Here is a 56,815-nt window from a genome sequence, read left to right as displayed (position 1 = left end):
CAGGCACGGGCGATCCTCACCGCGGGGCAGGCCCGCGGACTGGTGCCGCGGGTGCACGCCAACCAGCTCTCGCACGGTCCCGGGGTGCAGCTCGCCGTGGAGCTGGGCGCGGCCTCCGCCGACCACTGCACCCACCTCACCGGCGCCGACGTGGACGCCCTGGCGCAGGGCGGCACCGTCGCGACGCTGCTTCCCGGCTGCGAGTTCTCCACCCGGGCCGTCTACCCGGACGCCCGCCGGCTGCTGGACGCGGGCGCGACCGTCGCCCTGTCCACCGACTGCAACCCCGGCTCCTCCTACACCTCCTCCATGCCGTTCTGCCTCGCGGTGGCCGTACGGGAGATGGGGATGACCCCGGACGAGGCGGTGTGGTCGGCGACGGCGGGCGGGGCCCGGGCGCTGCGCCGGGAGGACGTGGGGCGGCTGGCGCCCGGCGCCCTCGGCGACCTGGTGCTGCTGGACGCCCCCTCGCACGTCCACCTGGCCTACCGGCCGGGCGTGCCGCTGGTCCACGCGGTGTGGCGGCGCGGCGAGCGGGCGGCCTGAGCCACGGCGGAGTCCCGCGGTCCCGGGCGGGCCCCCGGGGGCCCGCCCGGCGACGGCCTGCCCGGCGGTCCCCGCCGTGTTCCCGGAGGCGGCGGCGTATGCCGGAGGGCCCGTCCCCCGGGGAGGGCGGGCCCTTCGGCATACGCGCGCTCCGCGGACCGTGCGGCCCCGCGGGCGGGCGTCACTCCTCGGTCATCAGCCCCTTGCGGAGCCGGCGCAGGGTGCGGGCGAGCAGCCGGGAGACGTGCATCTGGGAGATGCCCAGCTCCTCCCCGATCTCGGACTGCGTCATGTTGGCGACGAACCGGAGGGAGAGGATGCGGCGGTCGCGCGCCGGCAGCTCGGCGATCAGCGGCTTGAGGGACTCGACGTACTCGATGCCCTCCAGGCCGTGGTCCTCGTAGCCGATGCGGTCGGCCAGCGTGCCCTCGGTGTCGTCCTCCTCCGGCTGGGCGTCCAGCGAGCTCGCCGTGTAGGCGTTGCTGGCGGCCATGCCCTCGACCACCTCGTCGGTGGAGAGGCCGAGCCGCTCGGCCAGTTCCTCGACGGTCGGGGCGCGGTCCAGCCGCTGGGCCAGCTCGTCGCCCGCCTTGGCCAGGTCCAGGCGGAGCTCCTGGAGCCTGCGCGGCACGCGCACGGACCAGGAGGTGTCGCGGAAGAAGCGCTTGATCTCGCCGACGATGGTCGGCATCGCGAAGGTGGGGAACTCCACGCCGCGACCGGGTTCGAAGCGGTCGATCGCCTTGATCAGGCCGATGGTGCCGACCTGGACGATGTCCTCCATGGGTTCGCTGCGGGAGCGGAAGCGGGAGGCCGCGAACTTCACCAGGGCGAGGTTGAGCTCGACCAGGGTGTTGCGGACGTAGGAGTACTCGTGGGTGCCCTCCTCGAGGCTCTCCAGCCGCTGGAAGAGGGTCTTGGACAGGGCCCGCGCGTCCACCGGGCCCACGGTGTCGAACGTGGGCAGCTCGGGGAGGTGGAGCTGGTCGAGGATCTCCTCGACGACGGCCTCCGCGGTGGCGTCCATCGCATCCGGGGCCTCGGGGGCCTCCGGGAGCGCGGTCGCCGCGTCCGGGCTCGCGTCCGGGTCCACTGGGCCCGTAACGGCCGGGTCGGTGAGGTCCGATATCCCGTGATCGAGCCGGGGTGACATGGTGTCCTCCATCATTCTCGGCATAAGGCTGCCGGAGCCGTGACGTGCACTACGAGGTGCGGCGCCTCCAAGGCCGACGAGTTGTTGTTACCCCTATAGGCCTACCGGCTCCCATACGTGCATGGCAAGTCCGGTTTGTGTGATCTGCCCAATTGTGCGGGCGCTTCGGCTACCAGAGGGCGCGGTGAAGGCGTAGGGTTCGAGCGAGGCCCTTCGGGGCAGCAGAACACGCTCGCCGTGCCATCAGAAGCGTGCAATCAGAAGGGGTGTGCATGGACCGCGGGATGCCCGGCAGTGCGAGCCGGGGTCGGCTGACGGTCGAGGTGCGGCATCAGGGCGGAAGCGCCGTGGTGACGCCGCAGGGTGAGCTTGACCACCACACTGCCGATCTGCTGAGCGAGCCGCTGGAGCGGAGCGTCGAGGAGGGGTACAGCCGCCTCGTCGTGGACTGCTCGGGTCTGGAGTTCTGCGACTCGACCGGGCTGAACGTCCTCCTCGGCGCCCGGCTCAAGGCGGAGGCCGCGGGCGGCGGCGTGCATCTGGCCGGGATGCTCCCGGTGGTCGCCCGGGTGTTCGAGATCACCGGGGCCGACGCGGTGTTCACCGTGCACGAGGACCTCGACGCAGCGCTCGCTCACGTCGCCGGTGCGTAATCGTGACGTTACCCGCATCACACCGATGCATCCGAATCGGTGGGTGTTCTCATCGCCCGGCAGGGCAGGAGACCTCTGAATCTGTCAGGTAATCGGTGAGGTGAACCACTGATGAGCACCACCCGGCCGCACCCGGCGGGCGACGGCGGCCCGGAGCCGGAGCGCGCCGCGACGACCGCTGCCGTGCCGCTGGCCGGGATCACCGATGAGGGCCCTCGCGCCGCCGGCGAGCCCCGCGGCGGCGAGTCCGGGCAGGTGCGGCCGCTGCGGCAGGTGCGCCGGCTGCGGCTGGTGGGCGCCTCCGGGGCGGTGGCACGCGCCCGCGACTTCACCCGCCGGGCCCTGACCGACTGGGGCTGGCTGCCCCCCGCCACCGCCGACCAGCGGGCCGCCGCCGAGGACGTGCTGCTGGTGGTCTCCGAGCTGGTCACCAACGCCTGCCTGCACGCCAGCGGCCCCGAGGAGCTGCGGGTGGGCAGCGGCCCCAAGCTGCTCCGGCTGGAGGTCGTCGACCTGGGCACCGGCTCGCCGGCGCCCCGCACACCGCACCGCGCCGGGCGGCCGGGCGGTCACGGCATGTTCATCGTGCAGCGGCTCTGCCTGGACTGGGGCGTCGTCCGCAACCCGGAGGGCACCGGCAAGACCGTGTGGGCGGAGCTCGCCGCGCCGCACTGAGACCGGGGCTCCCGGGCCGGCGCGTGGCCCCTTTCCGTCGCCGGGCCGGTCCCGCGTACGCAGCCCCCGTGCCCGTACGGCCTCGTGCCGTACGGGTCCCTGTCGCCCCGTACGCCCTCGCGCCGTACGGGACCCGTTCGCCCCGCACGGGCCCTGAGCGGCCCGTCTGCCGTCCTGCACGACGTGGCCCCCGGCCGGAGTCCCGGCCGGGGGCCACGTCGGTGCGGGGGCCGTGCGTCAGTGCACGTCGCCCATGAGCCGGATGACCCGCTTCCGCATCAGCAGGAAGGCCAGACCCGCCACGGTCGCGAGCGCGCCGATGCTCCCGAAGTAGACCGTGGAGCCGACCGCGTCCTCGCCGAAGACGAGCTGCGAGACCGCGGCCAGGCAGTTGCCCGCGGTGACCGCGAGGAACCACAGGCCCATGACCTGGCTGCCGTACTTCTCCGGGGCCAGCTTGGTGGAGACCGAGAGGCCGACGGGGGAGAGGCAGAGCTCGGCGAGGGTCTGGATCAGGTAGACCGAGGCCAGCCAGAGCGGGGTGACCTTCTCGCCGCCGGAGGCCACCGCCATGGCGACCATCATCAGGCCGAAGGAGAGGCCGATGCCGGTCAGGCCCAGGCCGAACTTGACCGTGGTGCTCGGGTTCCGGCGGCCCAGCTTCACCCAGAGGGCGGCGAGGACCGGGGCGAAGGCCATCACGTAGAGCGGGTTCAGCGACTGGAACCAGCTCTCCGGGAAGTCGAAGCCGAGCAGCGTGGTCGCGGTGTTCTCCTTGGCGAACACCGTCATGGTGGAGCCGGACTGGTCGAAGATCATCCAGAACAGCGCGGCGGCGACGAAGAACCAGATGTACCCGGTCATCTTCTTCCGCTCGTCCGGCGTGACGTCCTTGTCGCGGCGGATGCGGGTGAAGTAGAGGCCGGGCAGCGCGATGCCCGCGATGGACATCGGCCACAGCACCCAGTCGATGCTGAACGCGCCGGCCAGCGCCAGACCGCCGTAGAAGACGGTCGCCACGGCCGCGCCGACCAGGGTCTTGCGGATCGCGACGGCCCGCTCCTCGGCGGACAGCGGCGAGGGCACCAGGTCGCTCTTCGCGCTCAGGTGCCGGGTCCCGAGCAGGAACTGCGCCAGGCCGAGGGCCATGCCGACGCCGGCCATGGCGAAGCCCAGGTGCCAGTTGACCTGCTGGCCCACCGTGCCGATGGTCAGCGGCGCCAGGAAGGCACCGATGTTGATGCCCATGTAGAAGATCGTGAAGCCGCCGTCCCGGCGCGGGTCGTTCGGGCCGTCGTAGAGGTGCCCGACCATCGTGGAGATGTTGGACTTCAGCAGCCCGGAGCCGACGGCGATGAAGACCAGCCCGACGAAGAACGACGCCTCGAAGGGCACGGCCAGCAGGAAGTGGCCGGTCATGATGATGCCGCCGGCGATCGCGACGGTCTTCCGTGGCCCCCAGACCCGGTCGCCGAACCAGCCGCCCGGCAGCGCCAGCAGGTACACGGTGGCGTTGTAGACCGAGTACAGCGCGGTGGCCGTGGCGGCCTTCATCGCCAGGCCGCCGTCGGTCACCTGTGCCGTCAGGTACAGGACCAGCAGGGCCCGCATGCCGTAGAAGCTGAACCGCTCCCACATCTCGGTCATGAACAGGGTGGCCAGCCCGCGCGGGTGGCCGAAGAAGGTCTTGCCGCCGGTGTCCCCGGCAGCGGCCTTCGTGAGGCTGGACGCCATGGTGGTGGCTCCTCGGGGTCGCTCGGGCGCGCCCGGGGGAGAGCGCGACCCTGTGGGGGAAGGTACGGGTGCCGGGGTGCCGGTCCGCACACCAAAGGACCCTTGGCGTGTTGCGCAGCGGCCAAGGGTCCCTGACGTTCACTTGCAGAAGTCGCCGTTCACCTTACGACAGGAACTGTCGGCCAAGGGAAGGGACTGAGAGACAGATCACAGGCGAAAGGGGAAACTTTCCCGCACAATCGAAGGTGACGTGTTCATTTCTACTCACGATCCACTGTGACCCTCCCCGGGCTTCCTCCCCGGGACACCCCCGGGCCGTCCCCCGGGTCTTCACCGGTGCCCCCGGGGACGGGCGCCGCCTTCACCGCGGGACCACCGGCTGTTCCGCGCGGACTACCATCGGGCCATGACCCGAGTACTGCTCGCCGAGGATGACGCGTCGATCTCGGAGCCGCTGGCCCGGGCTCTGCGCCGGGAGGGATACGAGGTCGAGGTCCGGGAGGACGGCCCCGGCGCGCTGGAGGCCGGGCTGCGCGACGGGATCGACCTGGTGGTGCTGGACCTCGGGCTGCCCGGGATGGACGGGCTGGAGGTCTGCCGGAGGCTGCGCACCGAGGGGCACACCTTTCCCGTGCTGGTCCTCACCGCCCGCGCGGACGAGGTGGACACCGTGGTCGGTCTGGACGCCGGCGCTGACGACTACGTGACCAAGCCGTTCCGCCTCGCCGAACTGCTCGCCCGGGTCCGCGCCCTGCTGCGCCGCGGGGTCGCCGCCGAGACCGCCCAGCCGCCCGCCACCCACGGCGTGCGCATCGACGCCGAGTCGCACCGCGCCTGGATGGGGGAGGAGGAGCTGCACCTGACGGCCAAGGAGTTCGACCTGCTCCGGGTGCTGGTCCGGGACGCCGGCCGGGTCGTCACCCGGGACCAGCTCATGCGCGAGGTCTGGGACACCACCTGGTGGTCCTCCACCAAGACCCTCGACATGCACATCTCCTGGCTGCGCAAGAAGCTGGGCGACGACGCCGCCAACCCCCGCTACATCGCGACCGTGCGGGGCGTCGGCTTCCGCTTCGAGAAGAGCTGAGCCACCCCGCACATGCGCCGCCGCCTGATCCAGTCCACGCTCGCCGTGGTGCTCGTCGTGGTCACCGTCTTCGGGGTCTCCCTGGTGATCGTCGAGAGCCGCACCATCGAGGAGGCGGCGCGGGAGTCCGTACGTTCCGAGGCCGCGCGGCTCGTCTCCGTGGTGGAGAGCCGCCTGGTGGCGGACGAACCGGTCACCGCGGCGACCATGCGCACCGCGGTCGAGGGGGACCACCGGGTGCGGATCGAGCTGCCCGGCTCCCGCACCATCGCCTTCGGCGACCAGCCGGACGGGGACGCCATCGAGGCCCGGGCCACCGGCAGCCACGGCGAGACGGTGGTGGTGCGCCAGTCGCGCGGGGACATACGGAGCGAGCTCGGGCGCACCTTCGTGATCATTCTCGCGGTGGCGCTGCTGGCCGTCGTGGCCGCCGCCATCCTGGCCGTACGCCAGGCGCACCGGGTGGCAGCGCCGCTGACCGACCTCGCCGAGACCGCCGAGCGGCTCGGCTCCGGCGACCCGCGGCCCCGGCACCGCCGGTACGGCGTGCCGGAGCTGGACCGGGTGGCGGACGTGCTGGACGCCAGCGCCGAGCGCATCGCGCGGATGCTCACCGCCGAGCGGCGGCTCGCCGCGGACGCCTCCCACCAGCTCCGCACCCCGCTGACGGCGCTCTCCATGCGGCTGGAGGAGATCATCGCCACCGCCGACACCGAGGACCCGTCCGACCGGGAGACGGTCAAGGAGGAAGCGACGATCGCCCTCGCCCAGGTCGAGCGGCTCACCGACGTGGTGCAGCGGCTGCTGACCAACTCCCGCGACCCGCGTTCCGGCTCCGCCGTCGGCTTCGACCTCGACGAGGTCGTGAAGCAGCAGACGGAGGAGTGGAAGCCCGCCTACCGCGGCGAAGGCCGGGCCCTCGTGTGCTCCGGGAAGACCGGGCTGCGGGCCGTCGGCACCCCGGGGGCGGTCGCCCAGGTGCTGGCCACCCTGATCGAGAACGCCCTCATGCACGGCGGCGGCACCGTCGCCCTGCGCACCCGGGTCACCGGGAACCAGGTGGTCGTGGAGGTGACCGACGAGGGGCCCGGCGTGGACCCGGAGCTCGGCTCCCGGGTCTTCGAGCGCACCGTCAGCGGCCGCAACTCCACCGGGCTGGGGCTCGCCGTCGCCCGCGACCTGGCGGAGGCGGACGGCGGGCGGCTGGAGCTACTGCAGCAGTTCCCGCCGGTGTTCGCCCTCTTCCTCAGCCGTGAAGCGGAGGACGCCGGCTGACGGCGCCTGGGCGGGCACCCGGCGCCCCGCCGGCCCGCCGGGCAGCATCCCGCCGGCCGGCTGCGGTTCCGGCGCCGGGGGCTCCGCGGTCCCGGCCGCGGCAGCCGGGGACTCCACCGGGGTTTCCGCCGGGGACTCCACGGCGTACCGGAAGACCCAGCTCCGGTAGGACCAGAACCGGAAGACCGTGGCCACGCCCAGCCCCACCACGTTCTTGGCGAGGTTGTCGGCCAGCGGCGAGGTGAGGTCCAGCCCGTAGTGGGAGAAGGCCAGCACGCCGTTCTCGATCACCAGTCCGATGCCGCTGAAGCAGAGGAAGAGCGACAGCTCCCTCCGCACCCGGCTCTTGTCGGCGCCCCGGTACGTCCAGTAGCGGTTGCCGAGGTAGTTGGTGCAGATCGCCGCCGCCGTGGCGATCACCCCGGAGCGGACCGTCGCCAGCTCCAGGGTGCGGATGCACAGATTGAAGACGGCGACGTTCACCAGGAAGCCGAAGGCGCCGACGGTGCCGAACTTGGCGAGTTCGCGGGCGAGCCGCGCCAGTCGTGCGCGCACGCCGCGCCCTTCACTCGTAGCGATGGCTCAGTCCCCGTCCTGCTCGGCGTCTCGGCTCGCCCCCCGGCCTCCTCATGCTAACCAGCCGTGGTGTCCCGTCGCAGGGCCATCACCGCGGCCACCGCCTCCAGCCAGCGGGCCAGCGTCTCGTCGGCGTCCACGTCCGCCGGGGTGACCACGGCCGCCGCCGCGGTCAGCCACTCGTCCGCCAGTACGGACGGCTCGGCCTCCGGAAGCGGCTCGGGCAGCCCGGCGGCGTGCCGGGTCCCGCCCCGGCGCACCACCTCCCCGAGGTAGGACACCGAGCGGGGGAGCACCCCCAGTGCCTCCGCCTGCAGGGCGGCGGCGACCGCGCCGTCACCGAACAGCGCCGCGCGGTGCGGGCCGCCCAGCGTCAGCCCGTAACGGAGCATCAGCGGTACGTCCAGCGTGCGCAGCTCCTCGTCGGGCGTACGGGCGTCGTCGGGATCGGTCATCGGTCGCCTCGCTCGCGGACGGTGACGTCGAACGTCAGGTCGGTCGCCGGGTGCGACCGGTCGACCTGCTCCTGCGGGGTGCCGCAGCGGTAGCAGTTGCGGAGGGTGATCCGCGTGGTGCCGGGAGCGGCCGCACGGAAGTCGAAGAGCAGCGACCCGAAGGCCCCGACCTGCTCCGGGTCCGCCTGCTCCCGCCGGGTGCCCCGCGCCTCGACCACCTCACCGTCCGGCTCCGGCCCGGCGACGACCCACGTGTAGCCGGCGCTGGACCGGTCGGTGACCCGCAGCGCGAAGGTCTCGCCGGGAGCGGTCTCCACCCGCCGGTCGTCCTTGTCGTAGGTCGCGGTCACGGGCGGCTCCGGAGTGCGGGTGGCGGGCGGCGCGGAGCCGCGGTCACCGCCGGTGCCCTTCCCGTCGTTCCCGGTGCCGGGGGCACCGCAGCCCGCCGCCAGCAGGACGGCGGTCACGGCGGAGGCCAGGGCGGTGGTGGTGCGGGGCGTGGCGGGGCGGGGGAAGCTGGGTGTGGCGGGGCGGGAGAAGGTGGGTGTGGCGGGGCGGGAGAAGCTGGGTGTGGCGGGGCGGGAGAAGCTGGGTGTGGCGGGGCGGGAGAAGGAAGACATGGATCAGTCCGGGATCTGCAGGTAGTAGGGCTCGGGGAGGTCGTCGCTGGAGGCGCCGGAGATGTCCCCGTTCACGAAGTCCTCCTCGCTGACCCAGGTGGTGAAGCCCCAGGGGTTGTAGATCTGGAGCTTGTCGCCCTCCTGCCCGACGACCATCATCTGGTGCGCGCTGTCGTCGCCCTTCACCCCGATGGGCACCGGCTTGCCCTCGTTCACGGACTCCCGGATGTCGTCGAGGGCGTCCGCCCGCTGGGCGTCGCCCTCCAGGTCCACGCGCTCATAGGTGGCGCCGGTGTGCGGGCTGATCTCGCGGTCGGCCGCCTCGCCGCCCTGGTCGATGGACATGCCGGAGTCCGGTTCGGCGCCGCCCTCCGCGTGCATCTCCGCCTGCTCCTCGCGCAGGCGCTCCGCGAAGGCGTCCGGGTTGTCGTACTCCGGGTCGCCCGGATGGCCGCCGGTGGTCAGCTCCAGGGCGTACAGCGGGTCGACCATGGCGCGCGCGGTGATGGTCGAGGAGACCACGCAGGTCGGGTGCGGGCCCTGGGTCCACTCCTGCGGGCCGAAGAGCACCTTCTCGCTCTGGTCGCCGTCCTGCATCGAGTCGTCGGAGGCCGTCACCACCGGCGTCAGATGCTGCTGGAGCCACACCGGGTCGTCGCCGTACGGGTGGATCGCCTCGCTGAAGCCCCGGATCTCCTCCAGGTCGTACCCGGCGGCGAGCGCCTTCATCAGGTAGGCGCGCTCCTGCGGCGACTTGGCGTCGTCCAGGAGCCGGTCGTACGCCTGCCGGTCCGCCGCGCTCATCCGGTCCAGCCGGACGCCGGCGCGCTCCAGGTCGTTCGCGGACAGGATCTCGTTGTCCTCGCGGTCGCCGCCGGCCGCGGCGGCGTCGGCCAGCACGATCCGGTCGGCGTCGGAGAGGTGGTCCGAGTCGAGCCGGCCGGCCCGCGCCTCCGAGGCCAGCTTGTCCAGCTCCCGCTCCGCGCGCTCCCCGGCGTTCTCCGCCTCCTCGACGCCGGTGCGCAGGTCCCGGATGCCGTCGGCGGCGGCCTCCTTCGCCCTGCGCACGTCCTCCTCGGGGGCGAGCAGCGCGCTGTCGCCGAGGTGGTTGCGGGCGGAGTGCAGGGCGTCGAGGCCCAGGCCGTGGGCGCGCTGGGCCCGCGCGATGCCCTCGGAGAGCAGCGACAACTCGCGGGAGGCGGTGCGGAAGCGGTCGGCCATCACCTCCGCGGTGTTCCCCGCGGCCCGGGTGACGTCGCTCGCCCTGGAGCTCGCCTCGCCGATCCACACCTCGGGCAGCCCGGCGTCGGCCACCGAGCTGATGTCCCCGCGCACCTCGGAGACGTACTGCGCGGCCTTGCCGTAGGCCGCGGCCTTGCCCTCGATGTGGTCCGGATCGCCCTCCGGCTCCGGTGTGCCGAGGGCCTCGTCGATGAGGTTGGCCAGCTTCAGGTTGCCGTAGCCGCCTCCGCCCAGGATGCTGTCGCCGCCGTCGCCCGGGGTGACGGACTCGACCTCGGTCAGCATCTCCGAGAGCCGCTTCTTGTCCGCCCGGCTCGACTTCGTCATCTACAGGTCCCCGAGCCGGCTCGGTATCGCCTGGAGCGCGTGCCCGGTGTCCACGTCGGTGGCGGTGGTGGTGACCACGCCGTCCCCGATCTTCTGCCGGATCTCCCGCAGGGCCCCGGCGAGCGTGGCGACCTCGTCGTTCCACACGCGGGCGAAGGGCGGGAAGGCACGCTGGCCGCCGTACTCGCCGAAGGGGTCGGGGGCGAACGGGTTCCAGCTCCCGAAGAACGGCAGGTCCGCGCCCAGGTCCTTGCCCAGCAGTCTGCCGACGGCGTCCAGGTCCTCCGCGGCCGTCTTCAGGCGCTCACCCTGGGTGAGGGCCCCCTCGTCGTCCAGCCCGAGTCCGGGCCGGCCCCCCGGCGCCATAGCGCTGTCCCCCCGCTTCGTGCAACGGTACGTATCGTGGCGATCATCGTAGCGGGTGGACGGCGGGCGTGGCCGGTTCCGGACGTGTGGATAGTCTGGAGAACGTGACGTTCCCGGTTGTCGGCATGGTCGGCGGCGGTCAGCTCGCTCGTATGACGCACGAGGCGGGCATCCCGCTCGGCATCAGGTTCAAGCTTCTCGCTGGTTCTCCCCAGGAGTCCGCGGCGCAGGTGGTCGGTGACGTGGTCCTGGGCGACCACCGCGATCTGGCCACCCTGCGCGACTTCGCGCGCGGCTGCGACGTGGTCACCTTCGACCACGAGCACGTGCCCACCGAGCACCTCCGGGCGCTGGAGGCGGACGGCGTGCCCGTCCGCCCCGGCCCGGACGCGCTCGAGCACGCCCAGGACAAGGGGGTGATGCGGGCCCGGCTGGACGCCCTCGGGGTGCCCTGCCCCCGGCACCGCATCGTGCGCGACGCGGAGGACGTGGCGCGCTTCGCCGCCGAGGGAGACGGCTTCCCCGTGGTGCTCAAGACGGTCCGCGGCGGCTACGACGGGAAGGGCGTCTGGCTGGTGCACGGCACCGAGGACGCCGCCGAACCGTTCCGCGCCGGGGTGCCGGTGCTCGCCGAGGAGAAGGTGGACTTCGTACGCGAGCTGGCCGCCAACGTGGTCCGCTCCCCGCACGGGCAGGCCGTCGCCTACCCGGTGGTGGAGTCCCTCCAGGTGGACGGCGTCTGCGACACGGTGATCGCCCCCGCCCCCGGGCTGCGTGCCGGGCAGGCCGCCGCGGCCCAGGAGCTGGCCCTGAAGATCGCCGCCGAACTGGAGGTCGTCGGGCACCTCGCGGTGGAGCTCTTCGAGACCCGGGACGGCCGGGTGCTCGTCAACGAGCTCGCCATGCGCCCGCACAATTCCGGCCACTGGACCCAGGACGGCGCCGTCACCTCGCAGTTCGCCAACCACGTGCGGGCCGTGCTCGACCTGCCCCTCGGCGACCCGCACCCGCGTGCCCGCTGGACGGTCATGGCCAACGTCCTGGGCGGCGACTACCCGGACATGTACGCCGCCTACCTGCACTGCATGGCCCGCGACCCGCAGCTCAAGATCCACATGTACGGCAAGGACGTGAAGCCGGGCCGCAAGGTCGGGCACGTCACCACCTACGGCGACGACCTGGCCGACGTGCGTGAGCGCGCCGCCCACGCCGCCGGCTATCTGCGAGGGACGATCCAGGAGTGACCGCATCCGCCGCCCCGGGGCCCGGAGCCCCGTCGCCCGCCGTCGGCATCGTCATGGGCTCCGACTCCGACTGGCCCGTGATGGAGGCCGCCGCCAAGGCGCTGGACGAGTTCGAGGTGCCCTACGAGGTGGACGTCGTCTCCGCGCACCGCATGCCGCGTGAGATGGTCGCCTACGGTGAGGACGCCGCCGACCGCGGCCTTCGGGCGCTCATCGCCGGGGCGGGTGGCGCGGCCCATCTGCCGGGCATGCTCGCCTCCGTGACCCCGCTGCCGGTCATCGGCGTCCCGGTGCCCCTGAAGCACCTGGACGGCATGGACTCGCTGCTCTCCATCGTGCAGATGCCCGCGGGCGTCCCGGTCGCCACCGTCTCGGTGGGCGGCGCCCGGAACGCCGGGCTGCTCGCCGTCCGGCTCCTCGCCGCGCACGACCCGGAGCTGCGGGACCGCATGCGCACCTTCCAGCAGGAGCTGAACGAACAGGCCACCGAGAAGGGCCGGCGGCTGCGCAGCAAGCTGGCCGCGGGCGCGGAGGGCTTCGGCTTCGGGGGCGGCCGGTGACCGCCGCACCGGCCGGGGAACGCCTGGAGGAGGCCCGCGCGCTGCTCGCCGAGTACCCGGTGGTGGACGGGCACAACGACCTGCCCTGGGCGCTGCGCGAGCAGGTGGCGTACGACCTGGACCGGCGGGACATCGCCGCCGACCAGTCCGCCCGGCTGCACACCGACCTGCCGCGGCTGCGGGCCGGCGGCGTGGGCGCGCAGTTCTGGTCGGTCTACGTGCGCACGGACCTGACCGGCGACAGCGCGGTGAGCGCCACCCTGGAACAGATCGACGTGGTCCGGCAGCTCGTCGACCGCTACCCGCGTGACCTGCGGCCCGCCGTCACCGCCGACGACATGGAGGCCGCCCGGTCCGAGGGGCGCATCGCCTCGCTGCTGGGCGCCGAGGGCGGGCACTCCATCGCCAACTCCCTCGCCACGCTGCGCGCCTTCCGGGAGCTCGGCGTGCGCTACCTGACGCTCACCCACAACGACACCCTCGACTGGGCGGACTCGGCGACCGACGCACCCCGGCACGGCGGCCTCACCCGCTTCGGCGAGGAGGTGGTGCGGGAGATGAACCGGTGCGGCATGCTCGTCGACCTCTCCCACGTCGCCGCCTCGACCATGCGGGACGCGCTGCGGGTCACCGAGGCGCCGGTGCTCTTCTCGCACTCCTCGGCCCGCGCCGTCTGCGACCACCCGCGGAACATCCCGGACGACGTGCTGGAGCTGCTGCCGGGCAACGGCGGCGTGGCCATGGTCACCTTCGTGCCCAAGTTCGTGCTGCCGGAGGCCGTCGCCTGGACGGCGGCCGCCGACGAGAACATGCGCGCCCACGGGCTGCACCCGCTGGACGGCACGGCCGAGGGCATGAAGGTCCAGCGCGCGTACGAGGCGGCGAACCCGCGTCCGGTGGCCACCGTCGCCACGGTCGCCGACCACCTGGACCACATGCGGGAGGTCGCCGGCATCGACCACCTCGGCATCGGCGGCGACTTCGACGGGACGGCGTTCACCCCGGCGGGGCTGGAGGACGTGGCCGGCTACCCGAACCTCGTCGCCGAGCTGCGGCACCGCGGCTGGTCCCGCGCCGACCTCGCCAAGCTGACCTGGCAGAACGCCGTGCGGGTGGTGCGCGACGCGGAGGCCGTCTCCGCCGACCTGCGGAGGCGGCGCGGGCCGTCCGTGGCGACGATCGGCGTGCTGGACGGTGAGCAGTCCGGGGACGGCCCGTCCGGCGGCGACGGCACGGCCTGACCGCCACCCGGGCGTCCGGGTTCGCTGCCGGGTGAGCGTGCGCGCGGGTACCTGAAAGCGCCCGCGTGCCGGGCCGTCCGGGCCGGCTGCCGAGGGGGCCCGCGTGCCGGGCCGTCCGAGGGCGAGCGTGTGGCCGGCCCTCCGGGGTCGCTGTCCGGGGTGCGGACGCGGCGGCGGCCGCCGCGCCCGTACGTCAGCCCGACGCCTGGCCGTGCAGCACCAGGGCGTGGGCCAGGGCGCCCAGCGCGGCCGTGCACAGCAGCGTGCGTACGGCGTTCCAGCGGGCCCAGGCCGGCCGGAACGCCTCCCGGGCGGCCTCCGCGGCCTCCGCGGGGTCCCCCGCCTGCGCGGCGTGCCCGGACTCCCCGGTCGCCGGGCGGGCCGCTTCCAGGGCGTCGTTGAGCGGCACGTTCCAGCGGAAGGTGACCACCAGGCTGGCCGCGTAGAGCACGAACCCGGTGAGGGCCCAGGGCACCACCCGCTCCCCGTCGCCGGCCAGGTGCAGCGCGGCGGCCGCCGCGGTCGCCACGGCGGCCCCGGCGAAGGCGAGCGCGAACCAGCCGTTGAGAATGCGCACGTTGATCCCCTGCATCGCGGTGACGAAGGTCCGTGCCCCGCCCTGGTCCAGCCCGGGCAGCACGGCGATGGAGAAGGCGAAGTAGAGCCCGGCCATCAGCCCGGTGAGCAGCACCGCCGCCACCAGTGCCAGCTCCTGAAGCGCCGTCAGCATCCGGGCCACCCCTCCGTCGTTCCGGGGGCCCGGCGGACGCCGCGCCCGCGTGCAGTCAACCGGACACCGGGCCCCGGGCCAAGCGGTCCGGGCGCGTACCACCCGCGGCCCGTCCCGAGGGTCACACGGGTGGCGGTGCCGGGCCCGGGCACCCCACCCGTGTGTCGCCCCGGACCCGGGGCCGGGCGCCGCCGCTCCACCCTGCGGGAGATCGACTTCGGCGTGGTGCGGGACCACGAGCGGTGCCCCCGCCGCGACCGGCGCTGAGCCGGCGGCGCCGCGGAGGCTCCCCGGGAGCGGCCCGGCCCTGCCCGGCATGCGTGAGCTTCTCTGCGCGGGCGCGCGGTTATGCTCACGGTCAGCGTACGTACAGATCCGTACACGCGTGCCCGGAGCGAGCAGGAGCAGCACATGGCCCAGACGGCCCCGCCCAGGATCACCGTGATCGGCACCGGCTACCTCGGCGCCACCCACGCGGCCGCCATGGCCGACCTCGGTTTCGAGGTGCTCGGCCTGGACGTGCTGCCCGAGAAGGTGGAGATGCTCGGCCGGGGCGAGGTCCCGATGTACGAGCCGGGGCTGGAGGAGCTGCTGAGCCGGCATGTCGACGGCCTGCCGGGCGCCTCGGGCCGGCTGCGCTTCACCACCTCCTACGAGGAGGTGGCGGACTTCGGCGACGTGCACTTCGTGTGTGTGAACACGCCGCAGAAGCACGGCGAGTACGCCTGCGACATGAGCTACGTGGACGCCGCCGTGGAGTCGCTGGCGCCGCTGCTGCGCCGGCCCGCCCTGGTGGTCGGCAAGTCCACGGTGCCGGTGGGCAGCGCGGACCGGCTCGCGGACCGGCTGGCCGAGCTGGCGCCCGTGGGGGAGGACGCGGAGCTGGCCTGGAACCCGGAGTTCCTCCGCGAGGGCTTCGCGGTGCAGGACACGCTGCACCCCGACCGCATCGTGGCGGGGGTGCGCAGCGAGGCCGCGGAGACCCGGCTGCGGGAGGTCTACGCCCGGCCGATCGCGGAGGGCTCCCCGTTCGTGGTGACCGACTTCCCCACCGCCGAGCTGGTCAAGGCGTCCGCCAACTCCTTCCTGGCGACCAAGATCTCCTTCATCAACGCCATGGCCGAGGTGTGCGAGGCCGCCGACGGCGACGTGGTGAAGCTGGCCGAGGCGATCGGGTACGACGACCGGATCGGCCGCAAGTTCCTCCGGGCCGGGATCGGCTTCGGCGGCGGCTGCCTGCCCAAGGACCTGCGGGCCTTCATGGCGCGCGCCGGGGAGCTGGGCGCCGACCAGGCGCTGACCTTCCTCCGGGAGATCGACTCGATCAACATGCGCCGCCGGGTGCACATGGTGGAGCTGACCCGGCAGGCGGTCGGCGGCGGCCTGCTGGGCAAGCGGATCGGCGTGCTCGGTGCCAGCTTCAAGCCGGACTCCGACGACGTACGGGACTCGCCGGCGCTGAACGTCGCCGGGCAACTGCACCTCCAGGGGGCGCAGGTCACCGTCTACGACCCGAAGGGGATGGAGAACGCCCGTTCGCTCTTCCCGACCCTGGCGTACGCGCCGAGCGCGGTGGAGGCGGTGCGCGGCGCGGACGTGGTGCTGCACCTGACGGAGTGGCGCGAGTTCAAGGAGCTGGACCCGGCGGTGCTGGGCGAGGCGGTCGCCGTACGCCACCTGCTGGACGGCCGGAACACGCTGGACCCGGCCCTGTGGCGCAAGGCGGGCTGGACCTTCCGCGCCCTGGGCCGCCCGACGGCCTGAAGCTCCCGGCGGTCCGGGGCCGGTGCATCGAGCCTCCCGCCGTCTCCGTGCCCCGGCGGGGCGCGCACCGGCGGCCCGGACCCCGCGCTCGGGTCGCCGGCCCCGGGCGGTGACGGCGCGGCCACCGGTGGCGCAGGCGACCGCCTGCGGTGACCGCCGGCCCGGCCCCGCGCCCGACCCGGCCGGGGCCGGTGCGCCTCCATGGCGGGAGCGCCGGTCCCGCTACGGGCGGCGCTCCGTTTCCGGTGGCCCGCCCGGTCGGCCGCGGCGCCGGTCAGCCGCGGCGCGCCCGGTAGGCGCGCATCTTCGCGCGGCTGCCGCACACCGCCATCGAGCACCAGCGGCCGCGCCCCGCCGGGCTGCGGTCGTAGAAGGCCCACCGGCAGTCCGCCGCCTCGCAGGCCTTCAGCCGCTGCCAGTCGCCCGCGGCGCTCGCCTCGGCGATGCCCGCCGCGATGTGCGCGGTGAGGCCGGCGGCGCCGGTGAGGCCCGCCGTGGGCCGGAGCTGGGCACCGCCCGCCGCGTCCACCTCCAGCACCAGCGGCGCCCCGGCCAGCAGCCCGGCCAGCGCCGTGCGCTCCGCGGGCGGGACCTCGGTGCCCGCGTGTGCCCGGCAGGCCGCGCGCAGCGCCTCGCGGAGGGTGCGGAGGGCGGGCAGGTCCGCCGCTCCGACGCCCAGCTCCGCCAGACCGTTCCGCCGCGCGAAGGCGGCGAGGTCCTCCGCGGTGGAGAGCGCGTCCCGGCCGGTCTCCACGTCCAGCGTGTTCACCAGCTCCTGCACCAGTGCGATCGACTCCGGTGCGGTCCGCTCTCCCATGCTTGCCACGTTACCGGCGCCGGGGCATCATGAGGTAACGCCGTTACCTCATGAGGGGGTATAGCGGTAACCCCGCCCGGAACCAGGAAAGGGAACACCATGGCCATCGCCACCATGGGCGTCACCGTGCTCGACTGCCCCGACCCCAAGTCCCTCGCCGAGTTCTACGCCGCGGTGCTCGACTGGCGGGTCGAGGGCGAGGGGCGCTGGTACGAGGCCGTCGGGCCGCAGGGCCGGCAACTCGCCTTCCAGGAGGCGCCCGGCATGGTGCCGCCGCAGTGGCCGAGCGAGGAGCACTCGCAACAGCTCCACCTGGACCTCGACGTGCCCCGGGACCGGCTCGACGAGGCCGAGCGGGAGGTGCTGCGGCTCGGTGCCCGGCTGCTCCAGGGCGACGACGGCGGCCGGCTCGACTTCCGGGTCTACCTCGACCCGGCCGGCCACCCCTTCTGTCTCTGCGCCTGCTGACCCGTGCGCACCCGGGGCCTCCCGGGCGCGGCGGCGCGGGGGCTCTGCGCCTGCCGCGCCGCCGCGCCGCGGGACCGCTCCCGGCGTGCGCGGCGGGCGGTGTCCCACAGGTCGTACGCGTGCCGGAAGGCGGCGCCGCGGGAGCGGTGCAGCGTGCCCCGCAGGGAGGCACGGCGGCGGGCCGAACGCCCGCCGGCGGCCAGCTCGGCGAAGAGCACGGAGTAGCGCTCGGCGATGCCCGCCGGGTCGAAACGCTCGGCGTGGGCGAGGGCCGCCCGCCCCATGCGCTGCCGGAGCGCGTCGTCGCCGGTCAGCCGCAGCAGCCCGGCCGCCACGGCGTCCGCGTCGTCCACCGGCACCAGCAGCCCGTCCTCGCCGTGCCGGATGATCTCGGCGGGCCCGTGCGGGCAGCGCGTGGCCACCACCGGCAGCCCGCAGCGCATCGCCTCCACGATGGTCATGCCGAACGCCTCCACCCGGGAGGTGCTCACCCCGACGGAGCCCTGCACCCACTCCGGCTCCAGCGGGGTGACCACGCCCTTCAGCTGGGCGCGCCCCCGCAGCCCGAGCTCCTCGACGAGGGCCCGCAGCCGGGCGCGTTCCGGGCCCCGGCCGTAGATCCGCAGCCCCCAGTCCGGGCGCTCCGGGGCCACCCGGGCGAAGGCCCGCAGCAGCAGGTCGTACCGCTTGGCGGGCACCAGCCGCCCGGCGGCGACGATCCAGCGCCCGGTGCCGTCCGCGGGCGGCACCTCCGGCGCGGGAACCGGATTGGGCACCGACTCCACCCGTACGCCGCGCAGCGCCATCCGCCGGCGGAAGTCCCGGGCGTCGGCCTCGGTGACCGTCACGACCGCGTCGAGCTGCGGGCAGACGTCCCGCAGCATCATCCGCGCCCCGCGTGTCTGCGCGGCCAGCGGCGCGTGCTGCTGGCCCACCAGCAGCGGCCCGCGGCCGCCCGCGGCCAGGGCCGTGAGCTGCGCGTTCAGCCCGGGCCGGGTGCCGACCACCACGTCCGCCTCGCTCTCCCGGAGCCAGCCCGCGATCCGCCAGTCGGTCAGCGCGCTGTACGCCGAGCTGCACCCGTCCGCCCGTGGGAAGAGCCGGGAGGGGCAGTAGTGCTCCGGCTCGGCGCCGTCGTACTCCGGGCTCTCCTCGCGCAGGTCCACCAGGTGGTCGAGCCGCACCTTCGGGCCGGGGTCGAAGGCCGGCTCGTCGCGGTGGCGGAAGACCGAGACGATCTCCACGTCGTGGTGTTCGGCCAGGGCGCGCGCCAGGGTGAAGGTGGTGCGGATCGTCCCGCCCACGCCGTAGCCGTAGTGGAGCAGAAAGGAGATGTGCACGCCGGTGCCCCGTCCTCGTGGTTCACGTGCCTCGTGCTGCTGGACCGTCGTGCTCAGCATGCGACAGAACGGGGCACACCGCCCGCCGGGAGCCGCCGGCAGCGGGACCCGCGGGCAGCGGGAGCCGCGGCCGCCCTCCGTCCCGGCCGGGCGGCCGGGTCACTCGGTGACGGTCACCTTCTCGTCCGCCTTGAGCTGGGAGACGAGCTGCTTGACCTTCGCCATGTCCCACTTGAGCGAGCCGCCGGGCGCGCTGCCCGCGATGGGCATGTTCATGGAGGTGCCCTCGCCGCTGGTGATGCCCTTCATCGCCCAGAACATCGAGGCCAGGTCCCACAGGCTCATGTCCTCGTCGACGATGAGCGTGTCCAGACCGGCGCCCATGACGGGGTAGAGCCGGAACGGGTTCAGCACGGTCGCCGGGGTCGCGGTCTGGGAGGCGAGCGCGGACAGGAACTTCTGCTGGTTCTTGGTGCGCTCCAGGTCGCTGCCGGCCTCCTTGCGGTTGCGGACGAAGGCCAGCGCCTCCTCGCCGTTCAGCGTCTGCCGGCCCTTCTCGAAGTCGGCGCCCGAGTCCTTGTCCTTGATGTCCCGCGGGATGTCCATCTCGACGCCGCCGACCGCGTCCACGATGTTCGCGAAGCCGCCGAAGCCGATCTCCGCGTAGTGGTCGATCTTCAGGCCGGTGTTGTACTCCACGGTGCGGACCAGCAGCGTGGGGCCGTCTATCGCGTAGGCGGCGTTCAGCTTCGTCGCACCGCGGGCGGGGAAGTCCTTGCCGCTCTCCGAGCCGGTGAACGAGGGGATCGTCACATAGGAGTCGCGGGGGAGGCTGATCATGGTGTTCCCGTTGTCACCGACGTGCAGGATCATCATGGTGTCGGTGCGCTTGCCCTCGGCGGAGCCGGTGTGCAGCTTCTTCCGCTCCTCGGCGCTCAGGCCCTCCCGGCTGTCCGACCCGACGATGAGGTAGTTGGTGCCCTCGCCGCCCTCCGGGCGGTCCTGCACGATGCTCAGGTCCACCTCACGGCGCAGCTTGGAGTCCGCCCAGAAGTAGGTGCCCACGGACCACACCAGCACCACCACGAGCAGCGTGACGAGCCCCACCTTGGAACGCCGGCGCCAGTCCGGGCGGGCCCGGCCCCCGCCGTAGCCGTCGCCGTGCCCGCCGCCGTACACCCGGCCGTCGCTGTAGCCCGAGTCGTACGGCCCGGCGTCCGGGTGCCCCCCGGCGTAGGCGTCGTCGTACCCGCCTCTGGACTGCGGCGGCACGTCCGGGCGCCGCACCGGGCGCATCACACGGGCGCCCTCCGGCTCCGGCGCGGCGCTGCCGCGTCCGTACCGGTCGCGCGGTTCGTCGGTCCATCCGTCGGGCCACTGGTTCATGTCCGGCAGTGTGCCCGGCGCGGGTACCGCCACCACACCCCGGGGGCCGTATCGGGGCGAGGCTGTAGCAGACCTGTCGCAAAGCGGCCGGTTCGGGGCCCCGGAATGTCCGCGCATAAGGTGGTGGGCATGACCGACCAGGCCCATGCGGCGGAAGCCCCCCTTCCCGGCAAGCCGACCGCTGCCGCACGCACCACGCTCAGCCACATCATGACCGCCAACGACACCAACCTCCTCGGCACCGTGCACGGTGGCGTGATCATGAAGCTGGTCGACGACGCGGCCGGCGCCGTCGCCGGGCGGCACTCCGGTGGCCCGGCCGTCACCGCCTCCATGGACGAGATGGTCTTCCTGGAGCCGGTGCACGTCGGCGACCTGGTGCATGTGAAGGCACAGGTCAACTGGACCGGCCGGTCCTCGATGGAGGTCGGCGTCCGGGTGCTCGCCGAACGCTGGAACGAGGCCACCCCGGCCACCCGGGTCGGCAGCGCCTATCTGGTCTTCGCCGCGGTCGACGAGGAGGGCAGGCCGCGCCAGGTGCCCCCGGTCGTCCCGGAGACCGAGCAGGACAAACGCCGCTACCAGGAGGCCCAGATCCGCCGTACGCACCGGCTGGCCCGGCGCCGCGCCATCAAGGAGCTGCGCGACCGGCGCGCCGCCGAGGGGCGCGTCGAGAGCTGAGCCCCTGCGAGCGGCTCAGGGCTCCCGGCCGAGCAGGGCCACCAGCCGGTCCTGCGGGCTCGCGTCGGCGGGCACCTCGACCGGCGCGGCGAACATCCCGGTGCCCTCCCAGCTCGCCGCCTGCGGGGCGGTGCGGTCGTGCAGCTCACGGGCGAGCGCGTCCGGGATGTGCGGCGTGACGCCGATGCCCCGCGCGAGGTCCCAGCCGTGCACCGCCAGGTCGGTCGTCATCTGCCAGCCGTACTCGGCGGCCGGGATCTGCCCGCCGGTGACGTGCACCCGCTGGTCCAGCGCGCCCGGCCGGTGGAACGCCTCGCGGGACGCGGCGGACGCGCGCTCCCAGGCCGCCACGGGCTCGTCGCCCAGCACGTCGCCGTCGTAGCGGTCGCCGACCTGGGCGAGCGTCTCGCCGCGCAGCAGGTGCGGAGCCCAGAGGTGCTCGTTGGTCAGGTGGCTCACCAGGTCCCGTACGGACCACTCGGTGCAGGGCGTCCCGGCATGCCACTGCTCGGTGCCGACCCGGTGGACCAGACGGTCGAACTCGTCGAAAGCGGTGTCGAAAGCGTCAAGCAGTTCCATACGGCCATGGTGCGCCCCGCGGCCCTCCGGCGCCTCCGCGCATCCGGGGCCCGCGGCCGTTGCGGCGCTTCCGCCGCATCGGGGGCCCGCGACCGTCCCGCGCTTCCGTGCGTCCGGGCCCGGCGGCCGCTGCCCCGGGAGCTCCGCCTCCGGCGGGCCCGGTGCCCGGCTCCGGGGCGCCAGGGCCGGCAGCGCACACCGGCCGCACCGAACACCACCGGCACCACCGGCACCACCGGCACCACCGGCAGACCGAACAGCACCGGGGCGCCGCGCACGGGGACGGCGGCCCCTCCGTGGCCGCGCTCTGGGTACGCCGCTCCCGAGGGTGCGCCTCAGTCGCAGGTCGCGTGGTCGCCGGTGACCACCCGGAACTCCCGGTCCGTCCGCCCGGGGCCGCCCGCCGGGCCCGGGGCCGGGCCGTCCGTCCGTACCGCGTGCACCCGGTCGAAGTCCCGGCCCAGCGTCACCGTCATCGTCGGCCCGCGTCCCGCCTCCGGGCGCAGCTCGGCGTCCGGGAACGCGGCCTGCACCGTGCGTACCGACCGGTCCCAGCCGGGGTCGTAGGTGACGACCGTGTGGCGGTGGTCCTGGCGGGCGGCGTTCCGCGGGATGCCGGTGGTGCGGAACCCGGCCGCGCGCAGCGCCTGGTCCACCCGGTGCCCGAGGCCCGCCCGGTGGGTGCCGTTCTCCACCTGCACCCGGACGTGCTCCGGGGGGACCTCCACACCGCCCGGCTCCGCGCCCCGGCTGCCGCCGGGCCCGTCCGCCGGTCCGGAGTCGTCCGGCCGGGCGTCCCGGTGGGAGTTCCCGGGCGCCAGCGGCCGGTCGTCGCGGAGCGCGCCGAAGAGCCGCCGTGCCTCCCTGCGGTCCCAGCGGACCGTGGAGCCGAGGCCCCGCACCCGGTGGTCCGGGTCCGCGACCGGCACCGAGACGAACTCCGCGGAACCGGGGTCGAAGTCCCGCATCGCCTTCCCGAGCGCCACCATCTCGCTGGTGCCGAAGCCCTCGTCGGCCCGGACCGAGTCGAGCAGGGTGCGGGTCACCTCGTGGAACTTCACCGGGTTCGCCAGCACCTCGCCCTCCGTCGCCTTGTCGAGCACCGCGGCGATGAAGCGCTGCTGACGCCGCATCCGGCCGAAGTCGGAGTCGCCGCCGAGGTGCCGCGCCCGTACGTACGCCAGCGCCTGCGCGCCGTCCAGCGTCGAGGCGCCGGCCGGCAGGTCCAGTCCGGAGTACGGGTCCCGCAGCGGCTTCGTGGTGCACACCGGCACCCCGCCCAGCACGTCCACCGTGCGCAGGAAGCTGCTGAAGTCCACTTCCAGGTAGTGGTCGACGTGCACCCCGGTCAGGTCCTCGACGGTGCGCACGGTCAGGTGCGGGCCGCCGTGCGCGTAGGCGGAGTTGATCTTCGCCGGCACCGCCCTGTGGTGCTTCCCCGTGCCGGGGTCGGTGTGCGGCGGCAGGCGGACGAAGGAGTCCCGCGGGATGCTGACGACGCTGAGCCGCTCCCGGTCCTCCGAGACGTGCACCAGCATCAGCGTGTCGGTGCAGTCGCAGGACTCCCCGCCGAGGCGGTGCCGCTGCCGCTGCTCCTCGCTCAGCTCGTGGCGGTCGTCGACGCCGACCACCAGGAAGTTGAGCCCGTCCGAGGCCGCCGGCCGGCCGGTGAGCCCGGCGAACGGGTCGAGGCGCCGCAACCCGCCTTCCAGGCCCACCACCAGCGCGTGGCCCACCCCGCTGGCGAGCAGTACCAGCGCGGAGGCGCCCGTCACGATCCGCAGCCCCCACCGGGGCCGCCGGCCGCGGGAGGAGGGCCGCCCCGGCGGGGGCCGCCGCCCTGCCGGGCGGGAACGGGCTCGGGACGGTACGCGCACTGCGGGACCTCCACGCACACGGGGCGATGCTGCCCGGCACTGTAGGCACGTACGATCACCGGACCGGCGCCCCACGCCGGGCGGCCGGTGGTGGCACCCGGTCGGCGTGCGGGGGCGTCCCTCGATCGCGGTAACGTGGCGGCTGTGACTGGATCCGTACCCCCCGCCGTCTCCGTGATCATGCCGGTCCTCAACGAGGAGCGGCATCTCCGCAACGCCGTACGGCACATCCTCGACCAGGAGTACGCCGGCGAGCTGGAGGTGGTCATCGCCCTCGGCCCCTCGGAGGACCGCACGGACGAGATCGCCGCCGCGCTGGTGGCCGAGGACCCGCGGGTGCGCACCGTGCCGAACCCCACGGGCCGCACGCCCGCGGGGCTCAACGCGGCGATCCGCGCCTCCCGGCATCCGGTGGTGGTCCGGGTCGACGGGCACGGCATGCTCTCCCCGGACTACATCGCCACCGCGGTGCGACTGCTGGAGGAGACCGGCGCGGCGAACGTCGGCGGCCTCATGCACGCCGAGGGGGAGAACGACTGGGAGCGTGCGGTCGCCGCGGCCATGACCTCCCGGATCGGCGTGGGCAACGCCGCCTTCCACACCGGCGGCGAGGCCGGCCCGGCGGAGACGGTCTACCTGGGCGTGTTCCGGCGCGAGGTGCTGGAGCGCCAGGAGGGCTACAACGAGGAGTTCATCCGGGCGCAGGACTGGGAGCTGAACTTCCGTATCCGCGAGGCGGGCGGGCTGATCTGGTTCTCGCCCGAGCTGCGGGTCTCCTACCGCCCGCGGCCGAGCGTCCGGGCGCTCGCCCTGCAGTACCGCAACTACGGGCGGTGGCGGCACGTCGTGGCCCGCTACCACGCCGGCTCGATCAACCTCCGCTATCTGGCGCCGCCCACCGCGCTGTGCGCGATCGCGGCCGGGGCGGTGCTGGGCGTGGCCGTGACGCCCTGGGCGTTCGCGGTGCCGGCCGCGTATCTGGCCGCCATCACCGCCGGTTCGGTCCCGGCCGGCCGGGGCCTGCCGTTCCGTGCCCGGATACGGGTGCCGGTGGCGCTGGCGACGATGCACATGTCCTGGGGCTGGGGCTTCCTGACCAGCCCGCGGAAGCTGGCCCGCAAGGTGATCGCGAGCCGGCGCACCGGCGTGGCGGCGCCCACCGGCTGACCCCGGGTGCCGGGCCGCCGTGGTGCCGGCCCGGCGCGGGCCGGACCGGCACGGAGCGACTACGGACGTGTCACCACACGTTGTTCGGGTTGACGTGCATGCACTTCTCCTCGTTGCCGCTCAGCGGGTCGGCGCTCTCCGGCGCCTTGTTGTCGGCGGTGTCGCCGTTCCCGCCGTTCCCGCCGGTCTCCTCACCGCCGTCGCCGGAGGCGGGGTAGGCAGAGCCCGAACGCCAGTCCGCGCCCACCACGAGTGCGATGCCGTCGACCGCAGAGGAGTGCCTGACCCGGCTCTCCGGCAGGCCGAGGGACTCGGCCACCGCCAGCGCGTCGCCGTGCTGGTCGGGCGCGGCGTACCGGATGACGGTGTCCACCTGGGACTTGGGTGTCGCGTCGGCGACGGCCTGGGCGAAGCCGTCCTGTTCCAGCACGCCCGCCACCTCGGCCGCGCGGCCGTTCACCGGGGCCTGCGCCGCCGTGCCGGTGCCGTTCAGTACCCGTACCGGGATGTCGGCCTTGGGAGCGGCCGGGTCGCGGGAGGCGTCGGCGCCGTCCTTCTCCGGCTTCCCCTCGTCCCGGCCGTCCAGTGCGATGTCCTGCCGGATCAGGGAGAACACCTGCTCGGCGTCGCCCGGCTTGGGCAGCACGTAGGTGCCGCCCTGCGAGTACTCCCACGGCATGGTGGTCATGGTGATGCGCTTGGTCGGGACCTTCTTGAGCTGGTTGCCGAGGTCGTAGAGCTTCTTGACGCTGCCCAGGCCGTGGTCGACGGTGAGCGCCTCGGTGGCGGCCTCGGCGAGCTGGCGCAGCTTGCCGGGGTCAGAGAGCTTGGTGCCCGCCTTGAGCTGCCGCACCATCGAGGCCATGTACATGTGCTGCGCCTTGGCCCGGCCTATGTCCGAGCCGTCCTCGAAGCCGTGCCGGGTGCGCAGCCACTGCAACGCCTGCTCGCCCTTGACGACGGTGGTGCCCTTCTCCAGGCGCAGCCCGGAGCGCTCGTCGTGGACGTTGGCGTCCACGCAGACCGGGACGCCGCCGACGGCGTCCGCCATGGCCACCACCCCGGCGAAGTCGACCATCATGAAGTGGTCGACGGGGATGCCGGTCAGCGCCTCCCAGGTGGCCACGGTGCAGCCGGGACCGCCGTGCTGCAGGCTGGAGTTGATCTTGGCGGTGGTCTCCGGGTACACCCGACCGTCGTCCGGGTCGGTGCACTTGGGGATGGTGACCCGGGTGTCGCGCGGTACGGAGACCACGGACATGTTGCTGCGGTCCGCCGAGAGGTGCAGCAGCATCTGCACGTCCGCCAGTGGCGGCCGGCCGCGGTCCGCGTGGGAACCGCCCAGTTCCACGTTCCGTTCGGAGTTCCGGGAGTCGGAGCCCAGCAGCAGGATGTTGAGCGGCCGCTGACCGGCGGCGTTGGGCGCGCTCTTGTCGAGCTTGTTGTCGCCGAGGTTGAGGGCGTCCTTGTCCAGGTTGTCGTTGAGGTGGTCCAGGTAGAGGTAGCCTGCGCCGGCCGTGCCGAGGACCAGCAGGGACAGGGCGAGGACCACCCAGCGGAGTATGCGGCGCCGCGGCCGCTTGCGGCGGGTGCGCGCCCCGCCCCGGGCCTTCCGGCCGTCGTCGCCGGTGCGGCGCTGTTCCGCGCCCGCGAGCCGGTCGTGGTCGCCGGAGCGCCGGCCCGGGGGACGCGGTTGCTCGTACAGGCTGTCGTCCCAGCCGCGTTCGCCGGCGGTGGGCGCATCCGGGCGTCCCCCGTCGCTACGGATGCCGTCCCGCTGCCGCACGAGACCTCCCGAGATCGCTGACGTCGAGCCTGCCGGCGGCCGGCGACCGGACCGGCAGGTGCTTGCTGTGTGTCGGCCGGAGGGTCACCCGGCGCAGACGCTCTTGTCGGCCGCGTTCATCTGCGGGACGTCCGGCGCCTTGTCCGGCGCGGCGATGGGCTCCCCGGCCGCGGTGAAGTCCGGGCCCAGGGTGAGCGTCATCGGTTCCTCCGGCCCGGCCTCGCCGGAACTCTTCTTGAGCGCGGAGTCCGGCAGACCCATCATCTCGGCGAGCGTCGCCGCCTGCCCGGCCTGGTTCGGGGCGTAGGAGAGCTGCGTCTTCCCGACCTTCTCCGCGGCGTTGCCCGCGTTGGTGGAGAGCGGCACGCCCTCGGTGTTCTGCAGCCAGGTGACGGTGGACTGGGCCGCCCCGATCGGGCCGCCGCCGTTGAGCACGTCCACCCGCACCTCGGAGGCCGGTGCCTTCTCGACCTGCTTCTTGTCCTTCTTGCCCTTCTTGTTCTTCTTGTTCTTCTCCGTCTCGGTGAGCGACTTGTCCTGCTGGATCATCTTGAAGACCGGCGTCGCCTTGGCCTCGTTGAGTATGACGGTGTTCGAGTTCTCCGGGTTGTCCAGCACCGGCGTGGTGAGGAAGGTGACGTTGTCGGTGTCGACCCGCCGCAGGTCCTTCGCCAGGTCGATCAGCTTCTTGACGGTGCCGATCCCGGTGTCCACGGTCAGCGCCGTGGTGGCGGCCTCGGAGAGGTCCCACAGCTTGCCCGGGTCGGTGAGGGTGTCGCTCGACTTCATCTTGCGGATCATCGAGCCGAGGAACTGCTGCTGGAGCTTGATGCGGTCCAGGTCGCTCTTGAAACCGACGGACTGCCGGGTCCTCACGAACGCCAGGGCCTGCTCGCCCTCGATGGTGTGCCGGCCGGCCGAGAGCTTGAGGTGCGACTTGGGGTCGTCGATGTCCTTGGCCACGCAGACCTCGACTCCGTCGATCGCCGAGGACAGGGTCTTGACGGCGTTGAAGTCCGCCATCATGAAGTGCTGGATCTCGACGCCCGTGAGCTGCTCTACGGTGTGCCAGGTGCAGCCTGGGTCACGGCCCCGCTGACCCAGGCTGGTGTTGAACCGGACGTTCTGCTCGCCCGGGATGATTTTGGAGGAACCGTCCTCCTGTTTGACCTTGCAGTCCGGGATGTCCGTGATGAGGTCCCGGGGAATGGACAGCACGGTGGCGTTGGAGCGGTCCTCGGAGACATGGAAGAGCAGCGTGGTGTCGGCGTGGCCGACGCTACCGGTGTCCCCGTAGCCCTTGTTGCCCTTGCCGGTTCGGCTGTCGGTGCCGATGAGCAGGATGTTCACCGGGCCGTCGGTGACCGCCGGGTTCTCCTCACCGACGTCGACCTTGTCGATGTTGTCGTTGAGCCGGTCCATCCACCAGTACGCGCCGGTACAGCCGGCGATCAGCAGCAGGCCCATGGTGCCGCCGCCCCAGCGCAGCACCCGCTTCTTCGCACTGGGCTTCGGCTTGGGCTTCCGGCGGCTGTGCCCGGCCCCCGTTGCGGAGGCGGCACCGCGCTGTGCCCGGCGGCCGCCTCGTTGCGCGGGCACACTCTGCTCGGTGCTCTCCGGGTGGCGCCGGGAGCTGCGAGGGGAGGTCTCTCTTCTCGGGTGCGGTGCGGTGCGGTGCTCGCTGCTGGGAGTCTGCGGACCCTGCGGGCCCTCCGCAGCAGGGTTCAGGCGCAGCTCGTAGCTGCCGGTGTCCGGGTTGAACACCCACTGATCCGCGGGATCGACGTCGCCCGCGTCCCGCCGGCCTTGCGCGTCCACGATTGCGAAAGTCCTCCATTGTGCGCTGGCGCCCCTCGGGGCGGACCGGATCGCTCACACTAGCCGCCGACTTCGCGGCGCGGCGATGCCGGTGCCACATTCCACTGGCTCAGAAGCGGTCAATTCCTCCCAATCGGCTCGCCCTCCGTGCTGCAGGTGTCCTGCGCGGCAGTCGTGCCACGGTAGGTCGGCTCCGTTACCGGCGTGTGACCGGGGGAGGAGCCGTCCCGCGGGGGTGTGGAGGGGGTGGCGGACTCCGGGGACGTGTCCGCCGCATCGGGAGACGGGCCGGCCGAGGGGCTGGTTCCGGGTGCGTGGCCGGCGGGCTGTGTGGTCCCGCCCACACGGACGGGGAGGTCGGCGCGGAGCTGCTCGAAGAGCCGGCGTGCGGCCGGCTGCACGAGCTCGTCCCGGTTCGGGTCCATCGAGTACGGCCGGCGGGGAACGGTCAGGAAACGCACCCCGCCGTCCGGTATGTCCCGCAGGTCCCGGGTGAGGTCGTAGAGTTCGCGCAGCGAGTCCAGCCCCGGGTCGGCCGTGACCGAGGAGGTGACCGCGTCCAGCACGGGGTACAGCTCGGTGGGGTTCGTCAGCGTCCCCTCGTCCCGCACCTTCCGTACCAGCGACCCCAGGAACTCCTGCTGGCGCTCCATCCGCTGGGTGTCGCTGCCGTCGAAGGCGTGGCGGGAGCGCACATAGCCGAGTGCCTGCTCGCCTGCGAGCACATGCCGCCCGGCGGTGAGGTCGAGTTGCGCGTCCTCGTCGTACACGTCGTGCGGGAGGCACACCTCCACCCCGCCCACGGCGTCCACCAGGTCCGTGAACCCGGTGAAGTCCACCACCAGATGGTGGTCGATCCGGATGCCGGTGAGCCGCTCCACCGTGCGGATCGTGCAGGCCGCGCCGCCGGCCTGGAAGGCCCAGTTGAACTGCGCGAACTGGGCGGTGCTGCGGCCCCCGTCGGGGGTGCGGCAGCTCGGGATGTCCACCATCAGGTCGCGGGGGAGCGAGACCGCGGTCGCCCCGGTCCGGTCCGCGGAGAGGTGCAGCAGGATGGTGGTGTCGGCCCGGGCGCCCTCCGTCCGGCCGTACTTGCCGTTCGCCCCGGCCCGGCTGTCCGAGCCCAGCAGCAGGATGTTCCGTGCCTCGCCCGCCTCGCCGGTGGCCGCGGCGGGCCGTTCCTCCTCGTGCCGGGCCAGCTCCTCGGCGGCCGCGGTGTCCGTACGGATGTTGCCGTCCAGCCGCTGGTAGAGCGTCCAGCCGGTCCCGGCGGCGGCGAGCACGAGCACCGAGGCGCCCAGCCCGGCCCAGCGAAGCCAGCGCCGCCGGCCGCGGGGACGGGGCGGGCCATCGGCGTCCGCGGTGTGCTCGGCGTCGCCGCTGCCGGCGGGTTCCGCGGTGTCGCCGACGTCGCCGCCGTCGGCGGCGGGCGTGCCGGATGCGGTCACGTCTGCGTCCATCCCTCGCGAGGTCCTCGGCCCGGGTGCCCACCCGCCCCTGCCGCGTCGTCGCGGGACCGGGTGGTGCCCGTGCACGGGTGGGACGGGCGTGCGGGTGTCTGTCACTCAGACAGACGTACGGAAGGGGCGGATGGTTGTACGCGGGGCGGCACGTGGGCGCGGGGGTGCCCCGGGGGCGTGCCGGGGCGGGTGCCGCGCGGACGCGTGGCGCGGTCGTCCGGTGGCGTCAGTCCGTCGTGTGGGTGACGCGCTCGCTCTCCCGGCGCCCGGCCAGCGCCGCCGGGTCCAGCCGGTCGGCGTGCCGGCAGAGCACCACCGAGGCGCCCGCGGCGAGCGGCGCGTACAGCCCGGCGGAGAGCCCGGCCCAGCCGTCGAAGGGCAGGGTGGAGAGCAGCCGGGTGCCCGGCCCGAGCCCCCGCTCCCCGGCGTCCGCGCCGGCCCGACGGACCACCTCGGCGCCGGAGAGCTCCGTGCCGTCCGGCAGCACCAGCGCGGGCGCCGCGGGGTCGGCCGGCGCGTACGGGACGAAGCGGTCGCCCTGGCCCGGTACCTCCACCGCGTAGTCGAGGAAGCCCGCGGGCGGCTCCGGGAACCGCACGCCCATCGGGCGCAGGCTCAGCGCCACCCGCTCGCCGCGGCAGGCGCGGCCGGTCTCCAGGGTGCCGGGTCCGGCCACCGCCAGGTCGGCGCCGGCCGGATCCCCGGACACCTCGGCGACCACCCCGGTGGCCGAGCAGGCGAGCAGCCAGACGGCGGTCTGCCAGTGCGCCGGCAGCAGCAGTGCGAGGCGGTCGCCGGGCTCGGCGGACAGCTCGTCCTGGAGCAGGTTGGCCGTCTTCGCCACCCAATTGGCGAGGGTGGCGACGGAGAGTTCGACGCGCTCCCCGGTGGCGTCGTCGTAGAAGGTCACCAGGGGACGCGAGGGGTCCGCGGCGAGTGCGGAATCCAGCAGGTCGGCGGGGGTGCGGTCGGTGGCGTTCACGCGCGCCAGGGTACGCGGCCGCGGCTGCCGACGGCGCGTCAGGCCGGTCCCCCTCCGGCTGCGGTGGGCCGCCCGGGTGCCGGACAGGCCGTCAGTTCCGACTCGACAGACCTGGTGTGCTATGCCGACGATCATAGGTATGCGTGCATTTTCTCCCCTTTCCTCCCTGGTTCTGGTCTCCGCCGCCGCGCTGCTCGCCCCGCTCGGCCCCGCTGTCCCGGCGGCCGCCACCGGGGCGGTGGGTGCCGGCAGTGCGGCGGACCCCCACGCCACGCGCGTGACCCCCGTGGTCCCCACCGGGGAACGCGACGGCGAACCGCGGCTCCCCGGATCGACCCGCTCGGTGCCGCTGGGTGCCCTCGCGGCGCGCGACGGGGCGGCCGGCGGGCCCGGCGCTCCCGGCGAGCACGGCCTGACACCGCGTGCCGTGCCGCCGTTCTCCCTGGTCGGCGTCGTCTGGCCGGACGCCTCCCGGGACCTCGGGGGCACCGTCCGGGTCCGCACGCGGGACGCCCGTTCCGGCCGCTGGTCGCCCTGGCGGGAGCTCACCGCCCAGGCCGACCACGCGCCCGGGCCGTTCCCGGCGGAGGCCGCCGGCGACGCCGCCCACGCGGCGGGGCGCGGCGCCACCGCGCCGCTCTGGGTGGGGCGCTCCGACGGCGTGCAGGTGCGGGTGCGCCCGCATCCCGGCCGGGAGCTGCCGAGCGGGCTGCGGCTGGAGCTGGTGGACCCCGGCGAGGCGCGCGGCACCGCGGGTCGCACCGATGCGGACGACCGGGCGGACGGCAGGGCGACCGACCGGGCGGACGACGGCGCGGGCACGGCACCGGACGCCCCCCGGGGCGCCGCGCCGCAGGACCCGCACGCCACCGCGCCGGACCAGCCGGGAGGCACCCGGCTGTCCGGCCCCCCGGGCTCGTCCGGCGGGCCGTCCCGCACCGGCGCGGACGGCGACCGGCGGCAGGGACCGCCGCTGATGCTGCCGCCGCTGAACCGGGCCGAGACCGAGGCGGACGCACGGGCCGCGGGGATGCCCGGTGTGGTCGGCACGGGGGACACCGACGCCGCCGGGGACGAGACGGCCGCCGACGCGGAAGGCGACGCGGAGGGCGACGCGGCCGCCGACGACGGCGGCTCGCACATCGGGCCGCGTCCCGGCATCGTCATCCGGCGCGGCTGGGGCGCGGACGAGGGGATGCGCAAGGGCGGCTACAAGTACGCCGACACCGTGAAGGCCGCCTTCGTCCACCACACCGCGGGCTCGAACGACTACCGCTGCTCCGAGGCCCGCTCCGTGATCCGCGGCATCTACCGCTACCACGTGCGCAGCCAGGGCTGGCGCGACATCGGCTACAACTTCCTCGTCGACAAGTGCGGCACGATCTACGAGGGCCGGGCCGGCGGCGTCCGCGAACCCGTGCAGGGCGCCCACACGTACGGCTTCAACCAGAACAGCATGGGCGTCGCCGTCCTCGGCTCCTTCGGGAAGACCGACCCGCCCCGGAAGGCGCTGGAGGGTGTCGCCAAGCTGACCGGCTGGAAGCTGGGCCTTTACGGGGTGAACCCGAAGGGCTCCACGCGCATGAAGTCGGGCGGCAAGAGCCACCGGGTGCGTACCATCTCCGGACACCGTGACGCCTTCAGCACCGCGTGCCCGGGAGACCGCCTCTACCGTGAGCTCGGTTTCATCCGCGACCTGGCGGCCCGTCTCCAGGGCCGCTGACCGGCGGCTTCCGGCCGGAGCCCGTCCCCGGGCCCCGCCCGTCTGCATAGACTGGCCGCCGGCCACCCGGCCGAGGCCCCGGCAGGAAGCGAAAGACAAGGTGACCGAAGCGATTCTCCTGGTCGGGGGCAAGGGCACCCGGCTGCGCCCGCTGACCGTGCACACCCCCAAGCCGATGGTTCCCGCGGCGGGCGTGCCCTTCCTCAGCCACCAGCTCGCCCGGGCCCGCGCGGCCGGGGTGGACCACGTGGTGATGGCCACGTCCTACCTGGCCGAGGTCTTCGAGCCGTACTTCGGCGACGGCTCCGCCCTCGGACTCCACCTGGAGTACGTCACCGAGGACGAGCCGCTCGGCACCGGCGGCGCCCTGCGCAACGTCGCCTCCCGGCTGGCCTCCGGCCCGGACGACCCGGTGCTGGTCTTCAACGGGGACATCCTCACCGGCCTCGACATCCGCGCGCTGGTACGGACGCACACCGAGTCCGGCGCCGACGTCTCGCTGCACCTGACCCGGGTGACCGACCCCCGGGCCTTCGGGCTGGTCCCCACGGACGCCACGGGCCGGGTCACCGCCTTCCTGGAGAAGCCGCAGACGCCCGAAGAGATCGTCACCGACCAGATCAACGCGGGTGCCTACGTCTTCCGGCGCTCCGTCCTCGACGCCATCCCGGACGGCCGCCCGGTCTCCGTCGAGCGCGAGACCTTCCCCGGCCTGCTCGACGCCGGGGCGCACCTCCAGGGCATGGTCGACTCCACCTACTGGCTGGATCTCGGCACCCCGCAGGCCTTCGTGCGCGGCTCCGCCGACCTGGTGCTGGGCCGCGCGCCCTCACCCGCCGTGCCGGGACGGCGCGGGGAGTACCTGGTGCTGGACGGCGCCCGGGTCGCCTCCGACGCGAAGCTCACCGGCGGCACCGCCGTCGGCGCCGGGGTGGTGATCGGCACCGGCGCCCGGGTCGACGGCAGCACGCTGCTGGACGGGGCGGTCGTCGAGCCCGGCGCGGAGATACGCGAGTCCCTGGTCGGAGCCCGCGCCCGGATCGGCGCCCGCGCGGTGCTGGACGGCGCGGTGATCGGGGACGGTGCCGACATCGGCCCGGACAACGAACTCCGCGGCGGCATCCGCATCTGGTGCGGCGCCCGCCTCCCGGCCGGCTCCGTCCGCTTCTCCTCGGACCAGTGAGCCCCGGTGAGCCGCCGCGCCGCCGGGCCGCCCCGCCCGCACTCCGCCCTTCCGCCCCGCGCCGCCCGGCCGTCGCCGGGGGCCCGCGCCGTGCCGGATGCCGCTGCCGTGCCGGGTGCCCGCACGGCCCCGGACGCCGCGTCCGGCGGGCGCGGGCTGCGCCGCTCCTGGGACCCCGGCGGCCCGTACGACCTGCACCTCTCGCTGCGGGTGCTGCGCCGCGGCCCGTACGACCCCACCTGCCGGACCGGACCCGACGGCTTCTGGCGGGCGAGCCGCACCCCCGCCGGCCCCGTGACGCTGCACCTGCGGCGGCCCGGCCCCGGGCCGGTGCGGGCAGAGGCCTGGGGGCCGGGCGCGGAGTGGGCGCTGGACCGGCTGCCCGCGCTGCTGGGCGCGGACGACGACCCGGACGCCTTCGTCCCCCACCACGACCTCACCCGGGACGCCCACCGCCGCAACCCCGGGCTGCGGCTGGTGCGGACCGGGCTGGTGATGGAGGCGCTGATCCCCTCCGTCCTGGAGCAGAAGGTCACCACCGAGGAGGCGTTCCGCGCCTGGCGGCGGCTGGTCCGCCGGTACGGGGAGCCGGCCCCGGGGCCGCACCCGGAGCTTTGCGTGATGCCGGAACCGCGCACCTGGTGCCTCATCCCGTCCTGGGAGTGGCACCGGGCCGGGGTCGACGGCAAGCGCTCGGCCACCGTCATCCGCGCCGCCCGCCGCGCACCCCGGATGGAGGAGGCCGCCGGGATGGAACTGGACGCCGCCCTGGCCCGGTTGCAGGCGATCCCCGGGATCGGCCCGTGGACCGCCGCCGAGACGCTCCAGCGCAGCAACGGCGACCCGGACGCCCTCACCGTGGGCGACCTCCACCTGCCGGGCATCGTCGGCTACGCCCTGACCGGGCGCCGCGGCGTGGACGACGCGGGGATGCTGGAACTGCTCGCCCCCTACACGGGCCAGCGCCACCGGGCCGCCCGACTGATCCTCACCACGGGCCGCACCCCGCCCCGACGGGTGCCGCGCATGCCCCGAGGGGACATCGCCCGCCTGTAGGGCCCGCCGGCAGCGCACCGTACGGGCCCGCGACGCCCCGTGGCGTCAGCGCACCGTCACGAAGGCGTCCACCGGGCGGGGTGGCCGTTCCCGGGGTGGCGCCGCCGGGTGGCCGACGGCCACGGCGCCCATCGGGTCCCAGTCGCCGGGCAGTCCGAGCACATCGCGGACGACGTCCCGGCAGAACATCGTCGAGGAGACCCACGCCGATCCCAGCCGCTCCCCGGCCAGCGCCACCAGGAAGTTCTGGATGCCCGCGCCGTTGGCGACGACGAACATCTCGCGCTCGGCGGCCGCCCGGCGCGCGTCCGGGTAGCTGTGCGCCCCCTCCGTCACCAGACACGGCACCACCAGGCAGGGCGCGTTGCGCAGCACGTCGCCGCGGCGCACCCGGCGCGCGATGCTCTCCTCGCTCCTGCCGTCCCCGCGCAGATCGGCGATCCACGCCTCCCGCATCGCGTCCAGCAGCCGGCGCCGGCTCGCGGCGGACTCCAGCAGCACGAACCGCCACGGCGTGGTGTGGTGCGGGGCCGGCGCGGTCAGCGCGGCGGCGACGGCCCGGCGCACCGCGGCGCCGTCCACCGGCTCGTCGGTGAACTCCCGCACCGTGCGCCGCAGGGTCACCGCCTCGCGTACCGCCTCCGACGTGCCCAGCCGGAACATGTCGTTCGCCGCCGGGCGGACCAGGGCGCGAGCGGAGTCGGGGGGCGGAAGGTCCGCCGGGCGGCCGGCGCGACCGTCCACACCCGGCACGCCGCCGCGGGCGTCCGTCGGGGCCGGGGCGGCTGCGGCCTCCTGTGTCTCCGTGGCCTGCGCCGTCTGCGGGGCTTCCGCGGCCTGCGGCCCCTGCGTGGCCTGCGGTTCCTCCGCGGTCCCGTGGGCGTCCGTGGCAGACGTTGCCTCCGGGGCCTCCGGGGCCTCCGCGGTCTCCGGAGGCAGGAGTGCGGTCACATGCCGGGCCAGCCCGCGCACCACCGCGACGGGCATCCCGTCGGCCTTCCCCTTCACCAGTTCCCCGGCCGCGGCGAGTTCGTCCGCCACCGCGGTGACGGTGACACCGAGCGGAGCTCCGTACGCGTCGGCGCCGCCGCGCAGGTCCTCCAGGACCCGCACCCCGCTCGCCCCGACGGCGACGTCGGTCTGCCCCTCGCGCCAGGGCCGCCCGAAGGTGTCCGTGACGACGACGCCGACGTCCACACCGAGCGCGTCCCGCAGCCCGGTCCGGATGTGTGCGGCGGAGGCGTCCGGGTCCTCGGGGAGCAGCAGCACCGTGTCGCCGGTCGTGTTGGAGGCGTCCACCCCGGCCGCGGCCAGCACGAAACCGTGCCGGGTCTCCACGATCCGGGTCGGCCCGCGCCGCGCCACCACCCGTACGGTCTCGGCGTCCACGGCCGCCTCGCGGTCGGCGGCCGGTACCGTGCGCCCTTCCGCCTTGCTGACGATTTTCGAGGTGACCACCAGCACGTCCCCGGGGGCGAGCCCGGGCAGCCCGCGCGCGGTGGCGGCGTCGGCGATCAGCTTGGCCAGATCGTCGCCCTGCCGGACTTCGGGCAGGCCCGGCAGCGCCCACACCTGGTAGGCCGGTGTGCCGGTCATGCAGCCACCTCCGCGGCCAGCGTGAGTGCCTCGGCGGCCATCCGGGCGGTGGCCTCGGTGTCCTTCATCAGCAGCGGCACGGCCCGGCAGCGGATGCCCGCCGCTTCGACCTCCGCGACGGCGGCCTCGTCCACGGTGTCCACCAGCCAGCCGTCCAGCAGCCCCGAGCCGTAGTGCCGGGCGACGGCCGCGGCGGTGGCCTCCACGCCGATGGCGGCCAGCACCTTGTCGGCCATCCCGCGCACCGGTGCGCCTCCGACGAGGGGGGACAGGCCGACGACGGGCACCCCGGCCTCCGCCAGGGCCTCCCGGATTCCGGGCACGGCGAGGATCGTCCCGATGCTCACCACGGGGTTGGAGGGCGGGAAGAGCACCACGTCCGCCTCGGCGATCGCCTCCAGGACGCCGGGCGCCGGTGTGGCCTGGTCCGCGCCGACGGGCACGATGGCGTGCGCGTCCACCGAGGCGCGCAGCCGCACCCAGTACTCCTGGAAGTGCACCGCCCTGCGTTCCCCCTCGGGGGTGTCGACGGCGACGTGGGTCTCCACCCGGTCGTCGGTCATCGGCAGCAGCCGTACGCCCGGCTTCCAGCGGTCGCACAGCGCCTCGGTGACGGCGCTCAGCGGATAGCCCGCACCCAGCATCCGGGTGCGGACGATGTGCGTGGCGAAGTCCCGGTCGCCCAGCCCGAACCACTCCGGGCCGACGCCGTACGCGGCGAGTTCCTCCTTCACCGTGAAGGTCTCCCCGCTGCGGCCCCACCCCTGTCCCTCGTGGATGCCGCCGCCGAGGGTGTACATCACGGTGTCCAGGTCGGGGCAGACCTTCAGTCCGAAGAGATGGATGTCGTCGCCGGTGTTGCCGATGACCGTGACGTCCGCGTCGGGGGCCGCGGACTTGAGTCCGCGGAGGAAACGGGCGCCGCCGATGCCGCCGGCCAGAACCACAATGCGCTGCATGGGAGACAGTCTCGCAGCCGGTCGCCCGGGGGCCGTGCCGGAGGCTGCTCAGCCGGCGGTCGTGGCGCCCTCCGCCGGCAGCGCGGACGGCACGCCGGGCGCCGCGCCCGCCACCCGGGCCGCGCCCGCCGCCGTACGGGAGACCGACGCGGGGGCCGGGCGGTGCGGGGCGTGCATCGGCATCGCCGTGAGGCCGGGGAAGTAGACGTGCAGGCTGACGGCCGGTTCCAGGCCGTCGTTGACCGCCTCGTGCACGGAGCCCGGCGCGAAGACCCGCTGGGCGCCGGGGCGCAGCACCCGGGTGGCGCGCGCGGTGTGCTCGGTGAGCGCGCCCTCCAGGACGGTGAGCACGCCGGAGGACGGGCCGTGGTCGTGCCGTCCGGTGCCCTGGCCGGGGAGCCAGCTCAGCAGCCAGACCTCGTAGCCGGGGCCGGTGCGCAGCCGGTGGTACCAGCGGGTGGTGGGGTCGTACTGCACGAGCGGCGCCCAGGAGGCGCGGTCGGCGGCGATCGTACGGGCCAGCCCGGCGAAGCCGGCGACGGTGCCCGGGTGGTCCGGGGTGGGAGGCAGCAGATGGGGGACGGCGAGCGGGTCGCCGGCGATCTCGAGGTCGCTGTTCACGGGGATGCGGTGCCTTCGCGCTGGAGGTGGGGCGGGGTGGCCGGCGGGCGTACGGGCGCCCGGCCGGGGGCGGGCCGGAGAGGCGGCCCGGAGGGGGAGGAGGCGGAAGGGCCTCGACTCAGCAACAGCGACAGCGACAGGACCCGGTGGACGCAGCGCGAAGGAACCCGGCGGTGCGGGTCTGGCGGAGCGTGCTGGTCACGGGCATGCGGACAAGGAGACCGGATCGCCATGCCCGCTGTCAACCGGATGTCGCGTTTGGGGAATTTGTCTCACCGCATCGGGTGGAGTCACACAGAGAAAGGTTTGTGCTGCCTCGTAGCGGGACACCTGACGGACCGTTCGCATGGCGGGGCGTCGTTGTCTTTCTGTGATCCTACTGTGATCATTCTCGCTTCGATGTGCCCGCCGGGAACGCTCGCGGTGGTCCGCTCGTCCCTCGTGTCGAGACGGTTTTCGGGATCGCGTGCGGTGACGGAACGTGGTCGCGGCCCGGCGTGAGTGTCATAGTTTGTGGAGATTTGAACACTTACCGCGTGAGCTTGGTTCCGCAGAGTGAATAACGGACCCGATAGCAGATCCCGGCTTGACTGGTCCGGAGCGGCGCACTTGTAATTTCAACCGTGTCGTTCAGCCGCGATCGATAACGACAGCATCACGGGGACGCAAAGACGGACGAGGGGCGCGCACATGACCGAGCTGGTGCAGCAACTGCTGGTCGACGAGGCGGACGAGGAGCTCGGCTGGCAGGAACGCGCGTTGTGCGCTCAGACCGATCCCGAATCATTCTTTCCCGAGAAGGGCGGATCCACGCGTGAGGCGAAAAAGGTCTGCCTTGCGTGTGAAGTCCGTTCGGAATGTCTCGAATACGCACTCGCCAACGACGAGCGGTTCGGCATCTGGGGCGGTCTCTCCGAGCGCGAGCGCCGGCGGCTGAAGAAGGCCGCCGTCTGACGCCTGTCCGGGCGCGCCGTGAGGGCCGTCCCCGCGGTCCTCACGGGGCGCCCGTGGCGGGGCAGTTGCACGGACCCGGCGGTGGCCGGGCGGCGAGCCGTTAGTGTGGGGCACCGTCCGAGACGCCGACGCCCCACGGGCGCCCGCGCGTCCACCGCAGTCCACTCACCACGGGGCCCGTACCTCGATGTCCGTGCACAGCCATCCGGCGGCCCACCACGAGGCGGCCACAGCAGTGCCGGCACCCGCCGGCACCCCCGAGCACCCCCGGCATGTCGTCACCGCGGTGCTCGTCGCCCACGACGGCGCGCGCTGGCTGCCCGAGGCGCTGGCGGGGCTGATCGGCCAGCAGCGCCCGGTGCAGAACGTCGTCGCCGCCGACACCGGCAGCGCCGACGACTCCGCCCGGCTGCTCGCCGAGTCCCTCGGCCCGGACCGGGTGCTCCACCTGGCGCGGCGCACCGGCTTCGGTACGGCGGTCGACGAGGCCGCCCGCACCGCCGGCGTGCTCACCCCCGACGACCTGCCCTACCTCAAGCGTCCCAGCGGCTGGGATCCCGTCACCCGCACCTGGCGCGACGAGGCCTACGACATGCCGGAGCTGCCGTACGGCGAACCCGTGCAGTGGCTCTGGCTGCTGCACGACGACTGCGCTCCCGAGCCGGACGCCCTCGCCGAGCTGCTCCGGGTCGCCGACACCGACCCGGCCATCGGCATCGTCGGGCCGAAGCTCCGGAGCTGGTACGACAGCCGGCAACTCCTGGAGGCCGGCGTCACCCTCGCTCACAGCGGCCGCCGCTGGACCGGGCTCGACCGCCGCGAGCAGGATCAGGGCCAGCACGACCAGGTGCGTACCGTGCTGTCCGTCTCCACCGCCGGCATGCTCGTCCGGCGCGACGTCTTCGAACAGCTCGGCGGGTTCGACCGGCGGCTGCCGCTGATGCGCGACGACGTCGACCTCTGCTGGCGTGCGCACGCGGCCGGGCACCGGGTGCTGGTCGCACCCGACGCCGTCCTCCGGCACGCCGAGGCCGCCTCCCGCGAGCGCCGCCCCGTCGACTGCGTGGGCCGCGGCGGCGGCGCCAGCCCGCACCGCGTGGACAAGGCCGGCGCCGTCTACACCCTGCTCGTCAACTCCCGTACGGCCGTGCTGCCCTGGGTGCTGCTCCGGCTCGTCCTCGGCACCCTGCTGCGCACCCTCGCCTACCTCGTCGGCAAGGTACCCGGACAGGCGCTCGACGAGGTCTCCGGACTCTTCGGCGTGCTGCTGCGGCCGCTGCGGGTGCTCGGTGCCCGCCGCCGCCGCGGCAGACCGGTCGTCGACCACCGTGAGCTCCGTCCGCTCTTCCCGCCGCCCGGCGCCACCGTGCGGGCCACCGCCGAGCAGGTCGTCAGCAACTTCGGCGGCCGCTCCGAACCCGAGCTCTCCTCCGGTGGCCGGCACGGCGCCGTCGAGTCCGGCCCGTCCGACGACGACGCCGACTTCCTGGAGGTCGAGCAGTTCGCCCGGCTCAAGCGGCTGGCCCGCAAGCCCGGCCCCGTGCTCTTCCTGGTGCTGCTGGTGGTCTCGCTCATCGCCTGCCGCAACCTGCTCGGCGGCGGTGCGCTCGCCGGCGGCGCCCTGCTCCCCGCCCCGGGCGAGGTCTCCGGCCTCTGGGACCGCTACACCGACGCCTGGCATCCCGTCGGCACCGGCGGCACCCCGACCGCGCCGCCCTATCTGGCGATCCTCGCCGCCCTCGCCACGCTCTTCCTCGGCAGCACCGGCCTGACCCTCTCCGTGCTGCTCGTCTGCTCCGTCCCGCTGGCCGGGCTCGCCGCGTACTTCGCCTCCCGGCCGCTCGTCGGGTCCCGCCTGCTGCGCGCCTGGGGCAGCGTGGCCTACGCCTTCCTCCCCGCCGCCACCGGCGCCCTGGCCGGCGGCCGTCTCGGCACCGCGGTGCTGGCGATCACCCTTCCGCTGCTCGCCCGCACGGCCGTCGCGGCCTCCGGGCTGCGCGGCCGCGCCTCCTGGCGCGCGGCCTGGGCGTACGCGCTGCTGCTGGCCCTCACCACGGCCTTCACTCCCGTCGTCTGGCCGGTCGCGCTGGTGCTGTGGCTCGTGCTGCTGGTGGTCCGGCAGCGGCAGGGGGCCGGACTCGTGGCCGGCGCCGCACGCGCCGCCGTGGTGCTCCTGGTGCCGATGGTGCTGCTGGCCCCGTGGTCCCTGGCACTGCTCGGCAGCCCCTCCCGCTTCCTGCAGGAGGCCGGCCTCCCGTACGGGCACGGCGCGGCCGGCGCGCTGGAGCTGCTCACCCTCAGCCCCGGCGGCCCCGGCGCCACCGGCGGGCTGCTGCTCGCCGGTCTCGTCCTCGCCGCGCTGGCCGCACTGCTGCGCCGGGACCGCCGGACCCCCGTGCTGGCCGCCTGGACCGTCGCCCTCACCGGCCTGCTCTTCGCGGCCGTCAGCAACGCCGGCGGCTGGGCCGGTCCCGCCACCCTGGTCTACGGCCTCGGCCTGCTCGCCGCCGCCGCGGTGGGCGCCGAGGGCGCCCGGGAGCGCGTCGCCGCCCAGAGTTTCGGCTGGCGGCAGCCCGTCGCCGCCCTGGTCGGCATCGCCGCCGCGGCGGCTCCGCTGCTCTCCGCGGCGGGCTGGATGATCGGCGGCGCCGACGGCCCGCTCTCCCGGCGCGACCCGGTGCAGGTCCCCGCCTTCGTCGCGGAGGAGAGCCACACCGAGGACCAGGCCCGCACCCTGGTGCTGTCCGGCGAGGGCGGCACCTCTCCGGACGCTGCCGGCGGGGTCTCCTACACCCTCGTCCGCGGCTCCGGCGCCCGGCTCGGCGACGCGGACCTGGCGGCCGAGGCGGGCGGCGACCCGCGGCTGGACGGCATCGTGGCCCGTCTCGTCGCCGGCTCCGGCGCGGACCAGACCGACCAGCTCGGCGGGTACGCGGTGCGCTACGTCCTGGTCCGCGACGGCGCCCCGCGGCGGATGAGCCGGGTGCTGGACGCCACGCCCGGTCTCACCCGGCTCAGCCAGGAGGACGGCAGCGCGCTCTGGCGGGTGGACACGCTGGTCTCCCGCGTCGCCGTGGTGCCCGGCGACTCCGGCGAGGACCGGGCGGACGCGGGCGGCGACGCGGCACAGCCGGTCGCCGTGCCCGCCGGGCCGGTCGAGGCGCACACCGAACTCCCCTCCGGGCCCGAGGGCCGGGTGCTCCGCATCGCCGACGCCGCGGATCCCGGCTGGCAGGCCACCCTGGACGGGCGCCCGCTGGACCCGGTCACCGTGGACGGCTGGGCCCAGGGCTTCACGCTGCCCTCCGGGGGCGGCCGCCTCGACCTGACCTACGAGACGCCGGTGACCCGCACCGCCTGGCTGTGGACGCAGGGACTGCTCGCCGTGGTCGTGCTCGTCATGGCGCTGCCCGGCCGGCGCCGGGACGTCGACGACGATCTGCCCGACGCGGAGACCGTGCCCGCCCAGCCCGTCGCGGGCGAGGGCCGCCGGGCCCGCCGGCTGCGGGCCGCCGCGGAAGCCGCCGGCACCGCCCCCGTGCAGGGGGCGGGAGTCACCATGCCGGAGCAGGCCACGGAGCCGGAGCCGCCGGCCGCGCAGCCGGACGCCGTGCCCGAACCCGCGGCGGCCGGGACCACCGCGCCGCAGGGCGCGGGGTCCGAGGCCGGGTTCGACGCCTTCGGCCACGGGTTCGACGCCTTCGGGGGCGGGTCCGGGAGCGGCCAGGGCGCCGGATACGCGCCGGGGTACGACCAGGCACCCGGGTACGACCAGGCGCCCGGGTACGGGGAGTACGCCGCCTACGGAGACCCGGCCGGCTACCCGCCGTACCCCGGGGGCGCCCCCGACGGGACCGGGCAGCCGTACGACCCCGCCCAGCCCTCGGCGTATCCACCGGGCCCGCCGCCCGGCCACGATCCGCAGCAGCCCTACGGCGACCCGTACGGCTACGGCCCCGGCGACCCGGCGCAGGGTGACCCCTACGGCTACGCCCCCGGCGGCCCCCCGGGGTACGACCCGGGTGATCCGCAGGGCCCCGGCGCCCCGTACGGCGACAGGAGCGAGCAGCAGTGAACCGCACCACCCTCAGCCTGATCGGCGCCGTCACCGCGCTGGCCGCCGTCACCGGGGTCGCCGCCACGACCGCGCCCGGCGCGGAGAGCACGGCCGCCCGGCCGGCCGCGGAGCGGCTCCCGGTCGAGCGGTCCACCCTGGTCTGTCCGCAGCCCTCCGCCTCCGAGCTGGCGGAGACCCGGTACACGGCCTTCACCCCGGAGGGCGAGGACGCCGCGGACGCGCCCGGCGGGGAGGACGCCGCAGCCCATCTGCTGCCCGCGGAGGAGAAGGAGACCGGTGTCCCGGAGGACGGCTCCGGTGAGAAGTCCGGCGACACGAAGGACGACGAGAAGGGCGACCAGAAGGACGACCAGAAGGACGACGGCAAGGACGGGGACGACGGCGGCACGAAGGACGGCGGTGGGGACGATCAGGCCCCCGATCCGGTCCTGCCGCTGAAGAAGCCCGGTACTCCCGTCACCGCCACCACCGGCGACTCCGGCGCCCCGGCGCTCACCGGCTCCGCCGACGGCCCGTTCGCCCCCGGCTGGACGGTGCAGCAGACCACCACGATCTCCGCCGGCACCGGGCGCGGCCTGCACGGGCTCTCGTGCTCCGCACCCGACACGGACTTCTGGTTCCCCGGCGCCAGCACCGCCGAGGAGCGGCAGGACTACGTCCACCTCACCAACCCGGACCACACCAACGCGGTGGTCGACCTGGAGCTGTACGGCAAGGAGGGCGCCCTCCCGGGCGAGACGGGCGAGGGCATCACCGTGCCGGCCCGCTCCACCGTCCCCGTGCTGCTCTCCACCCTCACCGAGGAGCCGGTCACCAACGTCACCGTGCACGCCGTCGCCCGCAGCGGCCGGGTCGCCGCCCAGGTGCAGGCCGCGGACGAGAAGCTGGGCGGCGACTGGCTGCCCCCGGCGGCGGTGCCCCGCTCCACGGCGGTGCTGCCCGGCATCCCCGCGGACGCCGCCTCCGTACGCCTCGCCGTGCACGCGACCGGCGACCGGGACGCCGATCTCCGGGTGCGGCTGGCCACACCCACCGGGGAGATCACGCCCGCCGGGCAGGAGACGCTGCACGTGAAGGCCGGGATGACCGCCGCGGTCGACCTGAAGGACCTCACCCGGGGGGAGGCCGGCTCGCTGGTCCTCTCCCCGGCGGAGGGCGACTCCGGCGCCCCGGTGGTGGCGGCCGCCCGCGTGACCCGGGGTGCGGACGGCGAGCAGGAGACCGCCTTCATTCCCTCCACGGCACCGGTGGAACGGCGGGCGACCGCCGCCGGCGACGGCTCCGGCGGCGCCACGCTGTCGCTGCTCGCTTCCGGGGAGGCGGCGAAGGTCCGGGTCACCGCCTCGGCGGGCTCCGAAGGCGGCGACCCGGTGAGCAAGACCTACGAGCTGAAGGCCGGCACCACCCGGGCCGTCGAGCCCCCGCAGCCGGAGGGCGGCAAGGGCAGCCATGCGCTGACCGTCGAACGGCTCTCCGGCGGGGAGGTGTACGCGGCGCGGACACTGGAGCAGAAGGAGGACGGCGTGCCGTTCTTCACCGTGCAGACGCTGCCCGACGACCGCGGCACGGTGGAGGTGCCGGATGCGGAGCAGGACCTGTCGGTGCTCTCGGAGTGAGCACCGGGGCCGGGGCCCGGCCGGCGCCTCCCCCGGCGCCCTCCGGGTCAGTCCTGCCCGTAGCGCGGGTCGACCGACTCCGGGGAGAGACCGAGGAGTTCGGCAACCTGCTCCACGACCACCTCGTGCACCAGCAGCGCCCGCTCCTCCCGGGTCTTGGTGCGGATCTCCACCGGGCGGCGGTAGACCACGACGCAGTCCGGCCGGTTGCCGTGGGCGGGCACCACCCGGCCGAGCGGCACCACCTCCGCGCCGTCCAGCTCGCCGCCGTCCCCGCGCGGCACCTCCTGCACCGCGAAGTCCACCCCCGCGAGCTGCGGCCAGTGCCGCTCCAGACGGTGCGCGGAGTCGCGCACCAGGTCGTCGAAGGCGTCGGCCCGGGTCACCGCGAGCGGCACCTGGGGTGGCGCGACCGGCCCGCGCATGCCGCGGCCGTGGCGGTCGCGGCGGAAGGGGCGCGGGTGGGGCGGGCGGGGCGGGACGGGACTGCTCATCACCGCCGAGCCTAGCCTTCCCGGTCCGCCGCCCACCCGAGCCCGCGGCGGGCGGTGGAGCGTGGCGCGGGATGAGCGTTCCGGTCGGTTCCCGGTACGGAACGTGACCGTTCGACGACCGCCCCGGGTCGTTCTCCCGACCGTTCCGGAGACCGGTCCCGACCGCCGCCGCGGGGGGCCGTGCGACGGCCGGTACGTACCCGGAGGTTGGCCGCAGGTCGGCGCGGAGCACCCGGGAAGTGCCGTTCCGTGCGAAGCGGGACGACACGGCAGGGTGACCTCGTGGAGAGTCGTCGCAGCCCGCTCACAAGTGCGGTACCGTCCAACGTCGTGAGTCCTGTACGTCGCTGTTCACGCACCGCGTGCGGCCGTCATGCCGTGGCCACGCTGACGTACGTCTACGCGGACTCGACCGCCGTCCTCGGACCGCTGGCCACGTATGCCGAGCCGCACTGCTACGACCTCTGCGCGGAGCATTCGGAGCGTCTCACCGCCCCTCGCGGCTGGGAGGTCGTCCGGCTCGCCGTGGAGTCCGGGCAGTCCCGCCCCAGCGGCGACGACCTGGAGGCCCTGGCCGACGCCGTACGCGAGGCCGCGCGCACCCGGAGCCGGCCGGAGCGCGGCGACGCCGTGCCGGCCGACCCCACCGGGCCCGGCGGCCGGGACGCCGACCCGATGGAGGTCGCCCGCCGCGGCCACCTGCGGGTGCTGCGCTCGCCCGAGTCCTGAGCCACCGGGAGAGGCCGGGGTGGCCGAAGCCGTGCGCCCGGCCCGGAGCACCGCTCCGCCCGAGACGACCGGCGGGTAGATTGGGGGCCCTGCCGACGACGGACCGGAGGGCTGGGGTGGCCGTGGCTGATCTCTCGCAGATCGTGAAGGCGTACGACGTGCGTGGCGTGGTGCCGGACCAGTGGGACGAGTCGCTCGCCGAGTTGTTCGGCGCCGCGTTCGTCCGGGTCACCGGCGCGGCCGGCATCGTCGTCGGGCACGACATGCGCCCCTCCTCGCCGGGCCTCGCCGCCGCCTTCGCCCGCGGGGCCACCGGCCGGGGCGCCGACGTCACACTCATCGGGCTCTGCTCCACCGACCAGCTCTACTTCGCCAGCGGCAGCCTGGACCTGCCCGGCGCCATGTTCACCGCCTCGCACAACCCGGCGCGGTACAACGGCATCAAGCTGTGCCGGGCCGGCGCGGCGCCGGTCGGCCAGGACACCGGCCTCGCCGACATCCGCGCGCTCGTCGAGGAGTGGGCGGACGGCGGCGGTCGCGGGGGCGTGGGGGAGGCCCGGGGCGCGCGGGGCACCGTCACCGAGCGCGACCTGCTCGCCGACTACGCCGCCCATCTGAAGTCCCTGGTCGACCTGACCGCGATCCGGCCGCTCCGCGTCGTGGTCGACGCGGGCAACGGCATGGGCGGCCACACCGTGCCCTCCGTCTTCGAGGGCCTGCCGCTGCAGCTGGACCCGCTCTACTTCGAGCTGGACGGCACCTTCCCGCACCACGAGGCGAACCCGCTGGACCCGAAGAACATCGTGGACCTCCAGGCGCGCGTCCGGGAGACCGGCGCCGACCTCGGCCTCGCCTTCGACGGCGACGCCGACCGCTGCTTCGTCGTCGACGAGCGGGGCGAGCCGGTCCCGCCCTCCGCCGTCACCGCCCTGGTGGCCTCCCGCGAGCTGGCCAAGGAGCCCGGCTCGACGGTCATCCACAACTGCATCACCTCCTGGTCCGTGCCCGAGGTCGTCCGCGAGTCCGGGGGGACCCCGGTGCGCACCCGCGTCGGCCACTCCTTCATCAAGGCCGAGATGGCCCGTACGGGCGCGATCTTCGGCGGCGAGCACTCCGCGCACTACTACTTCCGGGACTTCTGGAACGCCGACACCGGCATGCTCGCCGCGCTGCACGTGCTGGCGGCCCTCGGCGGCCAGGACAAGCCGCTCTCCGGGCTGGTCGCGGAGTACGACCGCTACGCCGCCTCCGGAGAGATCAACAGCACCGTGGCGGACCAGGCGGCCAGCCTCGCGGCCGTCCGCGAGGCCTACACCGGGCGCGCGGACGCCGAACTCGACGAGCTGGACGGCCTCACGGTCACCACCGCCGACTGGTGGTTCAACCTCCGGGCGTCCAACACCGAGCCCCTGCTGCGGCTCAACGTGGAGGCCCGCGACGACGCCACCGCCGCCCGGGTGCGCGACGAGGTGCTGGCGCTGGTCCGCGCCTGACCCCCCGGGCCCACCCGCCCACGCGGTCCGGCCTGCCGGCGTGCCGTGGCGCGCTGGGGGAGACCTCCGGTACGTCCCGCCGTGCCCGGGACGGGCTGCGCGGCGGGCTGCCTGCGGGTGCCGGCCACGGCCCGCCGGCGGCCCGGCGCGGAGCCCCCGGCCGTGCGCCGGGACCTGCCGGTCGTGCGGGGCCGGGCCCGGTGCCGGCGGTACGCGCGCGGGAACGCCCCAGCCGAGCCGCATCGCGCAGCGGCCTGCGGCGCCCGTGCCGGTGCGGCCGTCGTCACGGCGGTACGCTGGGCCCACAGCCGAGCCCGTGAGAAAGGGAACGCCCATGCCGCTCGAAGCCGGCCTCCTGGAGATCCTCGCCTGCCCGGCGTGCCACGCCCCGCTGCACGAGCGGCAGGACGCCGAGGGTGCCGCGGCCGGGGAGGCGCCGGGCGGCGACCAGGCCGACGTCACGGAACTCGTCTGCACCGGCGAGGGCTGCGGCCTGGCGTACCCCGTCCGGGACGGCATCCCGGTGCTGCTCGTCGACGAGGCCCGCCGCCCCGCCTGACCCGGGCACCCACCGGTCACCCTGACCCCGGGCACCCACCGACCACGTCGTACGACCGGGAGGCTCCCGCACGATGCTCGACGAGTCACTGCTCGACGCACCGGAGGCACTGGCCCGCGCCGATGTGGGCGGCCTGCTGCGGGGGGCCGCCGAGTCCGGCTCCCGCGTCCGTACGGCCGTACGGCTCGCCCGGGAGTCCGGCCTCGCGGAGCTGCGTCCCGACGGGCGGCCGCGGTCGGTGCTGGTCGCGGGGTACGGCCCGGTGGCCGGGTGCGTCGCCGACCTGCTGGGCGCCTTCTGCAACGGCGGCCTTCCGGTCAGCCTGCTCCGGCCCACGGGCGCCCTCGCGGTGCCCGCCGCGCTGCGCTGGGCGCTGCCCGGCTGGGCCGGGCCGCTGGACCTGCTGCTGCTCGTCACCGCCGGCGGGGACGAGCCCGGCCTGACCGCGCTGGTGGAGCAGGCCTACCGCCGCGGCTGCACCGTCGTGGCGGTCGCCCCGGACCGCAGCCCGCTGACCGAGACGGTGGGGGAGACCCACGGGCTCTCGGTGCCGATGGCCCCCGGTCCGTACGCCACCTCGACGGCCGACGACGTGTCCGCACCGCCGGCCCCGGCCGAGGCCGCCCCCGGCGAGGCCGGGGCGGACGCCCGCCAGGACGGCCCGGTGGCCGCGGTCCCGGTCGGCACGGTGCCCCCGGCACCGCCCGAGGGGCCGACGCCCGCCGCCGTTCCCGGCACGCTGTGGGCCCTGCTCGCCCCGCTGCTGGCGCTCACCGACCGCCTCGGCGTGGTGGAGGCCCCGCAGCGCTCCCTGGAGGCGCTCGCGGACCGGCTGGACCGGGTCGCGGAGCGCTGCGGCCCGGCGATCGACACCTACAGCAACCCGGGCAAGAACCTCGCCACCGAGCTCTCGGGCGCGCTGCCCCTGCTGTGGAGCGAGGGCGCGGTCGCGGGCGCCGCCGCCCGCCACTGGGCCACCACGCTCGCGGCGCTGGCCGGGCGTCCCGCGCTCCCGGCCCGGCTCCCCGAGGCCCTGATCGCGCACGGTCCCCTGCTGGCCGACGCGTTCACCGGCGGCGGAGCGGACGACGACTTCTTCCGGGACCGGGTCGAGGAGCCGGAGGCGCTGCACACCCGGGTGGTGCTGCTGCGCGAGGGCCCCCCGGGTGCCGAGTCGGCGGCCGTCGCCGCCCGTGACCTGACGTACGAGCACGACACGCCGCTGAGCGAGCTGGAGCCCGACGAGGGCAGCGGCCCCCTGGAGGCCGCGGCGGAGCTGATCGCCACCGGGGATTTCGCCTCCGTTTACCTCACGCTCGCCCTCACCCGCCCATCCTGAGCCCGATCCGACCGTCCCTCCCGCACAGTCAGGAACAGGCACACCTCATGGACCGCCTCGAGAACTCCGTGCGCCCCTACGCCTGGGGCTCGCCGACCGCGATCCCGGAGCTGCTGGGCGTTCCGCCCACCGGCGAACCGCAGGCCGAGCTCTGGATGGGCGCCCACCCCGGAGCGCCCTCGCGGATCGACCGCGGCACCGGGCCGGTCCCGCTCTCCGAGGTGATCGCCGCCGACCCGGAGGGCGAGCTGGGTGCCGCCGCGGTACGGGCCTTCGGGCCGCGGCTGCCGTTCCTGTTCAAGGTGCTGGCCGCCGCCGCGCCGCTCTCTCTCCAGGTCCACCCCGACCGGGCCCGGGCCGAGCAGGGCTTCGCCGAGGAGGAGGCCCGCGGCGTCCCCGCCGGCGCCCCGCACCGGAACTACAAGGACACCCATCACAAACCCGAACTGCTGGCCGCCCTCACGCCCTTCGAGGGCCTGTGCGGCTTCCGCCGGGCGGAGCAGTCCGCGGCGCTCCTGTCCGAGCTGGACGTGGACACGCTGAAGCCGTACGTGGACATCCTGCACGCCAGCCCGGAGAGCGAGGCGCTGCGCGAGGTGCTCACCGCGGTACTCTCCGCCGACCGCGCGGAGATCGCCGACACCGTGCACCGGGCCGCCGCGGCCGCGGAACGGCTCGCGGCGGCCGGCGGTCCGCACGCCGCCGACCACGCCGCGTACGCCGGCATCGCCCGGCACCACCCCGGCGACCCGGGGGTGCTCGCCGCGATGCTCCTCCACCACGTGCGCCTCCGGCCCGGCGAGGCCCTCTACCTCGGCGCGGGCGTGCCGCACGCCTATCTGGAGGGGCTCGGCGTCGAGTTGATGGCCAACTCCGACAACGTGCTGCGCTGCGGCCTCACCCCCAAGCACGTCGACGTGCCGGAGCTGCTGCGCGTGGTCCGCTTCGAGGCGAGCGAACCGGCCGTTCTCGACCCGGAGGCCGAACCGGACGGCGAGGAGGTCTACGCGACGCCGGTGGACGAGTTCCGGCTCTCCCGCTACGTCCTCGCGCCGGGCGGCGCACCGCACACACTGCGGGCCGGACCGGCCCAGATCCTGCTCTGCACCGCCGGCGGCATCCTGCTCCGGGACGCCGGGGACGGCAGCGAACTCCGCCTGGAACGCGGCCGCTCCGCGTTCGTACCGGCGGGCAGGGAGCTCCGGCTCGCGGGCGAAGGTACGATCTTCCGCGCCACGGTGGCCGCCTGACGAGGCGGCCGGTCCGGCGGCGCCCGGCACCCGGGGAGCCCCCGGGGCCCTGCGCCCTGCCGACCCACGGCCGCTCTGCCCACGGAGAAAGGGACACCCCCGCACATGAGTGCATCAGGCGGAACGAAGGCGATCGTCGCCGCACTGGGCGCGAACCTGTCCATCGCGGCGGCCAAGTTCGTGGCCTTCGCCTTCAGCGGCTCCTCGTCGATGCTCGCCGAGGGCGTCCACTCGGTCGCCGACTCCGGCAACCAGGCGCTGCTGCTGGTCGGCGGCAGGAAGGCGAAGAAGGCCGCCAGCGAGGAACACCCCTTCGGCTACGGGCGGGAACGCTACATCTACAGCTTCCTCGTCTCCGTCGTCCTCTTCGCGGTCGGCGGCGTCTTCGCGCTCTACGAGGGCTACGAGAAGATCAAACACCCGCACGAGATCGAGCACTGGTACTGGCCGGTCGGCGTGCTGGTCTTCGCGATCATCGCCGAGACCTTCTCCTTCCGCACGGCCATCAAGGAGTCCAACGAGGTCCGTGGCTCCCTGTCCTGGACGCAGTTCGTGCGCCGGGCGAAGGCGCCCGAGCTTCCGGTCGTGCTGCTGGAGGACCTGGGCGCCCTGGTCGGCCTGATCCTGGCGCTGGGCGGCGTGCTGACGGCGCTGGCCACCGGCGACGGCGTCTGGGACGGCATCGGCACCGTCTGCATCGGCGTGCTGCTCGTGCTGATCGCCCTGGTGCTGGCCGCGGAGACCAAGTCGCTGCTGCTGGGCGAGGCCGCGGACGCCTCGCAGGTCGCCGCGATCCGGAAGGCGCTGGTGGACGGCGAGACCGTCACCCGCCTCATCCACATGCGGACCCTCCACCTCGGGCCCGAGGAGCTGCTGGTCGCGGCGAAGGTGGCGGTACGGCACGAGGACACGGCGGCACAGGTCGCCGAGGCCATCGACGCGGCGGAGAACCGGGTGCGCGAGGCGGTGCCGATCGCCCGCGTCATCTACCTCGAGCCGGACGTCTACCGGCCCGGTGCGCAGCCGGCGGGCGGCACTCCCGGGGACGGTACGGAGCCTCCCGGGAAGGAGTAGCGGGCGCCGGCGGGGCCCCGGGTCCGTGTGCGGTCCGGGCCCCCGGGGCCCGTGTGCGGTGCCGGGGCCCCGCCCGCCCCGGCGGGCTTGCGTGGGGCCGTACGGTGGAGGGGATGCGAGGGGCACCGACGGTTTTCGGCACACGGGGCCGAAATCCGATCCGGAGTCGCCCTTGCAGACACCGGTCACGATCCGTTCGACTGGATGAGCGGTGTAGATTCGTAGCACACAGACGTCGCTGCTGATGGCGGTCGGCCGGTCCGGTCACGGACCACCGAGGGAGAGAGGGCCTCCGACGGACTGGGCTGCGAGCAGGGGACACGTGTGTCCGCCGCCGGGCGCGCCACGCCCGGAGGGCACACACCCGCCCTTCTGCACCGCAGCACGGAAGCCAGCCCACACCTCGACACCCGAGGAGATGCAGCTCGCATGACGACGACCGCCTCGACCGCCACGACGCAGGACTTCAAGGTCGCCGACCTCTCTCTCGCCGCATACGGCCGCAAGGAGATCGCCCTCGCCGAGCACGAGATGCCCGGCCTCATGGCGATCCGCCAGGAGTACGCCGCGGAGCAGCCGCTCGCCGGCGCCCGCATCACCGGCTCGCTGCACATGACCGTGCAGACCGCCGTGCTCATCGAGACCCTCACCGCCCTCGGCGCCGAGGTCCGCTGGGCCTCCTGCAACATCTTCTCCACCCAGGACCACGCCGCCGCGGCCGTCGCCGTCGGCCCGGACGGCACCCCGGAGAACCCGCAGGGCATCCCGGTCTTCGCCTGGAAGGGCGAGACGCTGGAGGAGTACTGGTGGTGCACCGAGCAGGCGCTCACCTGGCCGAACGCGGCGACCGGCGGCCCCAACATGATCCTGGACGACGGCGGTGACGCCACCCTCCTCGTGCACAAGGGCGTGGAGTACGAGAAGGCCGGCAAGGCCCCGGGCGTGGAGACCGCGGAGAACGACGAGCACCGGGTCGTCCTGCAGCTTCTCAACCGCACCCTCGCGGAGAGCCCGCAGAAGTGGACCCAGCTCGCCTCGGAGATCCGCGGCGTGACCGAGGAGACCACCACCGGCGTGCACCGGCTCTACGAGATGCAGAAGGCCGGCACCCTCCTCTTCCCGGCGATCAACGTCAACGACTCGGTCACCAAGTCCAAGTTCGACAACAAGTACGGCTGCCGGCACTCCCTGGTGGACGGCATCAACCGCGCCACCGACGTGCTCATCGGCGGCAAGACCGCCGTGATCTGCGGCTACGGCGACGTCGGCAAGGGCTCCGCCGAGTCCCTCCGCGCCCAGGGCGCCCGCGTCATCATCACCGAGATCGACCCGATCTGCGCCCTGCAGGCCGCCATGGACGGCTACCAGGTCGCCCGGCTCGAGGACGTCGTCGAGACCGCCGACATCTTCATCACCACGACCGGCAACAAGGACATCATCATGGCCTCCGACATGGCCCGGATGAAGCACCAGGCCATCGTGGGCAACATCGGCCACTTCGACAACGAGATCGACATGGCCGGCCTCGCCGCCATCGACGGCATCGTCAAGGACGAGGTCAAGCCGCAGGTCCACACCTGGACCTTCCCCGAGGGCAAGAAGATCATCGTGCTCTCCGAGGGCCGCCTGCTCAACCTGGGCAACGCCACCGGTCACCCGTCGTTCGTGATGTCCAACTCCTTCGCGAACCAGACCATCGCCCAGATCGAGCTCTTCACCAAGCCGGCGGACTACCCGACCGACGTCTACGTCCTGCCGAAGAAGCTGGACGAGAAGGTCGCCCGCCTCCACCTGGACGCGCTCGGCGCGCGCCTGACCGAGCTGCGCAAGGACCAGGCCGACTACATCGGCGTCCCGGTCGAGGGCCCGTACAAGCCGGACCACTACCGCTACTGAGGCCCCCGCCGGCCCACCCGGTCCGGCAGGCAGCAGTCCCGCAGGCCCCCGCCCCCGGGCGGGGGCCTGCGGCGTGCCCGGCCCCGGAACGTGCCGCGCCACCCGCGCCCCCGCCGTCAGGGGCCGTCGGGGGCCGGCACGGGCCGCCGCGGGAACGACCGGCACCATGGGCACCACCGGCACCCCCACCGGTACCACTGGCCCCCACCGGCACCACAGGACCCGGAGTCACCCCCGATGCCCCGCGGCCGCTACGCGCTCCACGACCCGTACGACCACACTCCGCTCGGCGAGGAACACTTCCAGTGCGCCACCGGACCCACCGGCTGGCGCTACGTCGCACAGCTCACCTCCCCCTCCGGCGAGCACGCCGGCTCCGTCGACCTCACCGTGGACGCCCTCGGCCGGCCTGTACGCCTGGAGCTGCACGCCGGGAGCTGGCGGGTCCGCGGCGCCACCCTCGACGGCGTCACCTGGGTCCGTACCGACCCCTCCGGGGAGCACGCCCAGGAAGGCCAAGCCGCCGCGCACTCCTTCACCGGGGCCTCACCGGCCTTCCTCGTGGCCACCGCCCGGCTGCTGCGCCCCGCCACCGGCGGACCGCCCGTCCGCACCCGCCTCGTCGCCTTCACACCGCCCGTCCTCGCTCCCCGCACGCTCGACCAGTCCTGGGCGCTGGACTCCACCGAAGCACACGCCACCGACAGCGGCCCGCTGACCGTGGAGCACTACCGGGTCGGCGACCTGGAGACCGGGGAGGAACACTCCGTGCACCTCGCCGGGGACGTGGTGCTCGCCGCCCCGGGGATCGAGCTGGAGGACCTCGAGTCGCCGCCCTCGGCCTTCCCGGACTGACCGGCGCCGGGGCCGGCGCCCCCGCATCCGTGAGCGCCGCCCGGTGCGCCACGGGCCCGGCGGTGCGGGCCCGCGGGACGTCGTCCTGCACCCCTGCTCAGGCCGGCGGCACGAACCCCGTACGCGGCCGCTCCGCAGGCTCCTCCCGCGGCGCCTCCTGCGGGGCGGACGCACCGCCCCCGGCGGACTGCCGGCCGGGCGTGCCCGTCCCCGTCGCCCCGGTGCCAGCGGGCGTGTGCCACCCGGGCGCTCCGGCCGGGGCGCCGGTAGCCGGTGCCGGCATGGCGTTCCCGGGGGCCGGCCACCGCGGTGGGCCCGCACTCGCGGTCCCGGTGTCTTCCGGTGTGTGCCACCCGGGCGCTCCGGCCGGGGGCGTCGCGGGGCCAGGCGTGACCGTCCGGCCCGGGGCTCCCGTGGCGCCTCCCGGCCCGTACCACCCCGGCGACCCCGCGCTGCGCGGCCCGGCCCCGGCGGGCGCCTCCGCGCCGGGCATCCCCGGCGGCGCCGGCCGGTCGGCCGGCTGCCCCACCGGTGCTCCCGGCGCCCCCGGTGCCGTACCCGGCGCCGCTCCCGGCGGACCGAACGCCCGCCTCGCCTCGCGCGCCTGCCGCTCGGCCACGACCCCCGCCAGGTAGACACCCGGAGGCATGCCCGGCGGCATCGGCGCTCCGGTGCGCTCGGCCACGTCCGCGGCCAGCCGCTGCGCCATCGAGAGGCTCACCCCCTCGTCCAACTGCCCCGACCGCATGAGGTACTGCCGCACCGCGAGCCAGAGCGGCTCCGGCACCCGCGACAGGTCCAGCTCCGCGAACTGCCCCGCCAGCCAGGGCGGAGGCGACGGCACCCGTGTGCCGCGCTGCGCGGGCACCCGCTCCCGTATCACCAGCGTCCCCGCGAACACGTCGCCGACCCGGCGCCCCCGTGCGGAGACGAGCGACGCGGTGCAGGCTATGACCCCGAACGAGAGCTGGATCTCCACGACGCCTATCGCCTGGCGCACCAGGGCGTGCCGGAAGCGGATCGGCCCGCCGTCCGCCCGCACCACGCGCAGCCCGCTCATCGCCTTGCCGACCGACCGCCCGTTGCTGAGCGTCTCGACCGCGATCGGCACCCCCACGAGCACCAGCAGGAGCAGCGCCACCTGAACGGCGGCCATCGCCGCCGCGTCCAGCGAGGCGGTGGCCGAGACCAGGCCGAGGGAGAGCAGAAGGAAGGCCGACCAGTAGAGGAGGAGGTCGACGAAGACGGCGAGGGCCCGGCTGGGCAGCCGCGCGGGCCGCAGGCCGAGGACCACCGCATCACCGGTCACCAGTTCGCTCACCGTACGGAGTCCCTTCTCGCCGTGCCGTACCCGCTTGCCCTGTTCGAACAGTCTGCCGTCCGTCGCGGCCCGTCTGCCAAGCTCTTCCCATGGACCTCGACGTCTTCGTGGCCGCACACCGCGCGGAATGGGACCGCCTCGACTCGCTGGTGCGCCGCCGGCGGCGCCTGACCGGAGCGGAGGCGGACGAGCTCGTCGCCCTCTACCAGCGCACCGCCACCCATCTCTCGCAGGTCCGCTCCAGCGCCCCGGACCCCGCGCTCACCGGCCGGCTCACCAGCCTGGTGGCGCGGGCGCGGAACGCCGTGACCGGTCCGCGCCGGGCCACCTGGCGGGACGTCGTCCGGTTCTTCGCCGCCGGCTTTCCGGCCGCCCTCTACCGCACCCGCCACTGGTGGGTGCCCACCGCGCTGCTCTCCGTCGTCGTGGCCGCGCTGATCGGCTGGTGGATCGGCACGCACCCCGAGGTGCAGGCGGCCATCGCCGCCCCCGAGCAGCTCCGGGAGATGACGCGCCCCGGAGGCCGGTACGAGACGTACTACTCCAGCCATCCCGCCACCTCCTTCGCCGCCCAGGTGTGGACGAACAACGCCCGCGCCGCGGTCATCTGCCTGGTCTTCGGCGCGCTGCTCGGCATCCCGGTCCTCTGGGTGCTCTTCCAGAACATGCTCAACCTCGGCATCGGCATCGGCCTGATGGGTTCCGCCGGACGCCTGGACACGTTCCTCGGGCTGATCCTCCCGCACGGCCTGCTGGAGCTGACGGCGGTGTTCGTCGCCGCCGGCACCGGGCTGCGCCTGGGCTGGACGGTGATCGACCCGGGGCACCGCAGCCGCCGTACGGCCCTCGCGGAGGAGGGGAGAGCGGCGCTGGGGATGGCACTGGGCCTCGCGGCCGTCCTCTTCGTGTCCGGCGCCATCGAGGGCTTCGTGACGCCCTCCGGCCTGCCGACCTGGGCCCGTATCGCCATCGGTGTCGCCGCCGAGCTGGCGTTCCTGGCCTACGTGTACGGGGTGGGCCGGCGAGCAGCCCGGGCGGGCGAGACCGGCGACGTCGAGGAGGCGGACCGGGAGGCGACTCTGCCCACGGCCGCGTGATGTGCGTTCGGGCGGGGCGACCTGCTAGTGTCCTCAACGCCGCGGGGGAACCTGTTGACACAGGGAGCCCGTGGAGGTAGATTTTAACAGTTGCCCTGGAGGCGTACCTGCCGCGGGAGCAACCGTGAGAATCACATGGGCTTCACTCGAGACGATGTCCCTCTGCGGACGCGTCACGGAGAAGCCACCCGGACTTTCAGATGATTTTCGTCTGATAGAGTCGGAATCACCGAAGGGAAGCGCCCGGAGGAATCCTGTGAGGGGTTCCGATGGCAGCGTCCGTTCCTTGAGAACTCAACAGCGTGCCAAAAGT

At 74.6% G+C, this 56,815-nt stretch carries 49 protein-coding genes (1 of these 49 cut by a window edge); 27 read left to right on the top strand and 22 right to left on the bottom strand.

Annotated features, from left to right (window positions below):
* Positions 1–546, top strand: the 3' portion of a protein-coding gene (gene hutI, locus HOY81_RS13325; RefSeq protein ID WP_237320541.1) for an imidazolonepropionase. 624 nt of this gene lie to the left of the window's left edge; only the last 546 of its 1,170 coding nucleotides appear in the window; its start codon lies beyond the left edge, outside the window; its stop codon occupies positions 544–546.
* Positions 547–727: 181 nt separating this feature from the next.
* On the opposite strand, the gene HOY81_RS13320 is transcribed toward hutI, so the two are convergent.
* Positions 728–1,711, bottom strand: coding sequence for an RNA polymerase sigma factor SigF (locus HOY81_RS13320; RefSeq protein WP_237320540.1), 984 nt, complete (start codon positions 1,709–1,711; stop codon positions 728–730).
* Positions 1,712–1,971: 260 nt separating this feature from the next.
* Between HOY81_RS13320 and HOY81_RS13315 the strand changes: the two genes are divergently transcribed.
* Together HOY81_RS13315 and HOY81_RS13310 are read left to right on the top strand one after the other, a co-directional pair.
* Positions 1,972–2,352: an STAS domain-containing protein gene (locus HOY81_RS13315; protein WP_237320539.1), complete on the top strand. Its 381-nt coding sequence runs from the start codon at positions 1,972–1,974 to the stop codon at positions 2,350–2,352.
* Between the two features lie 111 nt (positions 2,353–2,463).
* Positions 2,464–3,027, top strand: a complete 564-nt coding sequence (locus tag HOY81_RS13310; RefSeq protein ID WP_237320538.1) for an ATP-binding protein — start codon at positions 2,464–2,466, stop codon at positions 3,025–3,027.
* A gap of 237 nt (positions 3,028–3,264) precedes the next feature.
* Here HOY81_RS13310 and HOY81_RS13305 read toward each other — a convergent pair whose 3' ends face one another.
* Positions 3,265–4,761 carry a peptide MFS transporter gene (locus tag HOY81_RS13305; RefSeq protein WP_237320537.1) on the bottom strand — a complete coding sequence of 499 codons (1,497 nt, stop codon included), beginning with the start codon at positions 4,759–4,761 and terminating at the stop codon, positions 3,265–3,267.
* A 406-nt stretch (positions 4,762–5,167) separates the two neighbouring features.
* Between HOY81_RS13305 and HOY81_RS13300 the strand changes: the two genes are divergently transcribed.
* Entirely contained in the window at positions 5,168–5,848 is a 681-nt protein-coding gene (locus HOY81_RS13300; RefSeq protein ID WP_237320536.1) for a response regulator transcription factor, read from the top strand.
* Positions 5,849–5,860: 12 nt separating this feature from the next.
* Positions 5,861–7,123 carry an ATP-binding protein gene (locus HOY81_RS13295; protein WP_237320535.1) on the top strand — a complete coding sequence of 421 codons (1,263 nt, stop codon included), beginning with the start codon at positions 5,861–5,863 and terminating at the stop codon, positions 7,121–7,123.
* Here HOY81_RS13295 and HOY81_RS13290 read toward each other — a convergent pair.
* From HOY81_RS13290 to HOY81_RS13270, 5 genes are all read right to left on the bottom strand, one after another.
* Positions 7,058–7,678, bottom strand: coding sequence for a GtrA family protein (locus HOY81_RS13290; protein ID WP_237320534.1), 621 nt, complete (start codon positions 7,676–7,678; stop codon positions 7,058–7,060). The two genes, HOY81_RS13295 and HOY81_RS13290, sit on opposite strands and share 66 nt — an antisense overlap.
* 77 nt (positions 7,679–7,755) lie before the next feature.
* Positions 7,756–8,154 carry a hypothetical protein gene (locus HOY81_RS13285; protein WP_237320533.1) on the bottom strand — a complete coding sequence of 133 codons (399 nt, stop codon included), beginning with the start codon at positions 8,152–8,154 and terminating at the stop codon, positions 7,756–7,758.
* Positions 8,151–8,774, bottom strand: a complete 624-nt coding sequence (locus tag HOY81_RS27370; protein ID WP_272892740.1) for a protease inhibitor I42 family protein — start codon at positions 8,772–8,774, stop codon at positions 8,151–8,153. Before HOY81_RS27370 ends, HOY81_RS13285 begins: the two co-directional genes overlap by 4 nt.
* A gap of 3 nt (positions 8,775–8,777) precedes the next feature.
* Complete coding sequence (locus tag HOY81_RS13275; RefSeq protein WP_237320532.1) at positions 8,778–10,343, bottom strand: peptidoglycan-binding protein; 1,566 nt, start codon at positions 10,341–10,343, stop codon at positions 8,778–8,780.
* Entirely contained in the window at positions 10,344–10,709 is a 366-nt protein-coding gene (locus tag HOY81_RS13270) for a hypothetical protein (protein WP_237320531.1), read from the bottom strand. It lies immediately after the preceding gene.
* Between the two features lie 104 nt (positions 10,710–10,813).
* Between HOY81_RS13270 and HOY81_RS13265 the strand changes: the two genes are divergently transcribed.
* From HOY81_RS13265 to HOY81_RS13255, 3 genes are read left to right on the top strand one after another with little or no spacing between them, the layout of a single operon-like run.
* Positions 10,814–11,953, top strand: coding sequence for a 5-(carboxyamino)imidazole ribonucleotide synthase (locus HOY81_RS13265; protein WP_237320530.1), 1,140 nt, complete (start codon positions 10,814–10,816; stop codon positions 11,951–11,953).
* Between the two features lie 53 nt (positions 11,954–12,006).
* Positions 12,007–12,513 carry a 5-(carboxyamino)imidazole ribonucleotide mutase gene (gene purE, locus HOY81_RS13260; RefSeq protein ID WP_237320549.1) on the top strand — a complete coding sequence of 169 codons (507 nt, stop codon included), beginning with the start codon at positions 12,007–12,009 and terminating at the stop codon, positions 12,511–12,513.
* A complete protein-coding gene (locus HOY81_RS13255; RefSeq protein WP_237320529.1) occupies positions 12,510–13,754 on the top strand; it encodes a dipeptidase in 1,245 nt (414 codons plus the stop codon). The genes purE and HOY81_RS13255 overlap by 4 nt, the downstream gene beginning before the upstream one ends.
* 193 nt (positions 13,755–13,947) lie before the next feature.
* Here HOY81_RS13255 and HOY81_RS13250 read toward each other — a convergent pair whose 3' ends face one another.
* Positions 13,948–14,484 (bottom strand): DUF1772 domain-containing protein, encoded by a 537-nt coding sequence (locus HOY81_RS13250; protein WP_237320528.1) that lies wholly within the window; start codon positions 14,482–14,484, stop codon positions 13,948–13,950.
* 411 nt (positions 14,485–14,895) lie between these two features.
* Between HOY81_RS13250 and HOY81_RS13245 the strand changes: the two genes are divergently transcribed.
* Entirely contained in the window at positions 14,896–16,248 is a 1,353-nt protein-coding gene (locus HOY81_RS13245; protein ID WP_237320527.1) for a UDP-glucose/GDP-mannose dehydrogenase family protein, read from the top strand.
* 274 nt (positions 16,249–16,522) lie between these two features.
* Here HOY81_RS13245 and HOY81_RS13240 read toward each other — a convergent pair whose 3' ends face one another.
* Positions 16,523–17,065, bottom strand: a complete 543-nt coding sequence (locus tag HOY81_RS13240; protein WP_237320526.1) for a CGNR zinc finger domain-containing protein — start codon at positions 17,063–17,065, stop codon at positions 16,523–16,525.
* 99 nt (positions 17,066–17,164) lie between these two features.
* Between HOY81_RS13240 and HOY81_RS13235 the strand changes: the two genes are divergently transcribed.
* Positions 17,165–17,533: a VOC family protein gene (locus tag HOY81_RS13235; RefSeq protein WP_237320525.1), complete on the top strand. Its 369-nt coding sequence runs from the start codon at positions 17,165–17,167 to the stop codon at positions 17,531–17,533.
* On the opposite strand, the gene HOY81_RS13230 is transcribed toward HOY81_RS13235, so the two are convergent.
* Positions 17,488–18,873, bottom strand: coding sequence for a glycosyltransferase family 4 protein (locus HOY81_RS13230; RefSeq protein ID WP_237320548.1), 1,386 nt, complete (start codon positions 18,871–18,873; stop codon positions 17,488–17,490). The two genes, HOY81_RS13235 and HOY81_RS13230, sit on opposite strands and share 46 nt — an antisense overlap.
* Positions 18,874–19,032: 159 nt before the next feature.
* Positions 19,033–20,259, bottom strand: a complete 1,227-nt coding sequence (locus tag HOY81_RS13225) for an LCP family protein (protein WP_237320524.1) — start codon at positions 20,257–20,259, stop codon at positions 19,033–19,035.
* Positions 20,260–20,364: 105 nt separating this feature from the next.
* On the opposite strand from HOY81_RS13225, the gene HOY81_RS13220 reads away from it, so the two are divergent.
* A complete protein-coding gene (locus HOY81_RS13220; protein WP_237320523.1) occupies positions 20,365–20,940 on the top strand; it encodes an acyl-CoA thioesterase in 576 nt (191 codons plus the stop codon).
* Between the two features lie 15 nt (positions 20,941–20,955).
* Here HOY81_RS13220 and HOY81_RS13215 read toward each other — a convergent pair whose 3' ends face one another.
* Complete coding sequence (locus tag HOY81_RS13215; protein ID WP_237320522.1) at positions 20,956–21,519, bottom strand: TIGR03086 family metal-binding protein; 564 nt, start codon at positions 21,517–21,519, stop codon at positions 20,956–20,958.
* Positions 21,520–21,854: 335 nt separating this feature from the next.
* Positions 21,855–23,294 carry an LCP family protein gene (locus HOY81_RS13210; RefSeq protein ID WP_237320521.1) on the bottom strand — a complete coding sequence of 480 codons (1,440 nt, stop codon included), beginning with the start codon at positions 23,292–23,294 and terminating at the stop codon, positions 21,855–21,857.
* A gap of 246 nt (positions 23,295–23,540) precedes the next feature.
* Here HOY81_RS13210 and HOY81_RS13205 point away from each other — a divergent pair, with 246 nt between their 5' ends.
* On the top strand, positions 23,541–24,563 hold the full coding sequence (locus HOY81_RS13205; protein WP_308341001.1) for a glycosyltransferase family 2 protein: 1,023 nt from the start codon (positions 23,541–23,543) through the stop codon (positions 24,561–24,563).
* A 70-nt stretch (positions 24,564–24,633) separates the two neighbouring features.
* Here the strand turns inward: HOY81_RS13205 and HOY81_RS13200 are convergent, their stop codons facing one another.
* The 4 genes from HOY81_RS13200 to HOY81_RS13185 all read right to left on the bottom strand — a co-directional run bounded on the left by HOY81_RS13200 (position 24,634) and on the right by HOY81_RS13185 (position 30,609).
* A complete protein-coding gene (locus HOY81_RS13200; protein ID WP_237320520.1) occupies positions 24,634–26,349 on the bottom strand; it encodes an LCP family protein in 1,716 nt (571 codons plus the stop codon).
* Between the two features lie 84 nt (positions 26,350–26,433).
* Complete coding sequence (locus tag HOY81_RS13195) at positions 26,434–28,167, bottom strand: LCP family protein (RefSeq protein WP_237320519.1); 1,734 nt, start codon at positions 28,165–28,167, stop codon at positions 26,434–26,436.
* A 119-nt stretch (positions 28,168–28,286) separates the two neighbouring features.
* Positions 28,287–29,627 carry an LCP family protein gene (locus tag HOY81_RS13190; RefSeq protein ID WP_237320518.1) on the bottom strand — a complete coding sequence of 447 codons (1,341 nt, stop codon included), beginning with the start codon at positions 29,625–29,627 and terminating at the stop codon, positions 28,287–28,289.
* A gap of 226 nt (positions 29,628–29,853) precedes the next feature.
* A complete protein-coding gene (locus HOY81_RS13185; RefSeq protein WP_237320517.1) occupies positions 29,854–30,609 on the bottom strand; it encodes a TIGR03089 family protein in 756 nt (251 codons plus the stop codon).
* Positions 30,610–30,748: 139 nt separating this feature from the next.
* Between HOY81_RS13185 and HOY81_RS13180 the strand changes: the two genes are divergently transcribed.
* The 3 genes from HOY81_RS13180 (at position 30,749) to HOY81_RS13170 (ending at position 34,571) form a co-directional block, all read left to right on the top strand.
* Positions 30,749–32,332, top strand: coding sequence for a peptidoglycan recognition protein (locus tag HOY81_RS13180; protein ID WP_237320516.1), 1,584 nt, complete (start codon positions 30,749–30,751; stop codon positions 32,330–32,332).
* Between the two features lie 100 nt (positions 32,333–32,432).
* Positions 32,433–33,515 carry a sugar phosphate nucleotidyltransferase gene (locus HOY81_RS13175; RefSeq protein ID WP_237320515.1) on the top strand — a complete coding sequence of 361 codons (1,083 nt, stop codon included), beginning with the start codon at positions 32,433–32,435 and terminating at the stop codon, positions 33,513–33,515.
* 108 nt (positions 33,516–33,623) lie between these two features.
* Complete coding sequence (locus tag HOY81_RS13170; protein WP_237320514.1) at positions 33,624–34,571, top strand: DNA-3-methyladenine glycosylase; 948 nt, start codon at positions 33,624–33,626, stop codon at positions 34,569–34,571.
* A 45-nt stretch (positions 34,572–34,616) separates the two neighbouring features.
* Here the strand turns inward: HOY81_RS13170 and HOY81_RS13165 are convergent, their stop codons facing one another.
* From HOY81_RS13165 to HOY81_RS13155, 3 genes are read right to left on the bottom strand one after another with little or no spacing between them, the layout of a single operon-like run.
* On the bottom strand, positions 34,617–36,167 hold the full coding sequence (locus HOY81_RS13165) for a coenzyme F420-0:L-glutamate ligase (protein WP_237320513.1): 1,551 nt from the start codon (positions 36,165–36,167) through the stop codon (positions 34,617–34,619).
* The gene (gene cofD, locus HOY81_RS13160; RefSeq protein ID WP_237320512.1) at positions 36,164–37,126 is read right to left on the bottom strand and encodes a 2-phospho-L-lactate transferase; all 963 of its coding nucleotides are present in this window, start codon (positions 37,124–37,126) and stop codon (positions 36,164–36,166) included. Before cofD ends, HOY81_RS13165 begins: the two co-directional genes overlap by 4 nt.
* Positions 37,127–37,174: 48 nt before the next feature.
* Entirely contained in the window at positions 37,175–37,747 is a 573-nt protein-coding gene (locus HOY81_RS13155) for a cysteine dioxygenase family protein (protein WP_237320511.1), read from the bottom strand.
* 690 nt (positions 37,748–38,437) lie between these two features.
* On the opposite strand from HOY81_RS13155, the gene HOY81_RS13150 reads away from it, so the two are divergent.
* The 3 genes from HOY81_RS13150 (at position 38,438) to HOY81_RS13140 (ending at position 44,395) form a co-directional block, all read left to right on the top strand.
* The gene (locus tag HOY81_RS13150) at positions 38,438–38,701 is read left to right on the top strand and encodes a WhiB family transcriptional regulator (protein ID WP_237320510.1); all 264 of its coding nucleotides are present in this window, start codon (positions 38,438–38,440) and stop codon (positions 38,699–38,701) included.
* Between the two features lie 187 nt (positions 38,702–38,888).
* Positions 38,889–42,776: a glycosyltransferase family 2 protein gene (locus tag HOY81_RS13145; RefSeq protein ID WP_237320509.1), complete on the top strand. Its 3,888-nt coding sequence runs from the start codon at positions 38,889–38,891 to the stop codon at positions 42,774–42,776.
* The gene (locus HOY81_RS13140) at positions 42,773–44,395 is read left to right on the top strand and encodes a DUF5719 family protein (RefSeq protein WP_237320508.1); all 1,623 of its coding nucleotides are present in this window, start codon (positions 42,773–42,775) and stop codon (positions 44,393–44,395) included. Before HOY81_RS13145 ends, HOY81_RS13140 begins: the two co-directional genes overlap by 4 nt.
* Positions 44,396–44,442: 47 nt before the next feature.
* Here the strand turns inward: HOY81_RS13140 and HOY81_RS13135 are convergent, their stop codons facing one another.
* Complete coding sequence (locus HOY81_RS13135) at positions 44,443–44,889, bottom strand: metallopeptidase family protein (protein ID WP_237320507.1); 447 nt, start codon at positions 44,887–44,889, stop codon at positions 44,443–44,445.
* 282 nt (positions 44,890–45,171) lie between these two features.
* Here HOY81_RS13135 and HOY81_RS13130 point away from each other — a divergent pair, with 282 nt between their 5' ends.
* The 8 genes from HOY81_RS13130 to HOY81_RS13095 all read left to right on the top strand — a co-directional run bounded on the left by HOY81_RS13130 (position 45,172) and on the right by HOY81_RS13095 (position 54,084).
* Entirely contained in the window at positions 45,172–45,618 is a 447-nt protein-coding gene (locus HOY81_RS13130) for a DUF3499 domain-containing protein (RefSeq protein ID WP_237320506.1), read from the top strand.
* 122 nt (positions 45,619–45,740) lie between these two features.
* Complete coding sequence (locus HOY81_RS13125) at positions 45,741–47,111, top strand: phosphomannomutase/phosphoglucomutase (protein ID WP_237320505.1); 1,371 nt, start codon at positions 45,741–45,743, stop codon at positions 47,109–47,111.
* A gap of 334 nt (positions 47,112–47,445) precedes the next feature.
* Entirely contained in the window at positions 47,446–47,670 is a 225-nt protein-coding gene (locus tag HOY81_RS13120) for a Trm112 family protein (protein ID WP_237320504.1), read from the top strand.
* A 73-nt stretch (positions 47,671–47,743) separates the two neighbouring features.
* A complete protein-coding gene (locus tag HOY81_RS13115; RefSeq protein ID WP_237320503.1) occupies positions 47,744–49,009 on the top strand; it encodes an SIS domain-containing protein in 1,266 nt (421 codons plus the stop codon).
* A 47-nt stretch (positions 49,010–49,056) separates the two neighbouring features.
* Complete coding sequence (manA, locus tag HOY81_RS13110; RefSeq protein WP_237320502.1) at positions 49,057–50,259, top strand: mannose-6-phosphate isomerase, class I; 1,203 nt, start codon at positions 49,057–49,059, stop codon at positions 50,257–50,259.
* Positions 50,260–50,364: 105 nt separating this feature from the next.
* Positions 50,365–51,333 (top strand): cation diffusion facilitator family transporter, encoded by a 969-nt coding sequence (locus HOY81_RS13105; RefSeq protein ID WP_237320501.1) that lies wholly within the window; start codon positions 50,365–50,367, stop codon positions 51,331–51,333.
* A 429-nt stretch (positions 51,334–51,762) separates the two neighbouring features.
* A complete protein-coding gene (gene ahcY / locus HOY81_RS13100; RefSeq protein ID WP_237320500.1) occupies positions 51,763–53,229 on the top strand; it encodes an adenosylhomocysteinase in 1,467 nt (488 codons plus the stop codon).
* Between the two features lie 237 nt (positions 53,230–53,466).
* Positions 53,467–54,084, top strand: coding sequence for a hypothetical protein (locus tag HOY81_RS13095; protein WP_237320499.1), 618 nt, complete (start codon positions 53,467–53,469; stop codon positions 54,082–54,084).
* 97 nt (positions 54,085–54,181) lie between these two features.
* Here HOY81_RS13095 and HOY81_RS13090 read toward each other — a convergent pair whose 3' ends face one another.
* Positions 54,182–55,405, bottom strand: a complete 1,224-nt coding sequence (locus tag HOY81_RS13090) for an RDD family protein (RefSeq protein ID WP_237320498.1) — start codon at positions 55,403–55,405, stop codon at positions 54,182–54,184.
* Positions 55,406–55,494: 89 nt separating this feature from the next.
* Between HOY81_RS13090 and HOY81_RS13085 the strand changes: the two genes are divergently transcribed.
* Positions 55,495–56,502 carry a stage II sporulation protein M gene (locus HOY81_RS13085; protein WP_237320497.1) on the top strand — a complete coding sequence of 336 codons (1,008 nt, stop codon included), beginning with the start codon at positions 55,495–55,497 and terminating at the stop codon, positions 56,500–56,502.
* Positions 56,503–56,815 lie beyond the last annotated feature (313 nt).

Origin of the sequence: Streptomyces sp. JJ36 (assembly GCF_021696945.1) — a bacterium.
In the GTDB taxonomy this organism is placed as follows: Bacteria; Actinomycetota; Actinomycetes; order Streptomycetales; family Streptomycetaceae; genus Streptomyces.
Note: the sequence above shows the minus strand (reverse complement) of the source record. Positions and strands in the feature narration are given on the sequence as shown.

Bases quoted from the DNA above. Each gene is read 5' to 3' on its own strand.
- HOY81_RS13235 (WP_237320525.1), top strand. From the start codon at position 17,165: ATGGCCATCGCCACCATGGGCGTCACCGTGCTCGACTGCCCCGACCCC.
- HOY81_RS13240 (WP_237320526.1), bottom strand. From the start codon at position 17,065: ATGGGAGAGCGGACCGCACCGGAGTCGATCGCACTGGTGCAGGAGCTG.
- HOY81_RS13095 (WP_237320499.1), top strand. From the start codon at position 53,467: ATGCCCCGCGGCCGCTACGCGCTCCACGACCCGTACGACCACACTCCG.
- HOY81_RS13105 (WP_237320501.1), top strand. From the start codon at position 50,365: ATGAGTGCATCAGGCGGAACGAAGGCGATCGTCGCCGCACTGGGCGCG.
- HOY81_RS27370 (WP_272892740.1), bottom strand. From the start codon at position 8,774: ATGTCTTCCTTCTCCCGCCCCGCCACACCCAGCTTCTCCCGCCCCGCC.
- HOY81_RS13190 (WP_237320518.1), bottom strand. From the start codon at position 29,627: ATGGACGCAGACGTGACCGCATCCGGCACGCCCGCCGCCGACGGCGGC.
- HOY81_RS13285 (WP_237320533.1), bottom strand. From the start codon at position 8,154: ATGACCGATCCCGACGACGCCCGTACGCCCGACGAGGAGCTGCGCACG.
- manA (WP_237320502.1), top strand. From the start codon at position 49,057: ATGGACCGCCTCGAGAACTCCGTGCGCCCCTACGCCTGGGGCTCGCCG.
- HOY81_RS13150 (WP_237320510.1), top strand. From the start codon at position 38,438: ATGACCGAGCTGGTGCAGCAACTGCTGGTCGACGAGGCGGACGAGGAG.
- HOY81_RS13275 (WP_237320532.1), bottom strand. From the start codon at position 10,343: ATGACGAAGTCGAGCCGGGCGGACAAGAAGCGGCTCTCGGAGATGCTG.
- purE (WP_237320549.1), top strand. From the start codon at position 12,007: ATGGGCTCCGACTCCGACTGGCCCGTGATGGAGGCCGCCGCCAAGGCG.
- HOY81_RS13300 (WP_237320536.1), top strand. From the start codon at position 5,168: ATGACCCGAGTACTGCTCGCCGAGGATGACGCGTCGATCTCGGAGCCG.
- HOY81_RS13115 (WP_237320503.1), top strand. From the start codon at position 47,744: ATGCTCGACGAGTCACTGCTCGACGCACCGGAGGCACTGGCCCGCGCC.
- HOY81_RS13225 (WP_237320524.1), bottom strand. From the start codon at position 20,259: ATGAACCAGTGGCCCGACGGATGGACCGACGAACCGCGCGACCGGTAC.
- HOY81_RS13120 (WP_237320504.1), top strand. From the start codon at position 47,446: ATGCCGCTCGAAGCCGGCCTCCTGGAGATCCTCGCCTGCCCGGCGTGC.
- HOY81_RS13135 (WP_237320507.1), bottom strand. From the start codon at position 44,889: ATGAGCAGTCCCGTCCCGCCCCGCCCGCCCCACCCGCGCCCCTTCCGC.
- HOY81_RS13310 (WP_237320538.1), top strand. From the start codon at position 2,464: ATGAGCACCACCCGGCCGCACCCGGCGGGCGACGGCGGCCCGGAGCCG.
- HOY81_RS13220 (WP_237320523.1), top strand. From the start codon at position 20,365: ATGTCCGCGCATAAGGTGGTGGGCATGACCGACCAGGCCCATGCGGCG.
- HOY81_RS13165 (WP_237320513.1), bottom strand. From the start codon at position 36,167: ATGACCGGCACACCGGCCTACCAGGTGTGGGCGCTGCCGGGCCTGCCC.
- HOY81_RS13250 (WP_237320528.1), bottom strand. From the start codon at position 14,484: ATGCTGACGGCGCTTCAGGAGCTGGCACTGGTGGCGGCGGTGCTGCTC.
- HOY81_RS13305 (WP_237320537.1), bottom strand. From the start codon at position 4,761: ATGGCGTCCAGCCTCACGAAGGCCGCTGCCGGGGACACCGGCGGCAAG.
- HOY81_RS13245 (WP_237320527.1), top strand. From the start codon at position 14,896: ATGGCCCAGACGGCCCCGCCCAGGATCACCGTGATCGGCACCGGCTAC.
- HOY81_RS13295 (WP_237320535.1), top strand. From the start codon at position 5,861: ATGCGCCGCCGCCTGATCCAGTCCACGCTCGCCGTGGTGCTCGTCGTG.
- HOY81_RS13145 (WP_237320509.1), top strand. From the start codon at position 38,889: ATGTCCGTGCACAGCCATCCGGCGGCCCACCACGAGGCGGCCACAGCA.
- HOY81_RS13180 (WP_237320516.1), top strand. From the start codon at position 30,749: ATGCGTGCATTTTCTCCCCTTTCCTCCCTGGTTCTGGTCTCCGCCGCC.
- HOY81_RS13215 (WP_237320522.1), bottom strand. From the start codon at position 21,519: ATGGAACTGCTTGACGCTTTCGACACCGCTTTCGACGAGTTCGACCGT.
- HOY81_RS13320 (WP_237320540.1), bottom strand. From the start codon at position 1,711: ATGGAGGACACCATGTCACCCCGGCTCGATCACGGGATATCGGACCTC.
- ahcY (WP_237320500.1), top strand. From the start codon at position 51,763: ATGACGACGACCGCCTCGACCGCCACGACGCAGGACTTCAAGGTCGCC.
- HOY81_RS13270 (WP_237320531.1), bottom strand. From the start codon at position 10,709: ATGGCGCCGGGGGGCCGGCCCGGACTCGGGCTGGACGACGAGGGGGCC.
- cofD (WP_237320512.1), bottom strand. From the start codon at position 37,126: ATGCAGCGCATTGTGGTTCTGGCCGGCGGCATCGGCGGCGCCCGTTTC.
- HOY81_RS13315 (WP_237320539.1), top strand. From the start codon at position 1,972: ATGGACCGCGGGATGCCCGGCAGTGCGAGCCGGGGTCGGCTGACGGTC.
- HOY81_RS13085 (WP_237320497.1), top strand. From the start codon at position 55,495: ATGGACCTCGACGTCTTCGTGGCCGCACACCGCGCGGAATGGGACCGC.